The organism is Halomarina ordinaria (assembly GCF_030553305.1).
Taxonomy (GTDB): domain Archaea; phylum Halobacteriota; class Halobacteria; order Halobacteriales; family Haloarculaceae; genus Halomarina; species Halomarina ordinaria.
The window spans coordinates 1966139-2023809 of record NZ_JARRAH010000001.1 but is presented as its reverse complement, the minus strand read 5'-3'; the positions used below and the strand labels follow the sequence as shown (position 1 = coordinate 2023809).

Genomic DNA, 57671 nt, shown 5'->3' with positions numbered 1-57671 from the left:
GCGGAACTGGACCGTGTTCTCGCCGGCCCGGAGCGTCGCGCCGGTCAGTACGTCCATCCAGCACTGCCAGCCCGACGAGGGCGGGAGGTCGAACCCCGAGAGCGACTCCCCGTTGACCAGTATCTCGTGACCGTACGTGCCCACGTCGAACGCCTGGACGGTGAGATAGCCGTCGACGGCCGAGTCGGTCGGGACGGTGAACGCCCGCTCGGCCGAGGCGTTCCCGGCGAACGCCGCCCACGACACGTCGAGGTCGGCCTCGTCCTCGCCGAGGTACTCGCTGAACTCGACCAGCGCGTAGTTGCTCCGGTACCGCTGTTCGTCCATACACGCAGCACCGAGGCGAGACACATAGCCTCGTGGATTCGGACAACCGGGAGGGGGAACTCGAGCGCGCGAATCTTCGCCCGGCAGGACCCGGTCGCGGCGAACCGCTCCCTGTTCTATCTCGCTGCACTCCGAAGAACGCCAGGACAGGGATTTGAACCCACTCGCACGTGCTCGCTTCGCTGTGCGCGTACTCGTTGCTCAAACTCTGTCGGTATCGATGGAGACGCCAGGACAGGGATTTGAACCCTGGATCCCAGAGGGAACACGCTTTCCAGGCGTGCGCCTTACCACTCGGCCATCCTGGCTCGTCAGAGGCTACTGGAACCACGGCTTAATCCCTTTCGTTCTGCCCCGGGCTACCCGTGCAGGAACCCGTCGGCGACGTAGGTGGCGACGCTCGCGGCCACCCCCACGACGACCGCCACCCCGACCAGCACCGACGCGTCGATGGGGTCGCCGCCGAACAGGCGATAGCCCTGCGCGAGGACGAGGAACGACAGCGCACCGATGATACCCCACAGCAGGCTGGCGCGCGTCCGGGGCCTCACGCCTCGTCGGAGCGGACCGCGACCGCCTCTATCTCGACGCCAGCGCCCTTCGGCAGCGCGCCGGCCTGCACCGCGCTCCGCGCCGGCGGGTCCGACTCGAAGAAGCCCGCGTACGCCTCGTTCATCTCCTCGAAGTCGTCGATGTCGGCGAGGAAGACCGTCGTCTTGAGCACCGAGGAGCGGTCCGCGCCGGCCGCTTCGAGGACCGCCTCGAGGTTCGCGAGCGCCTGTTCGGTCTGCTCGGCGATGGAGGCGTCGACGAGCGACTCGCCGTCGACCGTGAGGGCGATCTGCCCCGCCGTGAAGACGAGGTCGCCGGTCGTCGTCGCCTGACTGTACGCCCCCACGGCGGCGGGCGCGTCGTCCGTGCTGACGGTTCGCTTCATGTCGCACCACTCCGACGGCGACGGCATAAATCCCGACGACCCCGGGCGCTGGCGCTGACTGCACGCGGTCCCCCCTCCCCGTCGCGGCCGCGACACCCAGATACGCCCGCAGTCACCGCGCCACCGCCCAAGCACTTACCCGATGCCTCCGAGCGGTACGTATGGACGCGACGAACGTCGCCGTCGCCTGCCAGGGCGGCGGGAGTCACACGGCCTTCACCGCGGGCGCGCTGCGCGAACTGCTGCCGGCGCTCGACGCGAGCGACGACCACCGCCTCGTCGGCCTGTCGGGTACCTCCGGGGGCGCGCTCTCGGCGCTCGCGGCGTGGTACGGCCTCCAGACGGGCGGGCCGGAGCGGGCACGCGACCTCCTCGCCCGGGCGTGGGCGGACCTCGCGGCCGACGACCCGCTCGACCGCTGGGCGAACGCCTGGACCGTCGCCGGGTCGCGGCTGGTCAACGGCGGGGCCGCCGTCGCCGAAATCAGTCCCTACCACAACCCCGCCGCACGGTGGGGTGAACGCAGGCTGCGCGACCTGCTCGACTCGCTCGTCGACTTCGACGCCCTCCCGCGACTCGCCGCCCGCGAGGGGAGCCCCGCGCTGCAGGTCGGGACCGTCGACATCAACGGGGGCTGTTTCGAGACGTTCGACGCGACGCGGCTCACGCTCGACGCCACGCTCGCCTCGATGGCGCTCCCCGAACTGTTCCGCGCCGTGGCGATGAACGGCCACTACCACTGGGACGGCCTGTTCTCGCAGAACCCGCCGATTCGCGACCTGATGGAGGTGCCACCGGACCGCAAGCCCGAGGAGCTGTGGGTCGTCCAGATAAACCCCCAGGAGCGCGAGGGACGCCCCACGTCGCTGCTGGAGATAGCCGACCGACGCAACGAGCTGTCGGGTAACCTCTCGCTCAACCAGGAACTCCGGTTCGTCGAGCGCGTCAACGAGTGGGTCGAGGCGGGCTACCTGCCGGAGGAGCGGTTCGTCCACACCGACGTCCACCGCGTCGCGCTCGACGGCGAGTTCGGCCTGAGTTCGAAACTCGACCGCTCGCCCCGGTTCGTCGAGCGGTTGCTGGCCGCCGGCGAGGAGGAGGCGAGGGCGTTCCTCGACGGGCACGAGGGAGTGTGAGCCGCCGGGTCGGCTTCGAGAGGCCGCCGGACTCGGCCGCGAGGCCGACTACAGCAGCACTTCGACCGGGTAGCCCTTCGACTCGAGGACGTCGATGAGGTGTTCGACGTGGTCGTGTCCGCGCGTCTCCAGGTCGAGTTCCACCTCGGCGGAGGACATCCCCACGTCGCGGGCGGTCCGGTCGTGCTGGATGGCGTAGATGTTCGCGCGCTCCTCGGCGATGACGGTCGCGAGTCGACGGAGCGCCCCCGGTTCGTCGGTGAGGACCGTCTTGAGGCGGAGGTAGCGCCCGCGCTCGATGAGCCCGCGCATGAGGACGGTGGTGAGCGTGTTGGAGTCGATGTTCCCCCCGCAGACGAGCGGGACGATGACCTCGCCCTCGTCGTAGTCGAACGTCCCCTCGATGACGGCGGCGAGGGCGGCCGCGCCGGCACCTTCGGCGAGCACCTTCGAGCGCTCCAGCAGGTAGGTGATGGCCATCGCTATCTCGGGGTCCGAGACGGTGACCACCTCGTCGACGCGCTCGCGGATGACGGGGAACGTCCGGTCGCCGGCGCGGCCCACCGCGATGCCGTCGGCGATGGTGTCGACGGCGTCGAGCGAGACCACCTCGCCCTTCACGAGCGAGTCGGCCACGCTGGAGGCCCCCTCCGCCTGCACGCCGACGACGCGCACGTCGTCGTCGAGGCCCTTCACCGCCGTGGCGATGCCCGAGATGAGGCCGCCGCCGCCGATGGGGACGACGACGGTGTCGACCTCGGGGCAGTCCTCGAGTATCTCGAGGCCGATTGTCCCCTGGCCGGCCATCACGTCCTCGTCGTCGAAGGCGTGGACGTAGAACCGGTCCTCCTCGCGCTCGATGTCGTGGGCGTGGGCCTGCGCCGCGTCGTAGTCCGCGCCGTGGAGGACGACGGTGCCGCCGTAGCCCTCCGTCGCCTTCACCTTCGAGATGGGGGCGTTCTCGGGCATGACGATGGTCGCGTCGACGCCGGCCCGCGTGGCCGCGAGCGCGACGCCCTGGGCGTGGTTGCCGGCGCTCGCGGTGACGACGCCCGCCTCGCGCGCCGACTCCGGGAGCGTGGCGATGCGGTTGGTCGCGCCGCGAATCTTGAACGCGCCGGTGCGCTGGAACTGTTCGTACTTCGGGTAGACCTCGGCACCGGTGAACCGGGAGAAGGTGTGGGAGTAGTCGATGGGGGTGTGGACGGCGGCGTCGCCGATGCGCTCGCGCGCCGCACGAACGTCGTCGAGCGTCAGCATGCCCGGCGCTACCGCTGCGGGGGTGTTACGTGTTTTGAATGGCCGAGGGGAGCCCCCGACCGGAACACAGGTGGGGACGCTCCACCGTGGAGCGTGTGACGTCTGCCGTATTGCCCACCACAAATATAAACCCCACCCATCCGGACCGAAAGTGAAACCGCCATACAGCGGCCCGATTCCGGCGTCGTCAGACGGCTGGCGAACGAGCGTCAGCCGTCTGTTCTGACGACGACAGGTTGCCGGCGGAGGTAGTGCCGGACGCGCTCGGGAAAGGGGTCCTCGCCGGGCCAGTCGACGGGGACGAACAGCGACTCCGGGTCGCCGACGTAGGTCCAGACCGACCCCTCGCGGGTGTCGCTCGGGACGCGGACGCGGGTGTAGATGCCCCGGTCGACGCCCTCGTAGGCGTCGAGGCGTTCGAGGTGGGCGGTCCGGAGCAACCGCCCGTGGACCTCCCCGCCGGGGGCGAGCGTCGGGTACGTCCCGTCGACGCGGTGGAGCCCCGAGAGCGTCGCCTCGCCGACGAACGTCCCGTCGTCGACGACCTCGGCCACGCGTTCGGGGTCGGCCAGCGTCCCGTAGACGAACACGTCCATACCACCCGTCCGGTCGGGGGCGACGTAAACGGACCGGCACGCTCAAACGGCGCCCGACCGAACCCACGGACAGTGCAGTTCGCGTCGAGAACCCGTCTCCTCGGCGTCTGGAAGCGCGTCTTCTCCCTGTCGTGGCCGGTGATGGCCGAACAGACCTTCCGGACGCTCATGCGGACGACGGACGTCGTCGTCACCGCCGCCATCTCCCCCGTCGCCGTCGCCGCCATCGGCCTGGCCGACCTCTACGCCCGCTTCCCCCTCTGGATCGGGCTGGGCATGGGCGGCGGCGCCATCGCCCTCTCCAGTCAGGACACCGGAGCGACGGCCGCCCCCGTCGACGACGGGACCGGGAGTGGTCGTGGGCGCGAGACCGCGGCCGCCGCCGCCAACCGCGACCAGGCCATCAGCACCGCCGTCGTCATCGGCGCGCTCCTCGGCCTCCCGTTCGTCGCGGTCGGCCTCCTGTTCGGCGAGGCGGCCATCGCGCTGCTCGGTGCGCCACCGGCGGTGGTGCGCCTCGGCGGGGCCTACCTCGCGGTCGTCTTCGCCACCGCGCCCGCGCGCCACGTCTCGCTCGTCGCCGCCCGCGCGCTCCAGGGCACCGGCGACACCCGCACCCCGATGTACGTCAACGTCGTCGCCAACGGTCTCAACATCACCGGCAGCGTCGTCCTCGGTCTCGGCCTGCTCGGTGCACCGGCGCTCGGCGTCGTCGGCGTCGGCCTCGCCACCGCCGCCGGGAACGTCTTCACCGCCGTCGCCCTCCTCGTGGCGCTCGCGACCGACTGGGCCGACGCCGACCTCGTCGTCCCCTCCGACCCGGTCGTCGCGCGCCAGCTCGTCGCCGTCAGCGCCCCCTCCGTCGCCGAGGGCCTCGCCTCGACGCTCGCGGAGTTCCCGCTCAACAGCATCCTCCTCGGCTTCGGGACGGAGGTCAACGCCGCCTTCCAGATCGGCCGGCGGATGTACCAGCAGGTGACGGGGCCGCTCTCGCGGGGGTACAACGTCGCCGCGAGCGTCGTGGTCGGGCAGGCGCTGGGCGACGGCGACCCGGGACGGGCGCGCTTCGAGGGGTGGGCGACGGCCGCGCTCGGTCTCTGCACCGTCGGGGGCGTCGGCCTCCTGCTGGTGGCCGGCGCGGACGCGTTCGTCGCGGCCTTCACCGACGACCCCGAGACGACGCGCTACGCCGTCGACTTCGCGCGCGTCTACGGCCTCACCGGCGGGTTCCTCGCCACGTTCACCGTCCTGCAGGGGGCGCTCCGGGGGGCGAGCGAGACGCGCGTCCCCTTCGTCGCGCGCACCTCCGGGCTGTTCGGCTTCATGGTCGGGGTCACCTACTTCGTCGGCGTCCACCTCGACTACGGCGTCGTCGGGGCGTACGCCGGCATCGCCCTCGCCTACGTCTGGATGGCGCTCGTCGTGACCGTGAGCTTCGGGCGCTCGGACTGGGCGGGCCGGGCCACGCGGCTGATGACCGAACGCGGGAGCCTCGCGGAAGACTGAGGCGAACGCTCAGGCGACGGCCGAGAGCCCCCCGACCACGCCGAGGACCGCCAGCAGGCGGACGACGGTGCCGACGAAGGTGGCGAGCGCGAACTTCAACCGGTCCGTCTCGACGACGGTGAACGCGTAGATGAGCGCCGTGTCGGGCATCAGCGGGACCGAGAGGCCGGCGGCGAGGCCGAGGTAGCCGTGGTCGCCGACGCGTCGGACGAGCGCGCGCTGGCGCGCGGCGAGCCACGGCGGCACCCGCCCGTAGAGCCTGACGAACGGGCTGGTCCGCGTCGCCCCGTCACGGAGCGAGAGCGCGAGGAGGCTCCCGACGGCCTTCCCGAGGCTGCTGACGACGACGAGCAACCCGAGTTCCGTGGTGTGACTGAGCCCGAGGTCGAGGGGGACGGCGAGCACCACCTCGCCGGGGAAGGGCAGGACCGTCGCCACGAGGAGGGAGTAGACGAGGACGACGAACAGCGCGAACGGACCGGTGGAGAACTCCAGTAGCGACTGGACGGCGGGGGGGACCGATTCGTACACGTCGGAGAGCGAGGGGTGGGAGGTTGTAAGCTTCGTGGCCCGACGTGTTGCCACACGACGGTTTGCTGCGCGGGCGACTCCGCCGCCCGCTGGCAACCCCTCGACCAAAAACCGCGCCTCACCCCCTCGCGATGCTCGGGGGTCGACGCGGCCGCTCACTCCACTCGCTCGCGGGAGAGTATGGAGGAGACCGGATTGTGCGGTCGGGGAGAGGAAGAGGGGTACGAGAGTCCCTGTCGTCGCGTCCGAGACCGTCTATCGCTCCTCGACCGGCGTGAAGTCGAGGTCACGGTCGCCGACGTAGCGGGCGCGCGGGCGGATGAGGCGGTTGTCCTCGTACTGTTCGAGGACGTGGGCGACCCAGCCGCCGACGCGGCTGACGGCGAAGATGGGCGTGTAGATGTCGACGGGGATACCCATCTGGTAGTACGTCGAGGCGGAGTAGAAGTCCACGTTCGGCGCGAGGCCCTTCTCCTCGCCGAGGTACTCCTCGATGCCGACGCTGTAGTCGTACCACTTCATGTCGCCGGCCTCGCCGAGGGCCTTCGACTTCTCGCTCAGGATGCGCGCGCGGGGGTCCTTCACGTTGTAGACGCGGTGGCCGAAGCCGGGGACGCGCCGGCCGCGGTCGAGGGCGTCGTCGACCCACTGCCTCGCCTCCTTGCCGCTCTCGTCGACCTCCTTCAGCATCTCCATGACGTCCTGGTTGGCACCGCCGTGGAGGCTCCCCGAGAGCGTCCCCACGGCGCTCGTGATGGCGCTGTGGAGGTCCGCGAGCGTCGAGGCGGTGACCATCGCGGAGAACGTCGAGGCGTTGAGGCCGTGGTCGGCGTGGAGCACGAGCGCCATGTCGAACGTCTCCGCGAGCACGTCGTCCGGTTCCTCGTCGTTGAGCATGTAGAGGAAGTTCGCGGCGTGGCTCAGGTCCTCGCGAGGGGCGACCGGTTCGTCGCCCTCCCGGAGGCGTGAGAAGGCCGCGAGCGCCGTCGGGAGCTTCGCGGTGAGCCGGCGGCCCTTCCGGAGGTTCGCCTCGCGGTCGGTCGGGTCGGCGTCGCGGTCGGGGTCGTACGCCGAGAGGTTCGAGGCGATGGTGCGCATCGCGGCCATCGGCTCCTCGTCGGCGTCCGCGAGTTCGCGCACGAGGTCGTACATCCCGTCGGCGAGTGCGCGCTCGGTGGACATCGCGTCGCTGAACTCGGCGAGGTCGCCCTCCTCGGGCAACTCCCCGTGCCACAGGAGGTAGACGACTTCCTCGTAGCTCGCCTGTCGAGCGAGGTCGTCGATGGAGTACCCGCGATAGATGAGCTGGCCCGCGTCGCCGTCGATAAAGCTCAGTTCGGACTCGGCGACCAGCACACCCTCCAGCCCCTTCTTCAGCTCGTCGGCCATATGCTACCGGTTTCAGAGCCGAGTCTAAAAGGGTTATTATACCGGGATTGCACGACGGCGACGGCATGCTATGGGTGAGTCGACCCCCCGCCAACCCTTTTACCTCGTCCCCGAGAGGGGTGAGTATGAGCGGCGAGGTCGAGTACCAGCCAGTCAGCGTGAAGGAGCTTCTCTCGGAGATGAAGGACACGGCGGAGCTCCTCATCGACCTGTCGTACTCGGCGGTCCTGCTCGGCAGCGACGCCATCGCCGAGGAGGTGCTCGACCTCGAAGACCGGATGGACATCCTGCAGATGCGCGCGCGCATGAGCCTCCTGCTCGCGGCGCGGACCACCGAGGACGCCGAGGCGCTGGCACCCGTCCTCGGGATGGTCGGCGCCGCCGAGAAGGTCTCCGACGCCTCGGGCGACATCGCGAAGATCGTCCTCGAGGACATCGGCCTGCCGGAGGCGATGCGCGCGGCGCTCCCCGAGGCGGTGGAGACGCTCGTGCGCGTCACCCTCTCGCCCGAGGCGGCGCTCGCGGGGCGGACCCTCGGCGAGGCGAACCTCGAGACGGAGACCGGCGTGCGCGTCATCGCGATTCGCCGCGACGGGGAGTGGCTCACCAACCCCGCCGCGGAGACGACGCTCCGGGCCGGCGACGTGCTGTTGCTCCGCGGGGCCGAGGAGGCCATCGGCGACGTCTACGGGCAGATGAGCGACGAGGAGTACGCCCCCGTCGCCGCGGCCGAACCGGCCATCGACGACCTGGAGCGGGCCGTCGACTCCATCGTGCTGATGAAGAACATGAGCGAACTCGCCGTCGACCTGGCCTACGGGGCGGTGCTGTTCGACAGCACCGCCGTCGCCGAGGAGGTGCTGGAACTCGAAGCGGAGGTCGACGCCCTCCAGTCGCGTTTCGAGGCGTGGGTCCTCCGGGCGGCCGGGCGCGTCGAGGACCCCGTCTCGCTGCGCGGGCTGGTCCACCTCGCGCGCTCGACGGAGGTCATCTCCGACGCCGCCCTGGAGATAAGCGAGGGCGTCCTCCGCGGCCTCGGCACCCACCCGGTCGTCGCCGAGGCCGTCCGCGAGTCCGACGAGGTCATCGTCCGCCTCAGCGTCGGGGAGGGGAGCGCCCTCGACGGCGCGACGCTGCGCGAGGAGATGGTCGCCACCGAGACGGGGATGCGCGTCATCGCCGTCCGGCGCGGCCCCATCGCCGGCGAGACGACGCTGTCACGCTTCGGTCGCGAGCGCGGCGAGTGGGTCGTCTCGCCGCGTGCCGAGACGGAACTCCACGCCGGCGACGTCGTCATCACGAAGGGGACGCGTGCAGGCGCCCAGCGTCTGGCGGCGCTCGCGGGCGACGAACTCGAGGGCGACTACGAGGACGAGTAGGGTTACAGTCGGCGGGCCGCCCGCGACGCCGAGACGAGCGTGAGCGCGAGCGTCACCAGCAGGGCGACACCGACCCCGAGGACGAACGCCAGCGCGAGGAACAGCACCGGGCCGGGGCCGGCGTCCGACCCCGGCACGGGCCCCAGCAGTTCGAAGACGCGGACGGCGTAGACCAGCGCCGCGATGCTCGCGCCGGCGGCGACGCCGATGCGACCGTTTCGCTTCACGTTCAGCGCGCGGGCGAACGCGGCGGTGCCGGGGCGTTCGGGGACGTCCTCGCCGGGGGTGCCGGGGGCGGCGTCGCGGTCTGACACACCCCCGCGTTAGACCCTGCCGCACAAAGCGTCTTCGCGCTCGCGGCGCTCCTCTAGACCGGGTGACGAGACCGAACCGCCTAAGAGCGTGTGACTACCGGGTAGGGATAATGACGACGCTCGGCACGGCGACCGCCGCGCCCGGGGAGATGGCGGTCGGTCGCCTGCCCGTCGGCGAGGCCCGCGACGGCAGCGAAGTCGCGCTCCCGGTCGCGGTCATCAACGGCGCGCACGACGGCAAGACGCTCTACATGCAGGCGGTCAGCGACGGCGACGAACTCAACGGCGTCGGCGTCCTCCAGCGACTGATACCGCAACTCGACCCGGGGGAACTCTCGGGACAACTCCTCGTCGTCGGCATCGTCAACATGCACGCCTTCCACGTCGCCGAGCACCGCAACCCCATCGACGACACGAAGATGAACCGGGCGTACCCGGGCGACACGAACGGCACGTCGAGCGAACGTATCGCGGCGGCCACCTACGAGGCGGCGACCCGCGCCGACGTCATCCTCGACCTCCACCAGGGGTCGACCAGCCGGATGATAAACGAGACGCGAGTACGGTGCGGTCACCGCCATCGCCTCCACCGCGAGTGTCTCGAACTCGCCCGCGTGTTCGGCTGTGGGCACATCCTCGACCAGAAGGGGCCGAACGGCCAGTTGGCCCGCGCCGCCCCGGACGAGGGCATCCCGACGATCGACCCCGAACTCGGTGGCTGCGTCGGCTGGGACGAAGCGAGCATCCGCCTGGGCGTCCGCGGCGTGAAGAACGTCCTCGCGCACTACGGCTTCCACGAGGGCGACGTGAGCATCGAACCCCAGACCCGCGCGACGGGGTTCGAACAGTACGGCGCACCCGCGGGCGGCCTCGTCAGCTTCCACAAGGACCTCGCGGAGTCGGTCTCCCGGGGGGACGCCCTGTTCGACGTGACCGACGTCTTCGGGACGGTGAAGTCGACGGTCACCGCCGACTCCGACGGGGTCTTCTGGCGTACACGCCGTCTCCCGCAGGTCGCCACCGGCGAGTACGTCTGCTCGGTCGGGACCGACGTCGACGAGGTCTGAGTCGGCGTCGGCCCACCCCCGAGTCGGACGAGCCTTCAAGTACCATTGGGGGACCAGCGACGCCATCCGCTGACTCCGGCCGCGGGGCGGTCAGGGCGGGTGCGCGACGCGCCGTCCCGCGGAGCGCCACGCGTCGCCTGTTCGCCACGAGTCTCACCGGTCTCGAACGCCCGGCACCGCCGACCGAAACCGACAGGTACGGTCCTCGCGCACTCGGGACATGCTCCACTGTCCCGCCTGTGGAACCGACTACGAGGACCGCTGGCGCTGTCCGTGCGGTCACCCGCTGGAGTTCGACGAACGGCCGCGTCCCGACCGCTTCGACCCGGACCCACGCGAGGGGCTCTGGGCCTACGCTCCCTTCCTCCCCGTCGAGCGGCGCGTCTCGTTCGGCGAGGGGTACACTCCCCTCGTCGACGCCCCGCGGTGGGACGCGGGGTTCAAACTGGAGTACGTCTTCCCGACGGGGAGCTTCAAGGACCGCGGCGCGACCACGACGCTCTCGCGGGCCGTCGACGTGGGTGCGGAGCGCGTCGTCGAGGACTCCTCGGGGAACGCGGGGGCGGCCATCGCCACCTACGCCGCCCGCGCGGGCGTCGACTGCGCCATCTACGTCCCGGCGGCCGTCAAGGAGTCGAAGGTACGCGCCATCGAGCGCGCCGGCGCCGAGGTGGTGCGCGTCGAGGGGTCGCGCGAGGCGGTCACCGACGCCTGCGTCGACGCCGTCGAGGACGGCGAGGGCTGGTACGCCAGCCACGCGTGGAACCCCGCGTTCTTCGCCGGGACGGCGACGTTCGCCTACGAACTCGCCCACCAGCGCGACTGGGCGGTGCCGGACGCCGTCGTCCTCCCGCTGGGCCACGGCACGCTCTTCCTCGGGGCCTACCGGGGCTTTCGCGCGCTGGTAGAGGCGGGCTGGACCGACCGGTTGCCGCGTTTGCTCGGCGTGCAGGCGACGGGGTACGACCCCATCGCGCGGGAGTTGCACGGCGAGGGCGGCGAGGAGCGAAACGACCTGGCCGACGGCATCCAGATACGGGACCCGGTGCGCCGCGAGGAGATACTCGCGGCCGTCGAGGCGACCGACGGCGACGTCATCGGCGTCGGGAGCGACGCCGTCCGGCGCGAACTCGACGCGCTGCACGCCGACGGGTTCTACACGGAGCCGACGTGCGCGGCCGCCCCGGCGGGGCTCAGGGCGTACCGCGAGCGCGGCGTCCTCGACGACGGTGCGGACGTGGTCGTTCCACTGACGGGGAGCGGGTTGAAGACCTGAGCGGGCGTCGGCGCCCGGAGTGCGTCAGCGCTCGGGGTACGTCGGCGCGTCGAACCCGCCGCGGACGAGCGGCTTCGCGATGTGTCGACGGGCACACGGCGGCACCTCGTACCAGCCGAGGTCGAGGTCGCGGTCCACGGGACGTTCGGCCTTCCCCTCGGCCGTCGTCCCGCAGTCCCGGCACCGATAGCCCTGGTCGCGCCCCGCGCTCTCCATCCGACGGTCGCAGTCGGGACAGGTCGGCGTGACGCGCTCGGTCCTCACGAGGTCCCTGACGGCGAACTTCTCTAGTTTGAGCGTTCCGCCGGTCGTCGAGCCGTCGGCGGTATCGGCGTCGGGGGCACGGTCGGTGAACTCGCCGCAGACGGTGAGTTCGTCGCCTGTGCGGAGCGCACGCACTCTATCGCGGAAGTGCTTGGTCGGTTCGAAGGCGGCACACTGGATGGTACCCCCCTCGCCGGTCAGCTCGAGGAAGACGTGTCCTCCCCGGCGGGTCTCGGGCGCGCCCGTGACGGTGCCGTCGAGCCGGTAGGCCCGGCCGTCGAGTGCCTCGCCCGCCGTCCCCTCGCGGAGGTGGGCGTCGGTCCCCTGGTTCGTGAGGAACGTCTCGCGGTGCAGGACGGATTCCCCCTCGATGGCGGCCGCGGTCCGCGCGACGGCCTCGGGGTCGTCGCCGCGGACGCCGTGGAGGATGGGACAGGGGGTGTGCGGGACGCAGACCACCGCGCCCGTCTCGCGGTCGACCGTGTCCCACACGAGGGGGTACTCGCGGTCGGCGGCGGCGAAGGCGGAGTCGGCGTCGACCTGCCGGTCGGTTCCCCAGCGCTCGCGCTCGCGGTAGGAGATGCGCTCGTAGGTCCACTCGGCGAACGGGTCGGTCGCAGCCACGGTTCCGTCGGTGTCGACGCCCGTCCCCTCGTCCGCCCCCGACTGGCGCCAGGCGGCCCACGCGCCCGCGGCGGCGAGCGCTCCGATACGACCGCGGCCGTCGCCCCACGACGCGCTCCGGTAGCCCGCGTGGTCGACGAGCGCCTCGGCGTCGGCGATGGTGAGGTGGTCGCGGACCGCGGCGCGGGCGAACGCCGCCAGCGCGTCGCGGCCGTCGACGGGGGTGTCGTCGTCCGGGTCGTCGGGGAGGACGACGAGGCCGGGGTTCGTCCGGTCGTCGTCGACTACGGCGGCCTCGTCGACCGTCTCGTACGCGACGTCGAACGCCGTCGCCGGGTCGACGTCGGTGTGGACGGCCAGCGCCGCGTTCCCCCGTGTCTTGTGTTTCACCGCGGGGTTGAGACGGACGAGGAGCAGACGCTCGACGCGCCCGCGTTCGCGCAATCGCTCGGCGAGACGGGCGGCGACGAACGTGGTACACATCCCCTGCTCGCGGGAGTCGGTGTCGTCGAGGCCGACGATGGTCACGCTCGGAAGTGGGGAAGGAGGCGATTAACCGCTTTCGTCCGACGTCCGACTTAAAATCGCCCGGTAGCGGGTCCGAAACCACCGGACGCGATTCGACAAAGGGCACAATATATATATTGGGTGAATGGCTTATGTCCAGCTATGTCACGGTCCGCACTGGTCGACAACGTGACTGCGATGCTCGCGGACGCGGGCTTCCTCGTGAGCGACCGGTGTGCCGTTCGCCCGAAGAGCTTCGACGTCGCCGCCCGTCGCGGGAACGACGTCATCCTCGCGAAGATACTGGGCAACATCGACTCCTTCGACGGCCTGACCGGCGCCGAGATGCGTCGCCTCGGGACCTACCTCGACGCGACGCCGATGGTCATCGGCCTCCGGACACGCGACGAGGACCTGAAACCCGGCGTCGTCTACTTCCGCCACGGCGTGCCGGTCCTCTCGCCGGACACCGCGATGGACCTCTTCGTCGAGGGGGTGCCGCCGCTCATCTACGCCGCTCCCGGGGGACTCTACGTCACCATCGACGGCGACATCCTGGCGGACGCCCGCCGTGAGCGCGACTGGAGCCTCGGCCGCCTCGCGAAGGAACTCGGCGTCTCGCGACGCACCGTCTCGAAGTACGAGGACGGTATGAACGCGAGCGTCGAGGTGGCGGCCCGCCTCGAAGAACTGTTCGACGCGCCGCTCACCAACCCCATCGACGTCTTCGACGCGGAGGTCGACGACGCCGACCCCACCCCGGATGACCCGGAGGCGGGGGAGGCCGACAAGCCGCTCCTCGCCGTGTTGACCCGCGTCGGCTTCGACGTCCACCCCACGCTCCGCTCGCCGTTCAAGGCCGTCAGCGAGGATGACCAGCGCCACCAGGCGCTGTTGACCGGTCACTCCGAGTTCGACCGCACGGCCGAGAAGCGCGCGCGCATCATGAGCTCCGTCGGCGAGGTGACGCGCACCCAGTCGTTCTACGTCGTCGACCGCGCCACCCGCGAGCGCGTCGACCGGACGGTGCTCATCGAGCGCGACGAGGTCGAGCGCATCGACGAGGCGGAGGACCTCCGCGACCTCCTGCGCGAGCGGGCGGTCGACGTCGAGGAGCCGGCCTGAAGCGGGTCGAGAGCGGTCCCGAGCGAAGACGGGCCCGTGCGGACGTCGGCGCCTCGCCGAGTAACGGCGTCGCTACCGGGCGAGACGGTCGACACGCGCGAGACGGTCGGTACCGAACGGACGGGACGCTCGTGGCGGACGACGGAGAGCGAGAGAGGTAGTGTGAGAGAGGAGAGAGGCGGTGTGAGAGAACGAACCGACTCAGGCGCTCGCGCCGTTCCCGTAGGTCGATTCGAGGTACTCGACGATGTCGTCGGACTCCGCCATCCCCTCGACGCCGTTGTCCTCGTCGACGAGGACGGGAACGCCGGTCTGACCGCTGACTTCCTTCACCTCGGTGCGGTCGCCGTGGGACCGGGGGACCGTGTGTGACTCGTACTCCAGGCCCAGTTCGTCGAGCTTGGACGTCACCTTCGCGCAGTACGGGCAGCCTTCGAGTTCGTACAGTTCGAGGTTTGCCATCGCGTCAGGATAGGTCCGCGAGCCGTAAGAAGACAGCGGGGCTGTGCGTCGGTCGATGAGGGCCCCCGGTGACGCCGACCGACTCACTCCCTGAGTTTCTCGAACGTCTTTCGCGCCCAGGTCACCGCGTAGTCGGCGCCGTGGTCCCGGTAGGCTTCGGTGTCGAGCGCGCCGAACGGCGTCGGGACGTCGAGGCCGTGTTTCACCCCCGCGCAGGCGAGTTCCGCGGCGGCGGGGAACGACGTTCGTCCGGTCGCCACCTCTCGCGGGAGGTCGGAGAGACGGGGCTGGAGACGCTCGCCGGCGTCGACCCACGCGTCGTGGAGCCGGGGGAACTCCTCGTCCCACCCACGAAACACCTCTCGGGTGTCGAGACCGAGGGAGGCGTCGTAGAGCGCCACCGCCAGCTGGTAGGTGTCCGCCGGCGACAGTCGGGTGGCGGCCGCGAGGTCGCGGTACCGCCCCTCGAAGAACCCGAGGAAGTGCTCCGGACGGTCGAGGGCCACCTCGACGAGCGCCTCCGCGACGAGGAAGTCGAGGAAGTCCTCGGGCGACCCCTCGGTCCGGGCCTTCACGAAGACGATGGGCGGGTCGGTCTGGCGCGTCCACGTCACGCCGCCGTCACCCGGCATCCCGACGGTGAACTCGGTCCCGACGTACCGCCGGAGCTGGGTCGGTACCTCCGGCGGAAGCCACTCCTCGGGGTAGCTCGTGGGGTCGAGGGCGTCGACGAGCAGGCCGAGCTCCTCGGCCTGTGCCGGCGGGAGCGTCTCGAAGTCCGCCTCGCAGTCGAGGACGAGCGCACCCGTCGCGTGCGACGCTCGAACCCCGCTGACGTCCTCGGGGAGGTCCCGCTCGGTGAACATCACAGGGCGAGGGTCAGTATCAGCACGAGCGCCAGCAGTGCCGAGACCCCGATGGTCCCGGCGACGATCTTGGTTGCGTCACTCATACCAGCAGGTTCGACCACGACGGGTTAAGTTCTATTGGGTTTCGTCCGGCGTTCTCGGTCCGAGCTCCGCCGGGGGAAGAGTATCGGACGGAACCGCGACGTTTTCACTCGGTGAAACCCCTTCGTTTCGACTGGAGAACCGCACGACTGCGGTGGGATACGTTCGAGAAGGGAGCGGTGCGTCGTGGGGGAGAGGAATCAGTCGTCCTCGTCGGGGTCGCGACCGATCCAGTTCTCGGGCATCTGGATGACGTAGCGCCCGTTCTCCTGGAGGGCGATGATGTACTCCTCGCGGTCGTACAGTTCCATCAGGTTGAGTTCGTACTGGCCGGGTTCGAGTATCTTGATGCTCTCGAACTGCTCGTTGAGTTCCTCGCGAAGTTGTGAGAGGTCCGGACGCTCGCCGGTGGGTTCGCGTACGACCCGACCGTCGGCGGGGGCGTCCTGTTCGGGCGGGTCGGGGAGTTCGTCGGGCGAGGCGACGTCCCGGCGCGCGGACGCCTGGGCGGCGTCCTCCCGGTCCGGGTCGGCGCTCGGGTCGCTCTCGGCGGCGACGTCCGACCGGGGAGCGTCCACCGCCTCGTCGACCCCGGCGTCCGACTGTGCCCGCTCCCGGTCGACGGTTCCGGTTCCACTCGACGTCACCGGATCCGTGTCACCGTGTACCCAGCCACGGACGGTCGTGGTGGCCCGGCCGACCGTCTCCGCGACCCCGCCGTCCTCGCGGTCGGGCGGGGCGGCGTCGGCCGGTGGGGTCTCGGGGATGGGGGCGTCCTTCGGGTGGAACTGGAACTTCGTCCCGCCGCACTCCGGACAGCCCGAGAGCATCTCCTTCGAACCGTCGGCGAACACGTGTCCGCACTCGGTACACTGGTGGGGCATTATTTCCGGGTGACGAGCGCGCTGATGAGGTTCTCGTCCTTGTGGAGCGTCTCGATTCGGTTCGCGGGGCCGATGACGGTGAGCTTGTTGTCGTCCGTGTCGCGGCCCATCAGGCGACCGAGGAACCCTCCCTCGTTTCGACTCGGGCGGGGGTACGTCTCTATCTCGATGCCCGTGAACTCGTCGGGGCTGATCTCGTTCATCGTCACCTCGATGAGCTTCGACTCCTCGTCCGGCGAGAGGCCGTCCTCGAGGATGACGATGTTCCCCTTGTGGACGCCGTCGAGGATGAGTCGAATCTTCTCCATCGTACGGAGGTTCGACATGCGCTCGCCGCTGATGAGGTCGATCTGGACGCCCTCGCCGTCGGAGGTGGTGTATTCCGGCATGGTCTCAGGCGAAGTACTCCGCGATCTTGTCGTAGACCTCGTCCATGTTCTCGCCCTCGAGCGCCGAGAGCGGAACCGTCTCGTGTTGTGGGAACGCGTTCGAGATACGCTGGACGCTCGATTCGTCCAGGTCGATCTTGTTGGCGAAGATGAGCACGGGCAGGTCGCGACTCTCGATGATGCCGATGAGCATCGTGTTGACCTGCGTGAACGGGTCCTCTGCGCTGTCGAGCACGTAGATGACGCCGTCGACGTCCTCCCGGAGCCAGTGCATCGCCTCGGCGACGCCCTCCGTCGCCTCCCGGGAGCGGCGCACCGCGTCGTCCTTCTCGATGTCGTGTTCGAGGAACTCCTTGTAGTCGACTTTCGTCGTCACGCCGGGCGTGTCGACGATGTCGATGGTGACGGAGTGACCGTTGCGCTGTATCTCGACGTTCTCCTTGCGTCGCGCTCGACGTGTCTCGTGCGGTACGTGACTCTCCGGACCGACGGCGTCGCCCGTCCAGTCGCGTGCGATGCGGTTCGCGAGCGTCGTCTTGCCGGCGTTCGGTGGGCCGTAGATACCGATGCGTTTCGGCTCCTGGTTCGGCCCCTCGAAGAATCGCGTCGTGACTCGCGAGATGCTATCCCTGATGTCGGTGAGCAGTCCCATCCTAACTGTGTCCTCCCACGACCCCCCGCAGGGGGCGCGTCTACCCGGTATACCTGACCCGACGTACTTAAGGGTGCGTCAGACACCTATCAAGTAACTGGGAATCGTTCGCGCGTACGCGAGTTCTACGGGCGACACGCGTCTCTGCGAGGTGCGGTCGACGAGGTGCAGTCGACGTCGCCTCCGTGTCGGGACCCCCCGCCTTCGTGTGGAATGCCTCTGATGGCACACCACCTCGTCACCTCGCTGTCCCGACGACAACCGTCGAAGCCCTCGACCGGCGCTCGGGCGACAATTCTACACACGGACCGGGCGGTGGAGTCGAAGTGTAGGCGGAGCCGCGGTAGCGACGAACAACACCTGTGTTCAGACGGGGTGAACGGGTGTCGCGTTCGACGGAGGTGTGCTATATCGAGAATCGATACACTCCTACCGGAGGCACTATCTCCCACTCGTGTTATCACGCACCGCTCCGACACCCCCACCCCTTCGTTTCCACTGGAACGGTCCGAAGGGGTGGGTAGGGGTCGGTCGTCGGTAGGCAGACGTGACGGAAAACTGTCGAGAGAACGCGAAAAAGTCACTAGAACTAGAAACGACGGGAAACGTTCACCTAGACTAGTCTAGAAAGTAGATAATGAATGGCTATCTCTTCCTACTACGGGTCTGGTTGTATGGAAGGTTACTTAGTTGTTTCCGTCCCTTCTAGTCCTCCGTCTCATCACTCACCGCCCCCTCCTCTTGTATCGCTTCCACCGGAAACGAAGGGGATGGGGGGTAACGACCGACGCGCCGACCGCCATCTATGACCGATCCTCTCGACTGAAGAGTGCTACCCGTCGAAAACGACGGATAAGTGCGACCTTTTCGAACCTGGAATCCGTTCGAGTCGAAACGGGGCTGTCGTTTGTTCTCTAGCAGGGGTCGCTGATTCGTCGGTACATCCCTCTAGTGCCCTCTAGCGACCTCTACCACCTCTAGCACCCCGACGAGAGGCCGACTTCCACTGCGCGCGCCGTCTAGTACGTCGGTGGTTACCGCGTCGTGGACGCCGTGTCCGGACCGCTCCCGTCCACTCCCCAGTGCTAGTGAGGAAGGGACGAACGATAGCGCACCGCTGACGGGTGCGTTTCGACTCCACGACCGTCCCGTCGGGCTCGGCGAGCGACTTCCGGCTCACGTCGCTCGCTCGCGAGACCGACGACGAGTGACACGACCCCCCTCGACATCTCATCCATCGGAGTCGCCCTCTCGCGCGCCGTCGAGGCCGCTTCGAGAATTCAGCGCGTCCCACGAGAGGCCGGTCGGCCGCGGGTCGCCCGCCACGGAATCCACCGTCGGATGCGTCGGTGGGGTGGGAGTGGACCACAATGCTTAATTACAGTCTCGTCTACGCTTTCTCCTGCATCAACTGGACGCCTCCTCCGGCGGGTATCTCCGCGAGATAGCTCGAAACACCGATTCTCGACCGTCTGAGGCAGCGCGCAGGGCCGACTCCACCCGAAACCATGGGGTCTATCGAGGGAGCGACAACCACACATGACCGACGACCACTCAGACCGACCGCAGGCGGACGGTGCGCCGGACGACGTAGACACGGACGCCGAGGCGGACGCCGCGACCGACCGGGACGCCGATGTCGACTCGACGACCGAGACCGACACCGAAGCCGTGGCCGACGATGTCGATACGACCGTACCTGCCGACGACCCCGGGAACGAGGCCGAGGCAGGGACCGGGCCGACCGACCCGACCGCGGCCGGGGCGCCCACCGATGAACCGACCACCGACGAACCGGCAGTCGACGAACCGGCAGTCGACGAACCGACCGCCTCCGGGACGACCACGGGCGACGTGCCCACCGCCGACAGCATCGACGCGAGTACCGTCGACGCGAGTACCGTCGACACGGACGGTGCCGGCACGGGTTCCCTCTCGGACCCGCCGCTGACCGAAGGGGCCGACGAGGCGGCCCCCGGCCTGTTCGACGACCTCCTGAGCGGCGAACCCATCTTCGAAAACAAGGAGGTGCTCCGCCCCTCCTACACGCCGCGACGTCTGCCCCACCGCGAGGAGCAGATCAACAACATGGCGACCATCCTCGTCACCGCGCTGCGCGGTGACACGCCGTCGAACATCCTCATCTACGGGAAGACGGGGACCGGCAAGACCGCGAGCGCGAAGTTCGTCAGCGAGGAACTCGAGTCCACCTCCCAGAAATACGAGGTGCCCTGCGAGGTCCAGTACATCAACTGCGAGGTGACCGACACGCAGTACCGCGTGCTCGCCCAGCTCGCGAACAAGTTCATCGAGGAGAACACCGAGCGCATCGACGCCCGCCTCGACCGACTGACCGACCTCCGTGAGCGTGTGGACGCCGACGACCATCCCGACGCGCTCGCCGACTCCGGGTTCGCCGACCGGGCGACGCTCGACGCGCGCATCGAGGAACTGGAAGCCGACCGCGAGCAGTTCGAACCCGTCCCCATGACGGGGTGGCCGACCGACCGCGTCTACTCGACGTTCTTCGAGGCGGTCGACTACCAGGAGCGCGTCGTCGTCATCATGCTCGACGAGATAGACAAACTCGTCGAGAAGAGCGGCGACGACACGCTGTACAACCTCTCGCGCATGAACTCGGAACTGGACAACTCCCGGGTGTCCATCATGGGTATCTCGAACGACCTCAAGTTCACCGACTTCCTCGACCCGCGCGTGAAGTCGAGCCTCGGCGAGGAGGAAATCGTCTTCCCGCCGTACGACGCCAACCAGTTGCGCGACATCCTCCAGGCGCGCGCCGACGTCGCGTTCAAGGGCGACGCCCTCTCGGAGGACGTCATCCCGCTGTGCGCCGCCTTCGCCGCGCAGGAACACGGCGACGCCCGGCGCGCGCTCGACTTGCTCCGGACGGCGGGCGAACTCGCCGAGCGCGACCGGACCGAACACATCAACGAGGAGCACGTGCGGCGCGCACAGGAGAAGATCGAACTCGACCGGGTCGTCGAGGTGGTCCGGACCCTCCCGACGCAGTCGAAGCTCGTCCTCTACGCCGTCATCCTCCTCGAACGCAACGGCGTCCACAACATCAACACGGGCGAGGTGTTCAACATCTACAAGCGCCTCTGCGCGGAGATCGACCTGGACGTCCTCACCCAGCGGCGCGTCACCGACCTCATCAGCGAACTGGACATGCTCGGCATCGTCAACGCCGTCGTCGTCAGCAAGGGTCGCTACGGCCGCACCAAGGAGATGGGGCTCTCCGTCCCCCTGGAGGAGACGGAGGCGGTCCTGCTCAGCGACTCGCGACTCGGCGACGTCGAGGACGCCCAGCCGTTCGTCCAGGCGCGCTTCGACGACAACTGACGGCGACCCGACCGATTCGGCGCCCTCGCTCCCTCCCGGCAGGCGGCGCGAACCCCTTCAGTTCCACTGGAACACGTTGACATACGCCGAGACGTGTCAGTGTTCGTATCGTACTTGAGGCGCTCGAATCGAAGTGGTCCGCCGGCAGCGGTCCGGTCACGGCCCGCGAACACGCCCCGGCCGAAAGCGGTCAGTCGCGTGCGACGAGCGTCACGCCGGCCGCCCCGACGGTACCGGCCGCGACGACGGTCGTCAGCACCTGGTCGCCCCCGAAGAACAGGTAGCTGAACAGGAGACGGATGTTGCCGAGCAGCGGGATGCGGAACTCGGCGGTCCCGATGACCCAGTCGGGTTGGACGGGGACTCGCGCGATGCCGGCGACCTGGTCGTACTGCTGGTTCGTCGCCGGGTTGTCGCCCTTCGTGATGAAGCCGGCGTTGGGGGCCGGACAGGCCGGTAGTTCCTCGCAGTCGTCGGCGGTCCCGACGTAGTCGGGGTTCGCCCGGTCGTACCAGTTCTCGCCCTCGTCGACCCAGAGGTGCGCCCGGTGGATGATGGGGGTGGCACCCTGGCTCCCGTCGGGGCGGAAGACGATGACGTCGCCCGGTTCCGAGAACTCCGTGTAGCCGTTGCCCTGACCGGTCTCCCTGGTGACGACGCCCGTCGACGCGCCGCCCGCGGTTGTCGCCGCGTCGCCGGCGAAGCGGTGTTCCTCCATCACGAACACGAGGTCCCCCTGCTGGATGTTCGGCTCCATGCTCGGGCTCTCGATAGCGACCAACGGCGGCCAGACCCCGCTGACGGTGAAGAGCAGTAACCCGACGACCAGCACGACGGCGACGCTGCTGAGTACCTCGCGGACGTAGACGACGGCGCTGTCGTCCGTGGTGAGAAGCCACCGAATCCACTCCACTCCGGCCGGTCGGTCGTCCTCCTCACCGGGGTCGTTCATTGTACTTCCTATCGCGTGCCCCGGTTTCAACTTTCTGTCCTCCCGGGCACTTCCCCGCGCCCGTGACCGTGTGCCCGACGAGACGCTACGCTTTTGGCGCTCGTGACCCACCGACACCTGTGCCACTGGAGACGCCGCGACGCATCGTCACCGAACTCGCGAGCCGGGGTTACAACGCCGAGCGCGAGGCGGTGACGCTCCTCGCGCGCACCTCGGACCCCGCCGCCGCGCTGGAGCGCGCCCTCGAGACGGTGCCCGAGGACGCACTGAAGCTCTCGGCGGCGCACGTCCGGTCGGTCCTCGACTCCCGCGACCCCGCGCCGGACCCGTCGTCCACGTCGGACCCGGACGCAGACGCGGCGTCTCCCCCACCGACCCCGGACCCGTCGCCGAGCGTCGACGACCCGTCGACTCCCTCGACTTCTGATGGAACGACGCCCGTCGAAGGTGACGGGGGGACGGCCGCTCCAGTCGAAACGGGGGGGTCTGGGAACCGTCCACGAACCCCGCAGGCCGCCGCCATCGCCGGCGACATCACCGGTCGTAGCACCGGGACGGGCGAGTACGGCGACTTCGTGACCGTCTTCCGCGACCGCTACGAGCGCCTCTCGCGCAAACTCACCGGCCGCGTGAACCACCGACCCACGACGGCCGTCTCGAACATGCCCGGCGGCGAGGAGACGGCGCTCGTCGGCATGATAAACGACGTCCGCTCGACCGCCAGCGGACACTGGCTCGTCGAACTGGAGGACACCAACGGCGTCTTCCCCTGTCTCGTGCTCAAGGACAAGCCCATCGCGGACCTGGTGGACGAACTCCTGCTCGACGAGGTCATCGCCGTCGAGGGGTCGCTCTCGGGCGACGGCGGCGTCCTCTTCGTCGACTCGCTTCACTTCCCCGAGATTCCCCGGACGCACCGCCCGAACACCGCCGACCGCCACGTCCAGGCGGCGCTCGTCTCGGACGTCCACGTCGGCAGCCAGGAGTTCATGGGCGAGGCGTGGTCGCGCTTCACCTCCTGGCTCCACACCGAGGAGGCCGCCCCCGTCGAGTACCTCCTCATCGCCGGCGACATGGTCGAGGGCGTCGGCGTCTACCCGAACCAGGACGAGGAACTCTCGACCATCGACATCTACGACCAGTACGAGGAGTTCTCGGAGTACCTGAAGGAGGTGCCCGGCGACCTGGAGATCGTGATGATTCCGGGGAACCACGACGCCGTCCGCCTCGCCGAACCCCAACCCGCTTTCGACGAGGAGCTCCGCGGCATCATGAGCGCCCACGACGCCCGCATCACGGGTAATCCCTCGACAGTGACCATCGAGGGCGTGAACGTGCTGATGTACCACGGCGTCTCGCTCGACGAGGTCATCGCGGAACTGCCCGAGCACAAGGCCTCCTACGACGACCCGCACCTCGCGATGTACCACCTGCTGAAGAAGCGCCACGTCGCGCCGCAGTACGGCGGCCACACCCGCCTCGCGCCCGAGGAGCGCGACTACCTCGTCATCGACGACGTGCCCGACGTCTTCCACACCGGCCACGTCCACAAACTCGGCTACGGGAAGTACAACAACGTCCTCGCCATCAACTCCGGGTGCTGGCAGGAACAGACCGACTTCCAGAAGAGCGTCAACATCGACCCCGACCACGCCTTCGCACCCATCGTCGACCTCGACACGCTCGAACTGACGATTCGGGACTTCAACTGAACCTTTTACCACGGCCGGGCTTCGCCCGGCCTGTAAAAGCTTCACCAAAAGCACTCCTCACGGACTTCGTCGCGTCGAGACGCGACCCCGTCCGTTCGTCGGCCCGCTCGCTCGTTCGCTGCGCTCACTCGCTCGCGGCGAACGCGCTTGTGTGTGAAGGGTGGGTCTGCCGACTTCACTCCCTGAACGCCTCACGCTTCGCGGCGTTTAACACGCCCCTCCGCCCACCGTCGGGTATGACCGACGAGGACCTCATCGCGGCGCTCCGGGCGGCCGACGCCGTGAAATTCGGGGCGTTCGAACTCGCCAACGGCGGCACCAGCGAGTACTACGTCGACAAGTACCTTTTCGAGACAGACCCGCGCTGTCTCTCGCTCGTCGCAGACGCCTTCGCGGAACGCGTCGGCGAGACGAAACTGGCCGGCGTCGCGCTGGGGGCCGTCCCGCTGGTCGCGGCGACGAGCGTCCGCACCGGGAACCCCTACGTCATCGCGCGCAAGCGGGCCAAGGAGTACGGCACCGGCAACCGCATCGAGGGGCGACTGGACGAAGGCGAGGAAGTCGTCGTGCTGGAGGACATCGCCACGACCGGCGGGAGCGCCGTCGACGCCGTCGAGGCGCTGCGCGAGGCGGGCGCCGTCGTCGAGCGCGTGCTCGTCGTCGTGGACCGCGAGGAGGGCGCCCGCGAGCACCTCGCGGAGCACGGCGTGGAACTGGAGGCGCTGCTGTCGGCGTCGGACCTGCTCGCCGACCGCTGACGGCCCACCTCTGTGGATAGGACCCCTTCGTTTCGTGTCGAAGTAATCATATCCGTGCGTATTCCAGACGGGGTATGAGCACGAACCGCGTCGAGAAGGCCAGCCTGCAACTCCAGGCGGTCGCGGTCCTCCGGATGCTGAAGGAGACCCGCACGTACGACGAACTGGCCGAAGAGACGGGTCTCCCGGCGGGCGACCTGAACCGCTACGTCAACGGCCACGTCCTCCCCGGCGAGGCGCGCGCCCGCGAGGTGGTCGCCTCCATCGGCCAGGAGACGCTCGCGACGGAACTCGAGGCCCGCATCCGCTACGACCCCGAGGGGTACGTCGACAACTCAGACGTCGTCTTCGACCAGCCGTTCCTGAACCTCGTCGCACCCGTCGCGGCGGAGGCGCTACAGGTCGAGCGTCCCGACGTCGTCCTCACCGCCGCCACCGACGGCATCACGCTCGGCGCGGCGATGGCGAGTCACTTCGACGCCCGTCTCGCCTACGCGAAGAAGTCGAAGGAGACGGCCGTCGAGGAGTTCATCGAGGCGCGCCAGCGCCTCGCCAGCGGTATCGAGTTCACCTACTACCTCCCGGCGCGGGCCCTCCGCCCGGGTCAGCGCGTCCTCGTCGTCGACGACCTCATCCGTTCGGGCGAGACCCAGGAACTCCTCCTCGACATCGCAGGACAGGCCGACGCCGAAGTCGTCGGCGTCTTCGCGCTCATCACCGTCGGGAGCGTCGGCGTCGAGAGCGCCCGCGACCTGACCGACGCCCCCGTCGACGCGCTGACCCACATCGAGTGACGGACCCACCGCGGCCGACCGGGATTGTATCCAAATACATGTATACCACCGTCGGTCAGACATGGGAATACTTAATTGGAGATGTCTATGTATGCTCAAACGTGCATCATGGGTCTCACGGACACTGACACCGAAGGGGGGTACGCGGGACGGGCGCGCCGCTCGATACGGGCGTTCTTCGACTTCGAGGAGTACGACACCGACGTCTGGACGGAGGTGCTCGCCGGACTCACGACGTTCCTCACGATGTCGTACATCGTCGTGGTCAACCCGGCCGTCCTCGCGCAGGCCATCTCGATTCAGGGGTACAGTCAGGGGGCGGTCGTCTCGATGCTCACCGTCGTCACGCTCATCTCGGCGGCCGTCGCGACGCTCGTCATGGCGCTGTACGCGAACCGACCGTTCGCGCAGGCGCCGGGGCTGGGGCTGAACGCCTTCTTCGCCTTCACGGTGGTCATCACGCTCGGCGTCTCCTGGCAGACGGCGCTCGCGGCCGTCGTCGTCGAGGGGGTCATCTTCATGGCGCTGACCGCCGTCGGCGCGCGCAAGTACATCATCCAGGCGTTCCCGGAGCCGGTCAAGTTCGCCGTCGGCTCCGGCATCGGCGCGTTCCTCGCGCTCATCGGCCTGCAGGCGATGGAGATCGTCGTCCCCGACCCCGAGGGGACGTACATCACGCTCGGGCAGGTCGCCAGCAACCCCATCGCGATTCTCTCCATCGTCGGCCTGTTCTTCACTCTCGCACTCTACGCCCGGGGGGTGCGTGGCTCCATCCTCCTCGGCATCCTCGGGACCGCGGGACTGGGCTACGTCGTCGAGGTGGCCGGCCTCGTCGCACCGGGGACGCTCACCGTCGGCTTCACCCCCCCCGTCTACGACATCACGCCGCTGGCGGGCGCGTTCGTCTCCGGGTTCGGCGACGTCGAACCGTTCGGGTTCGCGCTCATCGTCTTCACGTTCTTCTTCGTCGACTTCTTCGACACCGCCGGGACCCTGACCGGCGTCGGCCAGGCCGCCGGCTTCCTCGACGACGACGGCGACCTGCCGGAGATAGAGAAGCCGCTGATGGCCGACGCCGTCGGCACCACCGTCGGCGGGATGCTCGGCACCTCGACGGTGACGACGTACATCGAGTCCGCGACGGGCGTCGAGGAGGGCGGACGCACCGGCCTGACGGCGCTGGTCGTCGCGCTCCTCTTCCTCGTCTCGCTCGTGTTCGTCCCGCTCGCGGCGGCCATCCCGCAGTACGCGAGCCACATCGCGCTGGTCGTCATCGCCGTCGTGATGCTCCAGAACATCACCGCCGTCCAGTGGGACGACATCACTCACGCCGTCCCCGCAGGCCTCACCATCCTCATCATGCCCTTCACGTTCAACATCGGCTACGGCATCGCCGCGGGCATCATCTCCTACCCGCTGGTGAAGGTGGCCGTCGGCGAGTGGCGCGACGTGCGCGCGACGCAGGTGGTGCTCGCGGGCCTGTTCGTCCTCTACTTCGTCGTCCAGACGGGCGGCATCATGCAGGCCGCCGTCTGAACCGACGCGCTGGCTCCCCGGCGCGCCCGCTCGCGCCCGCTCACGGCGCTCGCGACGACCGATTCTCCCCTCGTGGCAACGACTCGACGGAACGTGGTGTATAAGACGCTCGCGGTCCGTCACCGGGTATGGACTACACGCTCGCCATCGAGGGCGCGCCCGAGACCGTACCGGGCGGGACCGGTATCATGCTCCTGCACCCCAGTACCGGCGAGACGGACCGTCTCGACACGGAGTTCTTCAAGACCGACACCGACCACCTGTTCATCCTCTCGACGCGCACCACCGCCCGAGAGGTCCAGCAGAAACTGGAGTACTACGAGGTCGACGAGTCGAAGGCGGTCATCCTCGACACCCTCTCCATCGAGCGGGGCTACTCCCGGCGCGCGGGCGACCACGTCCGGTACGTCTCCTCGCCCGACGACCTGGATGGGATGGTCGACGACCTCCGCGAGTTCCTGGAGGAGACGGCGGGCAAGCGCCGCGTCAGCGTCGACTCCGTCACGGAGATGGCCTACTACGCCGACGAGGAGCGCGCCCGCGTCGCCGTCGAGCAGATGCTCGACCTGCTCGAGGAACACGACGCCATCGGCCTGTTCCACCTCGCCGAGGAGGTCCACGAGGAGGCCGTCCTCGAGGACTACCGCGACCTCTTCGACGGCGTCGTCCACCTCCACGAGGACGACACCACGACCTGCGACTTCTGACGGCCGTGCGCCGCTCCGGCCTCAGGCTACCAGTACACACTTGCTCCTCGACTCACCAGTAGGCGTATGGACGCGACGCGCGACGGCGACGTCGTCCGGGTCCCCCCGCCCGGGCGCGAGCGGTTCTACGACTCGCAGGGGTACGGCCGGCCCGACGGCGACGCCCTCGACCTCGTGTCGGTCGAGGCGGCGCACCTGCTGTTCCGCGGCGACCTCGATTCGGTAGACGGCATGGACCTCCCGGCGTTCCTCGCGGCGACCGACTGCACCCTCCCCTTCCTCGTCTACAAGGACCTCCGCAACCGGGGGTTCTACCTCTCGCCCGCCCGCGAGGGCTGGGTCGACGACCCCGGTACCGCCGACTTCGTCGTCTACCCCCGCGGCGAGGGCCCGTGGGACGACGCCGTCGAGTACCGCCTGCGCGTCGTCGGCGAGCGCGAGACGCTCTCGGCGTCGTCGCTCAGCGAGAGCGACACGCTCGCCGTCGTCGACGAGGAGAGCGAACTGACCTACCTCTCGGTCGACCACCCCGACCTGCGCGGCGAGAGCGCCTCCGACCTGCCCGCGGACGCGCCGGCGGCGCTGCTCGCCGACCGGGTCGTGCTGTGGGACCCCCCGGGCGACCTCTACAGGCGGACGTTCTACGGTCAGCCCCTCGACGGGCGGCAGGCGGCGGGGCCGCTCCAGTGCTCGCTCATCGAGGCGGCCTACCTCGCCGAACACGGCGCCATCCGCGTCGACGAGGGGCGCGAGGCGGTGCTCGACCGCGGGCGGGACGTCGAGGGCGAACGGTTCGACCGCCGCCTGGCCGTCTACAGCGCCCTGCGCGAGCGCGGCGTCGTCCCCAAGACGGGCTTCAAGTTCGGCGCCGACTTCCGCACCTACGCCACCGTCGAGTCGGCCGACGACCTCGGCCACTCCGAACACCTCGTCCGCGTCGTCTCGCGGGACCACGCGTTCAACCCCCGCGACGTCGCCCTCGACGTCCGCCTCGCCCACGGCGTGCGAAAGCGCATCGTCTTCGCGCTGACCGACCCCGAGGGGACCATCGACTGGCTCTCGGTCGAACGACTCACGCCGTAGGCTCGACGCGCTTCGTCGCGCTCGTCGGTCCGCCGTGCGTCGCCCACGCCCCACCGCCACAAGCGAACGCTTTTTGCGCGCGCCGGGGCGACTTCGGGGCGACGACCGCATGAGCGAGGACACGGACCACCACGACGAGACGGCGCGCCGCGAGGCCGCCACCGACGGGGGGAGCGCCGCGGGAGCCGACGGGACGACCCTCGACCCGTGGGGGTCCTCCACCGTCGAGGACTACCGCAAACTGTTCGAGGAGTTCGGCATCGAGGCGTTCGACGAGGTGCTCCCCGAGGTGCCCGACCCCCACTACCTGATGCGCCGGGGGGTCATCTTCGGCCACCGCGAGTACCGCGACGTCCTGCGGGCGATGCGTGACGGCGACCCCGCGGCCGTCCTCTCGGGGTTCATGCCCACCGGCGACCCCCACATCGGGCACAAACTGGTGTTCGACGAGATAATCTGGCACCAGCGACAGGGGCTCGACGCCTACGCGCTCATCGCGGACCTCGAAGCCCACAGCGCCCGCGGCCTCTCGTGGGCCGAGATAGACGAGCACGCCCGCGACTACCTGCTCTCGCTGCTCGCACTCGGGTTCGACCCCGAGGAGGGCGAACTCTACCGTCAGTCCACGAACCGCCCGCTGCAGGACCTCGCCTTCGAACTCGGGAGCAAGGCCAACTTCTCCGAACTGCAGGCCATCTACGGCTTCGACGGCGAGACGGACGTCTCGCACATGCAGTCGGTCGTCACGCAGATGGCCGACATCCTCTACCCGCAACTCGACGGGCCGAAACCGACGGTCATCCCGGTCGGTCCCGACCAGGACCCGCACGTCCGCCTCGCGCGCGACCTCGCCGCCCGCATGCGCTACTTCAAGGTGACCGAGGCGTACGCGAGCTTCGAGACCGACGACGCGGAGCGCGCGCTCCTGGCGGACGCGTACGACGCGCTGGCCACCGAGGGCGACGACCCCGTCCGGTGTGAGGACGCCGCCGCCCACGTCGCCGCGGCGTTCGACGCACCCGCGCTCGTCGAGAGCCTGGAGAACGCCGGCATGGAGCCGCTCCGTCCACGCGTGCGGTTCCTCGACCGGAACGCAACCCCCGAGGCGTTCGAGGCGCTCATCGAGGCCGTCGACGGCGAGAAGCGCGTCTACGAGGGCCACGTCGACGCCTTCGACCTCGACCACGACGCGGCCGCGCACCTCGCACGCGAGGTGGAGGTCGACCACGGCGGTTACGGCTTCTACGCCCCCTCCTCCCTCTATCACCGCTTCATGACCGGGCTCACCGGCGGGAAGATGAGTTCGAGCGTGCCAGCGAGTCACATCAGCCTCCTCGACGACCCCGAGGAGGGGTACGAGAAGGTGACGTCCGCCACGACCGGCGGACGCGAGACGGCCGAACTCCAGCGTGAACTCGGCGGCGAGGCCGACGAGTGCCCCGTCTACGAACTGTACGCCTACCTGCTCGCCGCGGACGACGACGAGTTCGCGACGCGCGTCTACGACGAGTGCGTCGGCGGCGAGCGCCTCTGTGGCGACTGCAAGGAACAGGCCGCGACGCTGATGCGCGAGTTCCTCGCCGACCACCAGGAGAAGCGCGAGGAGGCCGCTGAACGCCTCGACTCCCTCGACATCGACCTCGACCTCGACAGTTCGCGGCGGTAGTGCGGTCGGTCCCTCACAGCGGGACGTCCGTCCCAACCCCCTCCTCCTGCGCGCGCTCGTACACCATCCCGGCGGCCGCCGCGTCGAGTACCGCCGACCCGACGCTCTCGACGACCAGCACCTCCTCCTCGCGCGCTCGCCCCGCCTCCCCCTCGAAGACGGCCGAGAGGGGGAGGAGGTCTTCTTCGCTTAGACCGGCGTCGGCGACGTCGCCCACGTCCGCCGCCTCCTCGGGCACGTCGGCGAACACGCGTGCCGCGCGGGCGACGGTCTCGCCGTCGAGTTCACGCATCGCGGACGTGTACGCGCCCACCGCGACGACGAGCGTTCCATCGGCGAGCGCCGCCCCGGGGAAGACGGGCGTCTCGCTGGTGGTGGCCGTCACGACGACGGTGGCGTCCGCGACGGCCGCCTCGGGGGCGTCGACGGCCCGCACGTCGGCCCCGAGTTCGGCGTCGAGCGTCGCCGCGCACCGCTCGCGGGAGTCGCTCGGCGAGTAGACGCGCACCGAACCGAGAGGGACGGCCGCGTCGACGGCCCGGGCCTGCCAGCGCGCCTGCGCGCCGGCCCCGAGCAGCCCCAGTCGGACGGGCGTCGCCGCGAGGTGGCGGACCGCCGTCCCGCCGATACAGCCGGTCCGGGCGTTCGTCACCGGCTCTCCAGCGAGCAGGGCGAGGCACTCGCCCGTCTCGGCGTCCGTGACGACCACCTGCGCGCGCGTCGTCGGGAGTCCCCGCGCCGCGTTCGCGGGCTGGACGGTGACGAGTTTCGTCGCGTAGGTCGCCTCGCCGTGGAGGTACGCGGGCATGGTCAACCCCGTGCCGGGGGCGTCTACCAGTCCGGTCCCGACCGGGAAGTGCGGACGAGGTGGGCGTTCGACCGCGCCGCGACCCTGCCTGCGGAAGGCGTCCTCGACCACGTCGAGGAGGTCGGGCAGCGAGAGCAACGAGCGGACCTCGTCGGCCGAGAGGATGCGGACCATGCCCGCGGTTCGCCGGTCGCGGAGGTGAACGTTCGGGCCCGCTGGAGGAGGGTGGCGAGAACGTTCATGTGTCGCGGCGGTGTGGGGAGGGCGTGAACGTCGTCGTCATCGGCGGCGGCATCGTCGGCCTGTCGAGCGCGTACGCGCTCGCCGAGCGCGGTGCCGCCGTCACGGTCTGCGAGCGCGGCCACCTCGGTGCGGGGAGTACCGACCGGGCGGCGGGCGGCATCCGGGCGCAGTTCTCGACGGCGGTGAACGTCGACCTCTCCGTCGAGAGCATGGCCGTCTGGGAGGAGTTCGAGGACCGCTTCGGCGTCGACATCGGCTACCGCCGCCACGGCTACCTCTTCCTCGCCCGCGAGGCGAGGACCGCGAGGACGCTCCGCGAGTCGGTCGCCCTCCAGCGTGAGCGAGGTGTGCCGAGCGAGTTCGTCGACCCCGAGACGGCCGTCGAGCACTGCCCGGGCGTCGACGCGGGGCCGTTCGAGGGCGGGTCCTACTCGCCGACCGACGGCGTCGCCGACCCGCACCTCGCCCTCCAGGGGTACGCCGAGGCGGCCCGCGAAGCGGGAGCGACGCTCCGAACGAAGACGCCGGTGACCGCGATTCGCCGGGACGAGAGCGGGGTGACGGGTGTCGAGACGCCCGACGGGGCGCTCGACGCGGACTTCGTCGTGAACGCGGCCGGCGCGTGGGCGCGCGAGGTGGCCGCGCTGGCCGACGTCTCGCTCCCGGTCGCCCCCCGTCGTCGCCAGCTCGCCGTCGTGGCCCCCGACCCGCCGATGCCCGAGGCCCTCCCGCTCACCATCGACCTCGACACGGGGTCGTACTTCCGCCCCGAGCGTGACGGGCAGGCACTCGTCGGCGGGCGATTCGCCGAGGCGGACCCGGACGTGGACCCCTCGCGGTACGCCACGTCGATGGACGTCGAGTGGGCGGCCACGGCCGTCGAGCGCGCGGCGAGCTACACCACGTACTTCGGCCCGGAGACGCGCATCGTCCGCGGGTGGGCGGGGCTGTACGCCGTCACGCCGGACCACCACCCGATACTCGAGGAGACGCGTCCGGGCCTGGTGACGGCCGCCGGCTTCTCGGGTCACGGCTTCCAGCACGCGCCCGCGACCGGCCGTCTCGTCGCGGAACTCTGTCTCGACGGCGAGGCGTCGCTGGTCGATATCGGGGCGCTCGGGAGCGACCGGTTCGAGACGGGGGAGACGCTCGTCGAGCGCAACGTCGCCTGAGTGGCGCGCGGCGCTCGTGCGCTCCAGAACCCTTTTGCTCCCGGCGGGAACAGAGGCGGGTATGGCACCCGAACCCCTGCCGTGGAGTGTCGCACGCCGGCCGCCCAGCGCGGGGTTCGGCTTTTTCAGCGCGTAGGCGTCGGAGGACCGGGTCCGTCGCGGTTCGGCCCGCACAAACCGACGTCGCCGCGCATCGTCTCTCGACCAGCACGCATACCCGTACCCCCACGAAACGGGACGCAACTACCCACACCAATGCGATTACCACAGGCACAAGCCGCGGTCCTGGAGGCCGCGAGCGCGACGGAATCACGAACGGTCGAGGCCCTCGCGGCGGCCCTCGACGAGTCACCGACGGCCGTCACCCGGGCGGCGTTCGAACTGGCCGACGACGGCCTCCTCGACGTCGAGGAGGAGGAGCGCGAGTCGGTCTCGCTCACCGAGGAGGGCGCGGAGTACCGCGAGTCGGGCCTCCCGGAGGTGCGCCTCTACCGGGCCGCCGTCGACGCCGGGGCCGACGACGACCCCGTCTCGATGGGCGAACTGCTCGGAGCGGCCGGTCTCGACGGCCCCGCGGTCGACATCGCCCTGTCGAACTTCGCCCGGAAGGGCTACGGCCGCATCGAGAGCGGGGCGGTCGAGGCCGCCCCGGACGCGGACCCCGAGAGCGACGCGGAGGCGGCCGCGCTCGACGCCGTCGCGGCGGGCGACGGGACGGACGCGCCAGAGGACGCGCTCGACGCGCTCGAGCGACGCGGGCTGGTCCGCCGCGAGGCGTCGACGGCGCGCTCGGTGACGCTCACCGACGCCGGCGTGACGGCGCTCATGGAGGGCGTCGAGGTGGCCGACACCGTCGGCGCGCTCACGCCAGACCTGCTCACCAGCGGGGCGTGGCGCGACGTGGAGTTCACCGAGTACAACGTCGAGGCGGACGCCGAGACGGTCCACGGCGGGCGCGAGCACATCCTGCGCCAGACCGCGAACCGGGTGAAGGACGTCCTCGTCGGGATGGGCTTCCAGGAGATGGAGGGGCCGCACGTCGACGCCGACTTCTGGATCAACGACGCGCTGTTCATGCCCCAGGACCACCCGGCGCGCACCCACTGGGACCGCTTCGCGCTCTCCGACCCGAGACGTATCGACCACCTGCCCGAGGACCTCGTCGAGCGCGTCCGCCGGGCGCACCTGGAGGGCGTCGGCGAGGACGGCGAGGGCTACCACTCGCCGTGGGACGAGGAGTTCGCCCGCGCGCTCGCGCTCCGCGGACACACCACCTCGCTGTCGATGCGCTACCTCTCGGGCGACGCCGTCGGCGACCTGGAACCCCCTCAGCGCTACTTCTCCGTCGAGAAGGTGTACCGCAACGACACCCTCGACGCGACGCACCTGCTCGAGTTCTTCCAGATAGAGGGGTGGGTGATGGCGGAGGACCTCTCGGTGCGCGACCTGATGGGGACCTTCGAGGAGTTCTACAGCCAGTTCGGCATCACCGACATCCAGTTCAAACCCCACTACAACCCCTACACGGAGCCGAGTTTCGAGCTGTTCGGGCGTCACCCCGAGACCGGCGAGATAATCGAGATCGGCAACTCCGGTATCTTCCGCCCGGAGGTGCTCGAACCGCTCGGTATCGACTGCGACGTGATGGCGTGGGGCCTCGCGCTCGAACGCCTGCTCATGCTCATGTACGGCTTCGAGGACATCCGCGACGTGCACGGGACGCTCTGTGACCTCGACCTCCTGCGGACGGTGGAGGTGGTGCACTGATGCCCACGGTGGACGTCGACTTCGACGAACTGCGGGAACTCACGGGGCACGAGGAGAAGAGCGACGACGAACTGGAGTGGGACCTGTTCAACCTCGGCGTCGAGTACGAGGGCGAGACCGAGGACGGGAAGGCGAAACTGGAGTTCGAGTCCGACCGCCTCGACCGCCTCTCGGTCGAGGGGCTGGCCCGCTCGCTGCGCTACCAGTACGGCGACGCGCGCGGGGTGTCCGTCCCGCGGACGAACGACCCCGAGTGGGTCATCGAGGTGGACGAGTCCGTCCCCGAGGAGCGCCCCTACGTGACGGGCGCCATCGTCCGCGGCCTCTCGATGGACGAGGGGAAACTGGAGTCGCTCATCCAGTTACAGGAGAAACTCCACCGGACGATGGGTCGCAAGCGCGCGAAGGGCGCCATCGGCGTCCACGACCTGACGATGCTGAAGGGGCGCGCGGCGGTGACCGCCACGGAGGGCGCGAACGGGGCGGAGTCCGACCCGCGAGCCGGCGCGGCCAGTGCGCCCCCGAAGACCATCACCTATCGCGGCATCGCGCCCGACGGCGACCGGTTCGTCCCGCTGGACGACGACGCCGACCGCACGCCGGGCGAGGTCATCGAGGAGCACCCGACCGGACGGACCTACGGGCCGCTGCTCGCGGACTACGAGGCGTACCCCGCTATCTACGACGACATCGGCCTGTTCTCGTTCCCGCCGGTCATCAACGGCCGCCGGACGGAGGTCGACGAGGGGACGCGCGACGTGTTCATCGAACTCACCGGGACCGACCAGTGGACCATCGACAAGATGTGTACCATCATCTGCTACGCGCTGGCCGCCCGCGGCGGCCGCGTCGAGTCGGTCCGCGTCGAGTACCCCGACGGGGAGCTCGTCCGGCCGGACCTGGCGGTCGAACACAAGCGCGTCACCCACGAGCGCGTCGAACACCTCCTCGGCGTCGGGTTCGAACGGGAGGAGGTCGTCGACCTGCTCGAACGCTCGGGGCTGGCGGCGGACGTCGAGGAATCGGCCGACGGCGTGGTGTACGACGTGTCGGTCCCGCCCTACCGGACCGACGTGCTCCACCCCGTCGACGTCGTGGACGACGTCGGGCGGGCCTACGGGTTCAACGACCTCGACCCGCGCTACCCGGACGTCGGGACCATCGGCGGACGAACGGCCGGGACCCGACTGGAAGACGCCGCCCGCGACGTCCTCGTCGGCCTCGGGTTCGAGGACATGCTGAACTTCCACCTCGCCAACGAGGCGGCGTGCTTCGACCGGATGCGTCTCGACCCCGAGGGCGGCGCCTACGGCGCGGCTCCCCCCGCGACCATCGGCGAACCGTACAGCGAGGACTTCACCGTCGTCCGCACGTGGGCGCTCCCCTCGCTCATGATGGTCCTCGAGAACAACACGCACCGCGCGTACCCACAGGACCTCGCGGAGATCGGCCTGTCGGCGCGCGTCGACGAGCGCGAGGAGACGAAGGTCCACGAACGACGGACCGTCGCGGCCGTCCTCGCGCGCACCGACGCGGGCTACGAGGCGGCGAAGGCCCGCCTCCAGGCGCTCGCCGCCGCGTTCGACTGCGAGCTGGAGACGCCGGCGACCGACCACCCCTCGTTCATCCCCGGTCGGACCGCCGCGGTGGTCCTCGACGGCGAGTCGGTGGGCGTCGTCGGCGAGGTCCACCCGGCGGTGCTCGTCGAACACGACCTCGAAGTCCCCGTCGCGGCCTTCGAGTTCGACCTTCGCACGCTGGAGTGACGGCAGGCTCCTTCTTCGCACGGACGAGACGCCCGCTATAGGTCGGCGCCGACCGCGGCCTCGACCGAACTGAACCCGTCGCGTTCGAGCAGGTCGAGCAGTTCCCTGTTGATATCGCGCGCGAGCGTCGGCCCCTCGTAGACGAGGCCGGTGTACAACTGGACGAGCGACGCGCCGGCGCGTATCTTGGCGTAGGCGCCCTCGGCGTCCGAGACGCCGCCGACGCCGACGACGGGGAGGTCGGTTCGCTCGGCGACGAACCGCACCGCGCGCGTCGCGCGCGCCTCGATGGGCTTGCCCGACAGGCCACCCGTCTCCGCGCGGTTGACCCCCCGGAGCGTATCGGGTCGGCGGGTGGTGGTGTTGGTCGTGATGACGCCGTCGAGGTCGAAGTCGCCGGCGACGGCGAGCGCGCTCTCGGTGGCGGCGTCGGTGAGGTCGGGCGAGAGTTTCACCAGAAGCGGGGCCGCTCCCGCGTCGGTCAGCGCTTCGAGGATGCCCTCCAGGTGCTCGCGGTTCTGGAGGTCGCGCAGGCCGGGCGTGTTGGGGCTGGAGACGTTGACGACGAAGTAGTCCCCGCCCGCGGCACAGCGCTCGTAGGTGTCGCGGTAGTCGGCGGGCGCCTCCGACAGGGGGGTGACCTTCGACTTGCCGATGTTGACGCCCACGGGGACGGGGACGTCGGTCGCCGCGAGGCGAGGGCCGACGACGTCCGCGCCGTCGTTGTTGAACCCCATGCGGTTGACCAGCGCGCGGTCCTCGGGGAGCCGAAAGAGCCGGGGACGGGGGTTACCGGGTTGGCCCCGTGCGGTGACACCGCCGACCTCGACGTGGCCGAAGCCGAGCGCAGCGAGCGCGCGCGGCACCTCGGCGTTCTTGTCGAAGCCGGCCGCGACGCCGACCGGTGAGGGGAAGTCGAGGTCGAAGGCGGTGGTTGCGAGGCGCTCGTCGTCGACGACGAGCCGTCGCGCGCACGCGTCCATCGCGGGCGTCCGCTGGGCGGTGCGCAGGACGGTGTGTACTGTCGTGTGTGCGGTCTCTGCCGGAAGCCGGAACAGGAGGGGCTTCGCGACGGCGTAGGGGTCCACGGGTCAGAACTCGTGTTCTATCTCCTCGTTTGCGTCCGCCTTCTGGATGATGATCTTGTTGTCGCGGACGCGGACGAACACCTCGTCACCGATCTCCATCCCGGCGACGGTCAGCTCGTCCTCGTGCAGGTTGAGGTGCACATTGTGGTACTCGCCGTTCTCGTCTTTGGCGCCACTCGGGCTGAGCTTCTTCTTTCGAACCATCGCGGTATCTTACGGCACCCTTCGCCGTACGACATACTTAACCTTGCCGTGCCCGGTGCGTCCCGCTCGCTACTACCGAGGATTGTTGTCGTATAAACATATCGGCTGTGGTGTCTCGATTTCGGGGATATAGTTATATATGATAGTGTTTTGCTTTCGCATGGAGGTTCGAAAACCATGGCACGTAGCGATGATGGGAAGCGAAACTTCGCTCTCCGCGACGACAACGGCTCCGAATCGAGCGTCTTCTCCGGACGTACGCCGCGACAGGCGGCACTGAAAGCGGCCCGCCGGCTCGACCCCGCAGACAGCGAGGGTGACGCCGACCGGACCGAACTCAAGCTCCGGGAGAAAGGGACGAAGAAGGTCCACCACTACGAGGGGTGGGCGTGGCGCGAGACGGCCCCGGACGACAAGCCCGACTGGATGCCCGACCGCATCACGAAGGCGAACGTCTCCAAGCGGGGTATCGAACACCTCGAGACCATCTGAGACCCTCGACCGCTTCTTTGAGCCGCCCGGGAACCAGTCCGACAGTGGTGAGTCAGTCAGTATTTACTTTGTGCGTGCGTAGCCGAGCGTGCGCGGCACTCACCCGACCGGACCGCACGCACGCGCGTGGGATGACGAGTCGGTCTCCACCCGCGCGACATCCTCGTCGAGTCCAGTGTCACCGCCTCCCGTGAGTCACCGTTCCCATGAAATCGCTTGACGGAGCGCCGGTGGTTCGACGGCCTTATGTGGGGCGCTGCACTCGAATGGAATGCGAACAAGCGCGGGACGCTCCCGGCCGGGTTCACCCCGGGCCGGGACGCCCCGACTCCGATGCCCTTATATGTCTAAGGGCGTTCGGAAGAAGTACACGCGAGGCGGCGCGGGAACGCGATTCCGGCGCCGAACTCGGACCGACGCCCTTAAGTGTGATAGGGTGTTCGGAATGGATGCAGACACACAGTGAGTGTGGGACGTTGGATCCGTCCCACAGTCGCGACCTGCGAGGCAGGTTCGATGGGTTTATAACCCCGAACGGCCTTGACTCAGGTCCGAAGGAAATGAGGATTCCACCCCTGCGGTCCGCCGTATACGATGGGATCTGATGTTAGCCCTGGTAGTTCGGTGACACTCGGTCGGTCCGATTGTCGTCGAACGATCGATAGTACATGTACATTTCGTACATCCCGCCTAACCCTCCCCTTCGGGGGAGACCATTCCGGTTGATCCTGCCGGAGGCCATTGCTATCGGAATCCGATTTAGCCATGCGAGTCGCACGAGTTCACACTCGTGGCAAACGGCTCAGTAACACGTGGCCAAACTACCCTATGGACACGGATAATCTCGGGAAACTGAGGCTAATCCGTGATAGCGGTCCCATGCTGGAAGGCAGGGATCGTGAAACGCTCCGGCGCCATAGGATGTGGCTGCGGCCGATTAGGTAGATGGTGGGGTAACGGCCCACCATGCCGATAATCGGTACGGGTAGTGAGAGCTAGAGCCCGGAGACGGACTCTGAGACAAGAGTCCGGGCCCTACGGGGCGCAGCAGGCGCGAAACCTTTACACTGCACGACAGTGCGATAGGGGGATTCCGAGTGCGAGGGCATACAGTCCTCGCTTTTGTGTACCGTAAGGTGGTACACGAATAAGAGCTGGGCAAGACCGGTGCCAGCCGCCGCGGTAATACCGGCAGCTCGAGTGATGGCCGATTTTATTGGGCCTAAAGCGTCCGTAGCCGGCCAGTCAGGTCCGTCGGGAAATCCACTCGCTCAACGAGTGGGCGTCCGGCGGAAACCGTCTGGCTTGGGACCGGGAGATCTGAGGGGTACGTCCGGGGTAGGAGTGAAATCCTGTAATCCTGGACGGACCATCGGTGGCGAAAGCGCCTCAGAAGAACGGATCCGACGGTGAGGGACGAAAGCTAGGGTCTCGAACCGGATTAGATACCCGGGTAGTCCTAGCCGTAAACGATGCTCGCTAGGTGTGGCGCAGGCTACGTGCCTGCGCTGTGCCGTAGGGAAGCCGTGAAGCGAGCCGCCTGGGAAGTACGTCCGCAAGGATGAAACTTAAAGGAATTGGCGGGGGAGCACTACAACCGGAGGAGCCTGCGGTTTAATTGGACTCAACGCCGGACATCTCACCAGCTCCGACAGTAGTCATGACAGTCAGGTTGATGACCTTACTCGACGCTACTGAGAGGAGGTGCATGGCCGCCGTCAGCTCGTACCGTGAGGCGTCCTGTTAAGTCAGGCAACGAGCGAGACCCGCACCTCTAGTTGCCAGCAGCATCTCGCGATGGCTGGGTACACTAGGGGGACTGCCGCTGCCAAAGCGGAGGAAGGAACGGGCAACGGTAGGTCAGTATGCCCCGAATGAGCTGGGCAACACGCGGGCTACAATGGCCGGGACAATGGGAAGCCACCCCGAGAGGGGGCGCCAATCTCCTAAACCCGGTCGTAGTTCGGATTGCGGGCTGAAACTCGCCCGCATGAAGCTGGATTCGGTAGTAATCGCGTGTCAGAAGCGCGCGGTGAATACGTCCCTGCTCCTTGCACACACCGCCCGTCAAAGCACCCGAGTGGGGTCCGGATGAGGCCACCGAACGGTGGTCGAATCTGGGCTCTGCAAGGGGGCTTAAGTCGTAACAAGGTAGCCGTAGGGGAATCTGCGGCTGGATCACCTCCACAGACCGGGATCAGGCCGACGTGCCTGACCCACCTTTAGGCTCGATCGCTCGACGCGTGGCCGACCGAGCACTTCAGAACTACCAGGGCTAACAGGTAGGGCCCATAGCTCAGTGGGAGAGTGCCTCCTTTGCAAGGAGGATGCCCTGGGTTCGAATCCCAGTGGGTCCATATTCGCGGGACGAAACCGGGTTCCTTAAGTGTGAACCGGCGCTCGTTCCGATGAAGACAGATGCACCATCCCGTGTGAACGAGGATGGGAAGGGTCGATGCACGCACTGTCACCAACAGGCGTGCAGATGAAGACCGTGTGTACGTGCAATCCAGGCGCTCACTGGACCCGTTCATCGTGGTCCAGAGCATTATATATCATCATTCGTGGCTACTGTGCCACATGGTGGATGGCTCGGCTCAAGTGCCGATGAAGGACGTGCCAAGCTGCGATAAGCCTGAGGGAGCCGCACGGAGGCGAAGAACTCAGGATCTCCGAATGGGAATCCCCACCGCAATTGCTTCGCGCAATGGGGAACGTCCAGAACTGAAACATCTCAGTATGGACAGGAAAAGAAACCGAATGGGATGTCGTTAGTAACGGCGAGTGAACGCGACCCAGTCCAAACCGAAGCCTTCGGGCAATGTGGTGTTCGGACTGACCGTAATCAACCAACCGTCTGCGAGAAGTCTTCTGGAACGGAGCGTGATACAGGGTGACAACCCCGTATCGCAGACGAGCGGTTGTGGGTCTGTTCCCGAGTAACGGGGGTTGGAAATCCCTCGTGAATCTGGCAGGCATCGACTGCCAAGACTAAACACATCTTGAGACCGATAGCGAACAAGTAGCGTGAGCGAACGCTGAAAAGCACCCCGAGAAGGGAGGTGCAATAGGGCCTGAAATCATGTGGCGATGGAGCGACGGGGCACAAAAGGCCGTCTGCAAAACGACCCGGGGGCGACCCCGCAGTAGGAAGCAGCCGGAGCCGGTGTTCCGTCGTACGTTTTGAAAAACGAGCCAGGGAGTGTGCCTGTTTGACGAGTCTAACCCGAGTATCGGGGAAGGCGTAGGGAAACCAATACGACCGCAGCATTGCCAGGGTCACCGTGTTCAAGCGCGGGGAGTCAAACGGGTACGACCCGAATCCGAGCGATCTACACGAGGGCAGGGCGAAGCATAGCGAAAGCCATGTGGAGGCCCGTTAGGGTTGGTGTCCTACAATACCCTCCCGTGACCCGCGTGTAGGGGTGAAAGGCCCATCGAGCTCGGTAACAGCTGGTTCCAACCGAAACATGTCGAAGCATGACCTCTGCCGAGGTAGTTTGTGGGGTAGAGCGACCGATTGGGGTGTCCGCCTCCGAGAGGAGTCGGCACCCCTGTCAAACTCCGAACCTACAGACGCCGTGGACGCAGGGAGTCCGGTGTGCGGGGTAAGCTTGTGCACCGTGAGGGAGACAACCCAGAGCTGGGTTAAGGTCCCAAAATGTGGACTAAGTGCGATTTAAAGGTGGTCCCGAGCCCTAGACAGCCGGGAGGTGAGCTTAGAAGCAGCTACCCTCTAAGAAAAGCGTAACAGCTTACCGGCCGAGGTTCGGGGCGCCCAAAATGATCGGGGCTCAAGTCCACTACCGAGACCTAGCGGCACGCCTCATAGCGTGTTCCCGTAGGTTGGCGCTCCAGTCGGGTGGAAGCACGGGCGAGAGTTCGTGTGGACCGACTGGTGACGAAAATCCTGGCCATAGTAGCAGCGATAGTCGGGTGAGAATCCTGACGGCCTAATGGACAAGGGTTCCTCAGCAATGTTCGTCAGCTGAGGGTTAGCCGATCCTAAGTGCTGTCGTAATTCGAGCAGCACAAAAGGGGAACTGGTTAATATTCCAGTGCCACCGTACAACAAACGCCGACGCTTTGGGGCCATCCGAGCCGGGCTTTCGCCCGGTCGAACCGTCAAAGCCCGTGGAAGCCGTAATGGCACGAAGCGGGTGAACGGCGGGACAGGGCAACTCGGACCAACCTAGAGCCCGTGAAAAGGCAAGTACGGTGTTCGTACCAAGAACCGACACAGGTGTCCATGGCGGAGAAAGCCAAGGCCTGTCGGGAGCAACCGACGTTAGGGAATTCGGCAAATTGGTCCCGTAAGTTCGCGATAAGGGATGCCTGCCCCGGAAAGGGGCAGGTCGCAGAGACCAGGATGCTCCGACTGTCTAGTAACAACATAGGTGACTGCAAATCCGTAAGGACTCGTACAGTCACTGAATCCTGCCCAGTGCGGGTATCTGAACACCCAGTACAATGGGACGAAGGACCCGTCAACGGCGGGGGTAACTATGACCCTCTTAAGGTAGCGTAGTACCTTGCCGCTTCAGTAGCGGCTTGCATGAATGGATCAACGAGAGCATCACTGTCCCAACGTTGGGCCCGGTGAACTGTACGTTCCAGTGCGGAGTCTGGAGACCCCCAAGGGGAAGCGAAGACCCTATAGAGCTTTACTGCAGGCTGTCGCTGGGACATGGTCGCTAATGTGCAGCATAGGTAGGAGCCGTTACACAGGTACCCGCGCTAGCGGGCCACCGAGGCATCAGTGAAATACTACCCGTTAGTGACTGTGACCCTCACTCCGGGAGGAGGACACCGATAGCCGGGCAGTTTGACTGGGGCGGTACGCGCTCGAAAAGATATCGAGCGCGCCCTATGGCCATCTCATCCGGGTCAGAAATCCGGAGAAGAGTGCAAGAGCATAAGATGGCCTGACAGTGTCCTGCCTAACGAGGGACGCTGACGCGAAAGCGTGGTCTAGCGAACCTATGTGCCCGCCCGATGCGGGCCATAGATGACAGAAAAGCTACCTTAGGGATAACAGAGTCGTCACCGGCAAGAGCACATATCGACCCGGTGGCTTGCTACCTCGATGTCGGTTCCCTCCATCCTGCCTGTGCAGAATCAGGCAAGGGTGAGGTTGTTCGCCTATTAAAGGAGGTCGTGAGCTGGGTTTAGACCGTCGTGAGACAGGTCGGCTGCTATCTATTGGGGGTGTATGGTACTTGACGTGAACGTTCGTATAGTACGAGAGGAACTACGAATGGTCGCCACTGGTGTACCGGTTGTCCGAGAGGGCACGTGCCGGGCAGCTACGCGACAAGGGGTAAGAGCTGAACGCATCTAAGCTCGAAACCCACATGGAAAAGAAGTACCGCCGAGACCGCTCGTAGAAGACGAGTTCGATAGACTCGGGGTGTACGCACCGAGGCAACGAGGTGTTTAGCCCGCGAGCACTAACTGGTCGAAGCCACACAATCATCGCACTGGCCCGTGAACGGGTCCAGGCGTTAACTGGATTGCACGTATACTTGACCGATGGTGGTCCTTGACCCATCGCGGTTCGATTCCGCGTATCGGCGTTAAGGCGGCCAGAGCGGCGGGGCAACTCCCGTACCCATCCCGAACACGGAAGATAAGCCCGCCTGCGTTCCAGCGAGTACTGGAGTGCGAGAGCCTCTGGGAAAACTGCCTCGCAAGAGGTTCCAAGTACGGGCCGAGGTCCGTGAACCGTAGTACACGCTGGGTTCGTCCCGGTGGAACCGGTGAGCGGACTGTCGACGCCCGCAACTGGTGGTTCGCCGCCTTTCCACTCATACCCTATATTCAGTCCCCGAGAGCGGCCGCGCTGCGCAGCGCGGCCGCTCTCGCTCGTTTCGACGGCGAGCGGTCGCTCCGGACCGCTACGCTTATTCACACGCTTCCAGTAGAACTACCCGCGCCAAGGTGACAGAGTCTGGCCATACGTACTCGCCTGCAGAGCGAGATCACGCCGGTTCAAATCCGGCCCTTGGCTTATACCAATTTCCTTACAATCCAAGCGTCTAGCCCGAACGCTGGCGCTGGTTCCTCCTACTACGAGGGGGTGGTCGCATGACGGACGACGTTCCTGTCGCTCGCCAGTGTACGCTCCCATCGTGCGAGCGCGAGGCCGTCGAGCGACGAGACGGTGCGCTATGTGAACACCATCGGGCGAGCGTTTCCAGTGCAAGTCCGTTCGGTGATACCGACCCCAAGAGAGCAGAGTCGACAGCGAGTGACAACGCCGACTCCGCCAACATCGGTGCGTACACTGAGGCCGTCTTTTCGACCCCCGAATCCGGGGTGTGGCCCTCGGAACTCCACGAGCGTACGCAGTGGATGGGTCGCACCGGGGAGAGTGGAAAACTCCCGTTCGCGCCGTGGGCCGACCATGATCACCCAGAGGCTGACGAGGACGAGGACGCCCGCTGGAAGTGGGGCCTCACCGAGAACTACGTCGACGGCGACACCGTCGCGCTCGCCGAGGACGACCACCGCCTCGCCGGGCGGGTGTTCCTCCAACAGGCCGACGACCCATATGGCTTCGTCGACGGCGACGACGTCCGCTGCCCCGAGACGGGCGAGGTACACCCCGCGTTCGTCGAGATCCTCGAGCAGCTCGGCGCGACGTACACCGACGTCTCTACCTCGGGGAGTGGCTGTCACGCCAACTACCAAGGGACGCTCCCCGAGGGACAGACGCAAGCGACGTTCGCCCTGGACGATGAATCATGGGGAGCGAACGACGACGTCCCCGAGGTAGAGATCTACACCGGAAAGCACGTGTGCGTCCTCACCGGCGAACACGTCCCTGGAACGCCCACCGACGTCAACCCGTGGAACGACGAGGCGCTGCGGACGATCCTCGCCGACCACAACTGTCTCCCGACACCACGGGAGGACATCGCCGGCGGGTACCAGGCGTTCGACCCGGCCGACTACGACGCCAGCGCGACGACGTCCGACGAGACGACCGACGACATTCGAGACGTGTTCGCTGCTCTGGATCGCCTCGACGCCCGTCGCGTCGCCGGGGACACTATTGTTCACCGCTGGAATGACGACGCCTCGACATCCGCCGGACACCGCGCGTTCGTCCCCATCTGGGGAAGGTCGGCCAACGGGACGGCGAACGTCGTCAATGACCAAATCTGGCAGGACACCGGCGGCGGGGGGTACGGTGGCCCTGTCACCATGGCGCTCATCGACCTCGGGGAGCTTTCCCCACGGACGGCCCAGCCGAGCGACGCGCGGGGAGTGCTGTGGTTCCAAGGTATCGAGCACCTCCGAGCACTTGACTATGACATTCCCGAGTACGTCTCGCCCGACGAGGACACCGAGCACGTCTCCGTGCTCCCGAACTCGCCAAAAGCGCGGGCGACGTCGCGCGGGTTCGACTGGACGAGTGACGCCCGGACCGACGACGCCCTCACGACCGACGAGGCGCGACAGCGAACCCGCGAAGCGATAGAGAAGGCGCTCGACAGGTGCGACCACACCCTCGTCGAGGCGCTCCCGACCCTCGGGAAGTCATACGGGAGTATCGCCGCCGCCGCGAACACCGAGACGCCGGTAACAGTACTGACCGGGCGGGGGAACAAGGAACAGTATGCTCAATTCGAGCAGTGGGCCGACGAGCACGGCCTCACGTCGAGGATCCTCCCGGCGTTTACCCGTGACTGCCCCACGGCTAACGGCGAGCACGGCGAGGAGTGGAAAGCGGCGGTGATGGACTTCTACCGCCGGGGGGCGACGCCGAAGGACATCCACGCCTACGCCGAGGACGAACTCGGTCGGCCGCTCCCCTGCCAAGAACACGAGGGGCAGGAGTGTCCGTACTCCTCGAAGTGGCGCTTCGACCCCGACGAACACCCTGACACCGGCGAGCCGTGGGACGTCCTGATTGGTCACTACGCCCACGCCCACCGTCGAACCGTCACGCAGGGGCGAAGCGTCATCCTCGACGAGTTCCCTGGCGGGGCCTACGAGACGACATTCAGTACCGCCACGCTCCCCCGCGCCGTGACGACCTACCTCCAGGGGACGCCCGGCCTCCCGTTCGACGACTACGCCGATTTGATGGACGGGCGAGGCGAGGGACAGTGCCGTGCCGACGCGCTCGCCTGGTTCGACGAGGACGACCTCAATGGCGACTGGCGACAGGCGTTCCGCGACGGCGGCCACGCCCTCGCTCCACTCGCCGTGTTCACGCTGCTCGCCGGCGCGACGAACGACCTCGGGAACGGGTGGGAGCGTGCCGTCGTCGACGAACGACGAGTGGGACTCTACAACCGCGAGGAGGGCGAGATTCGCCTCCTGCAGCCGCCGGATCTCTCCACCACTCGAGGAACCATCGCCCTCGACGGGACCCCCACACAACGCATGTGGGAACTGTCACTCGGGACGCGACTCAACCACCGGCCGGTCCTCTCGGAACCGGAGCGCGTCGAGTACATCGCAGACGCCCTCAACCTCAACCTGATACGGACGACTGACTGGGTGAAACCCTACAACTCTTCCGACCACGTCAACGTCGACCGGGACGCCGCGCTCCTCGAAGGGATTACTCAGGAACACGGGGAGCGTCCCTCGGTTATCACGACGTCGACCGCCGAGGAGGAGTACGTCGCCGCCGGCATCACCGAGCGAGACGGCGACGGACAGATCGGGGGCGGACTCATCGCGAGTGGTACCCACTACGGGAACGTCCTCGGATCGAATGAGTACAAGCACACCCGCCTCGGCGCGGTGATTGGGTCGAACCACTACGGCGACGACTACATCCAGAAGTGGGGAGGGTACGCTGGCGAGGACGTCCCTGCCGGGGCCGACGCCCGCGCGGACAGCGCAAAAGGTACCCGCCTCTCCTACGGCGCATTCGGTGACGAGATTCTCACCCATATGCGCGAACACGAGACGCTGCAGGCCGCGATGCGCTTCGGCCGCGACGGGAACGGTGCTGTCGTCTACGTCCATACGAATACGCTCCCGGAGTGGGTCCCCGTCGCCGGAGAGGGGCGCGTCGTCACCACCCGGAGCGACGGCGAGCGCCAGGTCGTTGAGGCACTGCAGGACCTCGACGCTCCCCGAACCCGAGACGTCACTCACCACCCCGCTGTCGACGTCGGCCAGCGTCAAGTGCTTACGATCCTTTCGGCACTCGTCGACCGGGGTGTACTCCACCGAGAACAGTCACGCGAGGACGGCCGGGCGTTCGTGTGGCGCGACGACGGCCTCCACCGCCTCGCCGAGCACGGCGATGTCGACCTGGACACCGTCGCCCTCGTTGATCTGGCGGACGCCAAGGTGGACGAACTCGCCCGTATGAGTATTACCTATACGTGGGAGTTCGTCAACTTCGCCGGTTCACCGCCTCTCGACAGGGACGGTTCGCCAGTCGTCGCCGGGGAGTCGTCGTCGGCCTCGCCGGACGGGGGCGGTCTGCCGTCAACCGACGTCGGCTAACCCTCGGTGGCCTGGTCGCTCGCCGTCGCCGGGAGCGACAGCTCTCACTGCCTCACCTCCCATCGTTAACAACATCACCGCTCGGTGTTGGTTAAGATTCCCCGCGATTCGCACTGGCAGTCCGAAGCGGGCGGACGGGACCCCATACCATTGTGCTCGTGCCGAACCCCCATGCTACTACCTCGCTAGTCGTCTCTCGGAAACCACGGCCCCATAGCAAGGAGTACCCCATAGCAATACATTCATTCTGAGCGGGGGCTATCTAACTTTCCGACAGGGTTACGCACGTCCGCTCGCGTGGGACGCCGTCGCCCTGCTCGAAGCGAGTAGAAGGGCGAGTTTTCCGAGTTTTACGACAGGCCAACGCGCATGTTGGGCGACACTAGGAACTCCTCGCGACGACGGTCCCCCGATAACAAACAACCCGTGCGTCCCCGTCCGGCGGCTACTCTCCCTAGCATCCGGAACGGACGGCTATTCCTCTTCTTTCTCCGGAGCGGGTTTCTCTTCTTGCTCTGGAGCGTCGGACCCAAGGGATTTCATAAACGCTCGGCCAGTATGATTCTCAATAAGCTTCACTAGCGGGGTACCGTTGTGGGTATGGCTTGTCGCATGAAACACTGCGAGTACCAGGTCTTGAAGATCTTGATCATCCTCAAGTGCAGTCACATTAAACCCGTTTTCTGCTGCCTGCTCTCTACTAATACGCCTACTATGGCTCTTGAATTCGCGCCGGTTAGCAAGGTATTCTGCCAACTGTCGAGCCTTCTGTTCTGCATCCGGGTCGCCACCGTGCATATACTGTGTGGCCCATTCTTCCGCCAAATCGATAGACAATTCCTTTGCCTCTTCACACTCGGCTACCAGTCCTGGGGCGTACTGTCTCAGAATTGGCAACCAAGCAAGTAGGTCGGTATTAGTACTGATTTCTGACTTGGCCATCTCAAACTGGTCTAGGATGGCTTGTGCAGCTGTCGTTCTCACTCCAGTCTGCGTCTGGATCCCGATTTGTGGGTCAATAGGCCCGAGAGATGAGTGATTGCCCATCACTACTTCGTCAGCAGCGCAGCACATCAGAGTAGCCGCAGACATTGCTGATTGCGGCACGAATATTCTTATCTCTGAGAATTTGGCACGTAGATAGGCGACAATCTGCTCGGTTGCTTCAGCAGACCCTCCAGGACTGTGCAGGATCAAGTCAAGCTCTGGCCCTTCTAGCCCATGAACTGCCTCCATGAATCCATGCACGTCTTCATTAGTGATGGACAGCCCCGGCGAGCCCCCCTGATTCTGAGTCCATGCTGTAGAATACAGAATCGTGTCCCGTTCTGTGAGCTGATGCAGCTGATTAAGATAGTGGCGGCGAACAGTATCGAATGCGTTCGGGTCACCCTTCTGTCTCTGTTGTGCTATCAGCTGTAAAATATCGGACCACGTCGAGCCAGCCATATTCCGCTTACTCGCTACCGTCTTCTGCCTCTTCTACGGCAAATTGGGCTGTTCGCCGTCTCGGTGTGGTCCTTGTTGGGGTTTGTCGGGGCTGGTAAGCTGCCAGCAATTCGCTAACTCCTGGCTTGTCTGTTGTACGCTCTATAGTCACAGTCTCCCCGTTCTTTTTGTCGTGTGTCATGTCCATCCCACAGGTGGTCATCAGGTGTGGCATGGTGGGTAGCGCCACCTGACGGGAATCCACCTCGGTGTACTCAATGTATGTGATGAGCCTATAAATCTATTGGGCTTTAAGAAGGTTGCTCTGAACTTGGTACATACCCATACTACCAACAGTCTACGTCTTGTCAGTGACGAAGCCATCACCTCCCAAGTTCCCTAACGATTTATGGAAAAACAGACCCAAAACATCGCATGGCGACGACCGAGTCCCCGGCAGAGCGCGCGCCAGTCGACGACGCTCGCGACGAACTGCAGGCGGCAGTTCCCGAAGCCGCCGCGACACTCCGCAGTCTCCTTGACGCCGAGGACGAGCGCGTGCAAATCCGTGCCGCTGAGGCGATTCTCGACCGGGCCGGAGTGACGAAGGCGAAACAGACGTCGACGGCGGTAGCGAAACGGGATGTCAGCGGCGAACACCAAGACACGGGCCTTCCGTTCTAAGATGGGTGGCTGGGGGTCCGGCCGTGACTCGTACGCGACGACGCCAAACGTCGAGGAGTGCCATACGCTCGATGTGAACGCGTTCACCGAGCTGGTCGATCACCCCGGAGCGTTCGGCCCCTACGCTTGGTATGATAATGGTGGAAACGGCGACAAAGTCGCCGAAATCGGCGTTCGTGCTCTCCCGGTCGACGATGCTTCGGTTGAGCGAGCGACACACCTCCGGGTGGAATATACCGTCACCGACAACAGAACCGATGAGACGACCGACCACGCGTATCCCATTGCGCTCAACTACACAGCGTGCAACTTCGGCGGTTCTCGTCCATGGTTTCGGTGTCCGATGGTCGGCTGTGGGACCCGTATCGGGAAGCTCTACCGCCCGCTGAACGGACAGATATTCGCCTGCCGGGAGTGTCACGAACTGGGTTATCGATCGTGCCGAGAGTCGGGGGACGAGGTAAAGCAAGCGGAGCGTCGATATCGGCGGGCCTACGCGAAAATCGACTCGAACAACCGGCGTCCCCACCCGAACAGTACCGACTATCCGTACCCGCCAGGCCGGCCGGCAGGGATGCATCGGGAGACGTACGAAACTCACCTAACGAAACTACGAGACGCGTACCACGAGTGGCAAGACGCGTCTCTCACCGAACTTCACGCTCTCGCAGAGTCTGTGGGAGTCGAGGTGCCGCCCGGATGACTCGCGAGTTCGCTCACGACTCGGCCGGTTCCTGACTGGCTTCATATATCTCCTCACGAAGCAATTCAGTTATCAACTCTTGGAACTCGGGGTTGTGGATATACTTGATGGACATATCTCTGGAATGTTTATTCATCTAGATGAGGGGGTAAGTGAGTTTGTCATCGAAGGTGTAGGCGAAGTTCGTCTCAGTATCTACGTGCTGCCTGTCTCAATTCGCTACCGCCTCGAAAACTACACGTGGCCACTCTCGGTGAACGACTAAACGGAGGAAGATCCCGAGTTCTGTAGAAGACCACGTGGCTTCAGAACCGCCTGTTGAAAGTCTGCGGGAAGCTTTTTTCCGCCCTCCACCTGCTGCTGTTAACAGTGTTTACGCAGTTCGAATAGACCGAACGTAGCCAGTGCGCGGACATAGAGCCTCGTTCGGCGCTAGCTGATGCTGGGTTTTCTCGTTGGTTTTCCAGATAAGACATCGGGTGGCACAACACAGCGACCGCTTTCTTCCAAATGCTTAACCCGAGTTGGTCAGAGATACGAAAAGAACCAGTCAGCGTCCTACTCATGTCTCCCGAATCAACGACCACTACTGCCACCGAGTTCGTTCAGGAAGCCTTCGAGACGACAGTCACCGACGAGCGGAAGACCCGTCTGCTTCAGACGATAGATGAGACGATTTCTAACCTCCGCGAACAGATAGATGACGACACGCTCGGGAAGATGCTCCGGGCAGGCTCGGGGTCGTACAGGCTCCGCGGAAGCATGACTCAGGACGGTCTTCAGCCGGAATCGTTCACCCAGAACGCAGTCATTGAACCCTTCTTGGATGAACTCGGCTACGAGTACGCTACCGAAGCGGGTGGCCTCTCGGGGGGACGGACAATGGTTGCCGATTACACTGTGTCGCTTCGAGATTACTCGGAGATTGACTCGACACGGCTGCTCATCGAAGCCGAGCCCATCAACAAGGACCTGCACTCCCGAAAGCACGGGGTCGGGCAGGTGAAAGATTGGCTCGGACAGCGAGAGTTCGAGTCGGACTTTGGCTTCGCCACCGACGGCCTGCGCTGGGTATTCGTTCGGTACGACCCGGACTCGTACAGCCACAACATCATCGAGGATGTAGACCTCCAGCCGGTGTTCGTCGCATTGTTCGAGAACCAGGTCGGGAAACGCGCCCCCCTCGATGAAGCAGTGTTCGACGCGGACGGTGATCGGGTGGCTCGACTCGTCAGGAGCTTCCAGTTCGACAACTTCCGCTCGATTAGCGGCGAAGCCCGGCAAGTCATCAAGCGCAAGCAGGAGGAGATAACCGACGAGTTCTACGACGACTACATCCGCTACGTGTTCGGGGTCGTCTCCGAGGAAGAGCGCACGACCCGCTCACTGGTCGGTGATGGCGTCGTAAAACCGGACGGTGCGACAGAAGAGGACGCCCGGCTTTTCGCTGTGGAGTTGATGAACCGCCTCATCTTCATCAAGTTCCTTGAAGACAAGGCCATTGTCCAGCCTGACCTCCTCCGGACGCTGAAGGAGACCTATGATGGCGGGATGTACGGCGGGTCGCTCTACGAGGAATTCTTACAACGCTTGTTCTACGAGGTGATGAACGAAAAGCCCGACAAGCGGTCTCCGAACATCCAGAACATCGACCTCTTCAGCGGGATTCCGTATCTCAACGGTGGACTGTTCCGTCCCACTATCGGAGAGGACGGCGACGAGTTCGATGAGGCGGACTTCGACGTGCGGAACAGCGTCCTGTTCGATATCATCGACCTGCTAGAAGGCTACAGCTTTTCGGCGGCTGGCGCACCGACCGACCTCGACCCGAGTGTGCTCGGCAACGTCTTCGAGAAGACGATCAACTACATCACCAGCGACAACGCAGACAACAATAAGGAACTCGGGGCGTACTACACCCCGAGTGAAATCACCCGGTTCTGCGCAGAGGAAACCGTCCGACCCGCGTTGCTGGACCGCTTCGGACGCGTTCTGGTCGAGGACCGCGACTGGCCCGAGCCGGAAGTGGAGAAGTACGACTCCGTATACGAACTCATTGAGGACCTACCGGGGAAGTGGGACCTCATCACGTCCCTTCTCGCGGAGGTAGACGATTTTCGAGTTGTGGACCCTGCCTGCGGGAGCGGCCACTTCCTCACGTCGGTCCTCGAAGAACTCGTTAACGTCAGGAAGGCACTGTATGCCAGGAGCGAGAACTACCCCCAAGAGTACCGTCTGAAGAAGACGACCGTTCTGAACAACATTTACGGCGTGGACATCGTGGGGCCAGCGGTCGAAATCGGGAAACTTCGCCTGTGGCTCTCCATCATCTCGGAGTTGGACGAGGCAGTGATGGACGACCTCAGTGACGAGGACCTCGCGCTCCCGAACATCGTTTTCAACCTCCGACAGGGGAATAGCCTCATCGGCTACACCGGCTTTCCGGAAACGACCGAGCGGGGCGAGTACACGCTGGGTAGCTACACCGAGAACAGCGTCCGAGAGCGGTATCAAGGAATCATCGACGAAATCGAGAAGCACGAGCAAGCGTTCGATACCGAAGTTGCTGAGAAACACCGACGGGCCGCGTTTGAAAAGCTCCAGACGGCCCGTGAGGGACTGATTGACGATATTCACGCGGACTTCGTTGATGCTGGAATTGAGGGCATCACCTCAGAAGATGTGGCAAATATGGACCCGTTCAACTGGGTGCTTGAGTTCGCGGAAGTGTATGCAGATGGCGGATTCGACGTGATTGTTGGAAATCCTCCCTGGGACCGTATTACACCACAACGCGACGACTACTTCAGTCGGTTTGATTCCGAGTTCCGAACTCTACTACCAGAAGCGAAACAAAGACGCCAAGATGAACTGCTGGAAGTTTCCGAAGTAAGGGAGGGGTGGGAAGACTACAAGCGACAAATAGAGGTCCAATCAAAGTATTTCAACAACTCTGATGAGTATGAGCTTCAGCGCCCTACAGTTGCGGGGCGAACGTCGGCTACGGAAAGCGACCTTTCTGCCCTCTTTCTCGAACGCGTCTTCCAGATTGCCCGCGACGACGGCTATGTAGCCCAAGTGCTTCCGGGAGGGATATTCAACGGTTCTTCAACGAAGGATCTGCGACTCCACTTGCTTGATGAAACCGGAATTAAATCGCTCGTCACTTTCGAGAATAAGGGCATTTTCTCTGAGATAGACAATCGCTACAACTTCGGAACACTCGTATTCGAGAACCGTGGAACAACTAATGAACTCCGTGGCATCTTCCAACAACATGGGGTAGAAGTTTTACAGGAACTCGAAGAACGTGCGCTTTCCATTCCCCGTCGTGTCCTTCGTGAGTATTCGCCTGAAGCAGCCATATTCCCGTATCTCGATTCTCAGGAGGAGGCGGACGTTCTGAACACGATTCTCGCTCATCCATCAATCAGTGAAGACCTCGGTGGAACATGGCGTGTAGAACCCTATGCTGAACTTCACCGTGGGAGTGATGTGGACCGTTTCCTTGAATCGGAAGAGATGGGTGATTACCCCGTTCTCGGGGGGAGTAATCTTTATCAGTTCATGTACGACCCGTCTTTCTTGGACAACCTGGAAGGACCAAAGTTCTGGAGCGTACCAGAAGATGAGGACCCTAACCTGAGCGCAAAGAAGCGGATTCGAGAAAAGAGTTTACCGAAACTAAAGCGCGGTATTTACGACGCCTTCGATGGCTCTGGTTCGCAAATCGGGTTTGTGAACGAGTTGCTGGAAGAGCGACGAGGAAAGTCACTTTCAGAAGACGACGTGCTGCTCGATTGTACTGAGTACCGTATCGCCTACCGTGATATTGCCCGCTCCAGTGACGAGCGGACGTTGATTGCATCGGTCCTTCCGAAGGAAGTGGTGTGCCACGATAAAGCGCCGACCCTCCGTCCATATCGAATCGCACCCGAAGAGGAAGATCTTACAGAATCCAATCTGCATAGCGTCTACGAACGAATCTATTCGGACAGAGAACTGTTCGTGGCAGTTGGACTGTTGAACAGCCTCCCGTTCGATTTTCTGATGCGGACAAAGATTGACTCGACTGTAGTTTTCTACAAGCTAAGAGAGTCACAAGCACCGCGTCTCACCGACGGTGACGAGTGGTTCGACCACATATGGAAGCGGGCCGCCCGCCTGAACTGCTACGGCGAGGAGTTCGAAGAGCTGCGCGACCGTCTCGGTGGCGTTGAACCAGCCACGAGCATGAGCGAGCGCCGAGAGGTGCAGGCAGAACTCGACGCCGCGGCCTTCCACGCTTACGGCCTCAACCACGAGCAGACGAAGTTCGTACTCGATGACTTCCACCGCGTTCAAAATCCCCGGCTGATGGACGAGGACTACTTCGACATGGTGCTACGGAAGTACGAAGCGGTTAAAACAGAACCGTAGACGAGTTGAAGCTCGTCGGGACTTGCAGGTCGTCGAACTCCTGAGCGAGCTTACAGCGTCCGAGCAACCCGCATCACCACGGCTAACAATCCTCTACTCAAGAGCGTCCAACATCTACAGCACCGCAAGCAGGAAAGACGATTAAATCGTATGGGGAAACACTTCGTTAATCGTCGTCGTCACTCTGAAAGGGTTGCTGGCTGCTCGGACACCCCTCGGCGTGGGTCAGAGCGTCCCACCCACCGAGCGAGATGAGGAGTTCCCAGCCACACGACACACAGCGGACGTACGGCTCCCCGCCCTGCGATGGGGGTTCGACGTGTTCTGTGTATCTATCGCCGCTGTCTTCGTCGTGGAGAGTCGCCTCCTCGTCGTCGACGACTGCCCCGCCGTCCGTAGCAACCTCTTGCTCGGGCGAGACGTCCGGAGCCTTGCTGTCGGCGAGCTGCTTGACGAGCAGCGGATCCATAGCGTTGTGATTGATCCACTCGGGAACCTCGCGAGCGCCCGTGTGGAACGCGACGCGACGGGCGTGCTTGCAGCCACCCTCGGGGTAGCGGTACTCGGCGTCCGGGCAGGTACACGCGCCGGTGTCAGCGTCAACGGTGTACTCATCGCCGTCCTCGCCGTAGACGAGGAACAGGCCGGGGGCCTCCTCGACGACAAGGAGGTAGTCGGTGAGCGCGCGGACGTCCCGCGCGTCAAGGTCGGTACGCTCTTGTGGGGCAGCGTTCGTACTCGTCATTGGCTTCTCTCTCCGAGAAAGCCAGCGTCGGGTGGTGCAACACCCGGCGCGATTCTCCGAGGAATCACGCCCGGGGACGCCGTCTTTCTCTACCATATGCTACACAGCATATGGATATAAACCTATCCATCTTCTCATCAGCAGAGGGGTTAAGTTGGTGCACCGTGCACAGTACACTATGAGCGAGACTGAGCGCGACGAGCGGGGGCGATTCGCCGCGCGGCACGCCGATAAGGACGTCCTCGCCGCCGTCCGCGAGCACGAGCCGGCGGGAACACAGGAGGTCGCTGACGTGCTCGGAATCGAACGGCAGAGTGCTGACTATCGCCTTCGGCGGCTGCAGGACGCCGGAGCGGTGGCGAGTAAGAAAATTGGCGGGTCGCTCGCGTGGCGTATCGCCGAGACCTCGCCGGAGGAAACAACATGAGCGTTGACACGGCGGACCGACGGCGCGGGGAGGGCGTCGAGTTCATCCACGAGGACGACGGCCGGATCACAGCCCGCGACATCGAGAGCGGCGTCGCCTCTTACGGCGAGACGAAAGCCGAGGCGCTAGCGATGCTTGCCGAAGCCCTCGCGCTCCACGAAGGCGGGGGCGACCCCATCACGGACGACGACCTACACGAGTTTGGCCTCGACCCGGACGACGAGGATGACCGCGACGTCCCCGAGTTTATGCGCTGACTCGATGGTCCGAACGTCCTTCGACGGGCAGACTATCGCGAAGGTGCTCCGCCGTCACAACTACCAACCAGTCGGCCGGACAGGAAGCCACCTGAAACTCCGCTGGGAGAGTCCCCATAGCGACGAGGTACGCATCGTTACAGTGCCGATGAAGCCTGCCGATAAGATTCCTACGGGGACGATGCGTTCTATCGCCGAGCAGTGTGGCGCGGAGGACTTTGAGGAGTGGTGTGCGTGGATCGACTGCAATCGATAATCACTCAGCTGTCCTGCGGCTCGCCATGACGATACGTGGTATATCTCCCTCGTGATGCCTCCTTCGAGACGTTTGGTATACTCTCAAGCCCCTCCCGTAGAAGATATGACCAAAGTCCCTCAAAATCCGAATAGTGTGCAGTATAGTCTGGAAGCACTTCCTCGAAATCACTCCTCTTAGCGCTCCCTTCTGATTTTAGATGGTTATATGCAAGCTGCAGTAGCTGACGTTGGCGATCAGCAACCTCTCCCTCTCCCTTTATTTTATTGTACTGCCTAACTGGTTCTTCTATCTCTACATTGAGTTCCTGCCGCAGATTTGGAGAAATATATTGCCAGGTCCCCGTCCCTTGGGGAGGAGCGATAACTCCATCCAGACGCTTCAACGAATCTCGAAGGAAGTAACTCCATAAGACGTCGAAGTTAGCATAATGCGCATGGTATTCTGGTAGAATCCGCTCAAAATCCTCTTTTGTCGCACTACCTCGATCTTTCAGGTAATCATAGGCCAATTGAAGTAGGGCACGCTGTCTTTTGGCTACCTCCCCATCTCCCTTTACCTCTATCTCTTCAATCTCCGATGCTATTCCAACACTATCTATTTTTTCTATTACCTTATTTCCTGGTTCGATGAAGTACCATATTCCAGATGTCCCTGGCGAGGGTTCGACTCCTGGGAGGAGGATTAGCCCCTCCCGGAGGTAGTTATCCCATTGTCTGTCTGCGTCTCTCTCCGTTGGATACTTGGAATAAGCATGCTCCTTGATGTCATCAATTTCTGCGGCTTTGATATCGCCTTCTCCGTGCTCCTGTAGATATTTGTATGCAGACAGGATTGCTCGCGACCGTTCCATCCGCTGCTCTTCGTTTCTCGCACTCAAATCATCTCGTATGATCTCAAGAACTTCCTCAGCGGTCTCTGGACCTGTGGATGTCGCAGTTTCTTTCTGCCTCGGTTTAGGAGCACCTGGTGGCGCCGAACTGATGCTTGTATCCTGTTCTTGGCTCTCTTCCAGTTGAGGAATCCACCATACTCTGGCTCGTGCACCGACTTTCCGAGTGGCCAACTTATCTTTCTCGACAAGCTCTTTGAGCTTGTTGTGGACGGTACGACGTGACCAACCAAGGACCTCCGTAACATCATCAGCGGTAACAGGACGTGCATTGTCCTCACGACTCTCGAATATCTCAAGCGCTTCTTCCGCGGAGAACTTTCTGAATTGGCGAGGTACTCGATCGCTTCCTGAGGTCATGGTTAGTAGTAGGCGTGTTCTCACAAATGGTTTGTGCCGATGTGTGAATTCAGTTGTGGACATCATTTGCATTCAACTGCATATCTACAACTGCAAAGAGATGCCTGTGTGTTGTCTGACCCTGTCTGTAAAAACCTATACACCGGTTTGAGCGCCGCTACCACCGCTCAATCGAATTCTGGCAGGTCGTAATACTCTACTATATCCATGTTCGAGAATTAGAAAATAACCACTATGCATTCGTGTGAAGAACGGAAATACGTGTGAATTCACTCAACTGTATCCTGCACACGAGTGCATACTATCGGTTCCGCTATCGGTTCCGCTATCGGTT

General features: G+C 65.7%; 47 protein-coding genes, 3 tRNA genes and 3 rRNA genes (1 of these 53 cut by a window edge). 30 read left to right on the top strand and 23 right to left on the bottom strand.

The window, feature by feature from the left end:
- The 4 genes from P1Y20_RS10955 to P1Y20_RS10940 all read right to left on the bottom strand — a co-directional run.
- Positions 1-327, bottom strand: the 5' portion of a protein-coding gene (locus P1Y20_RS10955; protein ID WP_304448694.1) for a DUF7383 domain-containing protein. It extends 72 nt beyond the left edge of the window; only the first 327 of its 399 coding nucleotides appear in the window; it begins with the start codon at positions 325-327; the stop codon falls past the left edge of the window.
- A gap of 227 nt (positions 328-554) precedes the next feature.
- Positions 555-635: transfer RNA gene (locus P1Y20_RS10950), tRNA-Ser, on the bottom strand.
- A 51-nt stretch (positions 636-686) separates the two neighbouring features.
- A complete protein-coding gene (locus P1Y20_RS10945; protein ID WP_304448693.1) occupies positions 687-878 on the bottom strand; it encodes a DUF7981 family protein in 192 nt (63 codons plus the stop codon).
- Entirely contained in the window at positions 875-1264 is a 390-nt protein-coding gene (locus P1Y20_RS10940) for a Rid family detoxifying hydrolase (RefSeq protein WP_304448692.1), read from the bottom strand. Before P1Y20_RS10940 ends, P1Y20_RS10945 begins: the two co-directional genes overlap by 4 nt.
- A gap of 161 nt (positions 1265-1425) precedes the next feature.
- On the opposite strand from P1Y20_RS10940, the gene P1Y20_RS10935 reads away from it, so the two are divergent.
- A complete protein-coding gene (locus P1Y20_RS10935; protein ID WP_304448691.1) occupies positions 1426-2400 on the top strand; it encodes a patatin-like phospholipase family protein in 975 nt (324 codons plus the stop codon).
- Between the two features lie 48 nt (positions 2401-2448).
- Here the strand turns inward: P1Y20_RS10935 and ilvA are convergent, their stop codons facing one another.
- Both ilvA and P1Y20_RS10925 read right to left on the bottom strand, forming a co-directional pair.
- Complete coding sequence (ilvA, locus tag P1Y20_RS10930; protein ID WP_304448690.1) at positions 2449-3660, bottom strand: threonine ammonia-lyase; 1212 nt, start codon at positions 3658-3660, stop codon at positions 2449-2451.
- Positions 3661-3869: 209 nt separating this feature from the next.
- Entirely contained in the window at positions 3870-4256 is a 387-nt protein-coding gene (locus P1Y20_RS10925) for a gamma-glutamylcyclotransferase family protein (RefSeq protein WP_304448689.1), read from the bottom strand.
- Between the two features lie 141 nt (positions 4257-4397).
- On the opposite strand from P1Y20_RS10925, the gene P1Y20_RS10920 reads away from it, so the two are divergent.
- On the top strand, positions 4398-5762 hold the full coding sequence (locus P1Y20_RS10920) for an MATE family efflux transporter (RefSeq protein WP_304449487.1): 1365 nt from the start codon (positions 4398-4400) through the stop codon (positions 5760-5762).
- A gap of 9 nt (positions 5763-5771) precedes the next feature.
- Here the strand turns inward: P1Y20_RS10920 and P1Y20_RS10915 are convergent, their stop codons facing one another.
- Positions 5772-6293 (bottom strand): hypothetical protein, encoded by a 522-nt coding sequence (locus P1Y20_RS10915; protein ID WP_304448688.1) that lies wholly within the window; start codon positions 6291-6293, stop codon positions 5772-5774.
- Between the two features lie 255 nt (positions 6294-6548).
- Positions 6549-7682 (bottom strand): citrate synthase, encoded by a 1134-nt coding sequence (gene citZ, locus P1Y20_RS10910; RefSeq protein ID WP_304448687.1) that lies wholly within the window; start codon positions 7680-7682, stop codon positions 6549-6551.
- A gap of 125 nt (positions 7683-7807) precedes the next feature.
- Here citZ and P1Y20_RS10905 point away from each other — a divergent pair, with 125 nt between their 5' ends.
- Positions 7808-9061, top strand: a complete 1254-nt coding sequence (locus P1Y20_RS10905) for a potassium channel family protein (RefSeq protein WP_304448686.1) — start codon at positions 7808-7810, stop codon at positions 9059-9061.
- A 2-nt stretch (positions 9062-9063) separates the two neighbouring features.
- On the opposite strand, the gene P1Y20_RS10900 is transcribed toward P1Y20_RS10905, so the two are convergent.
- Positions 9064-9375 carry a DUF7536 family protein gene (locus tag P1Y20_RS10900; protein ID WP_304448685.1) on the bottom strand — a complete coding sequence of 104 codons (312 nt, stop codon included), beginning with the start codon at positions 9373-9375 and terminating at the stop codon, positions 9064-9066.
- A 110-nt stretch (positions 9376-9485) separates the two neighbouring features.
- On the opposite strand from P1Y20_RS10900, the gene P1Y20_RS10895 reads away from it, so the two are divergent.
- Together P1Y20_RS10895 and P1Y20_RS10890 are read left to right on the top strand one after the other, a co-directional pair.
- Entirely contained in the window at positions 9486-10442 is a 957-nt protein-coding gene (locus tag P1Y20_RS10895) for a succinylglutamate desuccinylase/aspartoacylase family protein (protein WP_304448684.1), read from the top strand.
- Between the two features lie 220 nt (positions 10443-10662).
- Complete coding sequence (locus P1Y20_RS10890) at positions 10663-11718, top strand: pyridoxal-phosphate dependent enzyme (protein ID WP_304448683.1); 1056 nt, start codon at positions 10663-10665, stop codon at positions 11716-11718.
- 24 nt (positions 11719-11742) lie between these two features.
- Here P1Y20_RS10890 and P1Y20_RS10885 read toward each other — a convergent pair whose 3' ends face one another.
- A complete protein-coding gene (locus P1Y20_RS10885) occupies positions 11743-13134 on the bottom strand; it encodes a tRNA(Ile)(2)-agmatinylcytidine synthase (protein WP_304448682.1) in 1392 nt (463 codons plus the stop codon).
- A gap of 141 nt (positions 13135-13275) precedes the next feature.
- On the opposite strand from P1Y20_RS10885, the gene P1Y20_RS10880 reads away from it, so the two are divergent.
- A complete protein-coding gene (locus P1Y20_RS10880; RefSeq protein ID WP_304448681.1) occupies positions 13276-14238 on the top strand; it encodes a transcriptional regulator in 963 nt (320 codons plus the stop codon).
- 201 nt (positions 14239-14439) lie between these two features.
- Here the strand turns inward: P1Y20_RS10880 and P1Y20_RS10875 are convergent, their stop codons facing one another.
- From P1Y20_RS10875 to P1Y20_RS10855, 6 genes are all read right to left on the bottom strand, one after another.
- Entirely contained in the window at positions 14440-14700 is a 261-nt protein-coding gene (locus P1Y20_RS10875) for a glutathione S-transferase N-terminal domain-containing protein (protein ID WP_304448680.1), read from the bottom strand.
- 83 nt (positions 14701-14783) lie between these two features.
- Positions 14784-15566, bottom strand: coding sequence for a DUF7089 family protein (locus P1Y20_RS10870; protein WP_304448679.1), 783 nt, complete (start codon positions 15564-15566; stop codon positions 14784-14786).
- Positions 15566-15652, bottom strand: coding sequence for a hypothetical protein (locus P1Y20_RS18845; protein WP_438359931.1), 87 nt, complete (start codon positions 15650-15652; stop codon positions 15566-15568). The genes P1Y20_RS10870 and P1Y20_RS18845 overlap by 1 nt, the downstream gene beginning before the upstream one ends.
- Positions 15653-15850: 198 nt before the next feature.
- On the bottom strand, positions 15851-16534 hold the full coding sequence (locus P1Y20_RS10865; protein ID WP_304448678.1) for an OapC/ArvC family zinc-ribbon domain-containing protein: 684 nt from the start codon (positions 16532-16534) through the stop codon (positions 15851-15853).
- The gene (locus P1Y20_RS10860) at positions 16534-16923 is read right to left on the bottom strand and encodes a DUF2073 domain-containing protein (protein WP_304448677.1); all 390 of its coding nucleotides are present in this window, start codon (positions 16921-16923) and stop codon (positions 16534-16536) included. Before P1Y20_RS10860 ends, P1Y20_RS10865 begins: the two co-directional genes overlap by 1 nt.
- A gap of 4 nt (positions 16924-16927) precedes the next feature.
- Complete coding sequence (locus P1Y20_RS10855; RefSeq protein WP_304448676.1) at positions 16928-17575, bottom strand: Era-like GTP-binding protein; 648 nt, start codon at positions 17573-17575, stop codon at positions 16928-16930.
- Between the two features lie 1539 nt (positions 17576-19114).
- Between P1Y20_RS10855 and P1Y20_RS10850 the strand changes: the two genes are divergently transcribed.
- Positions 19115-20938: a Cdc6/Cdc18 family protein gene (locus P1Y20_RS10850; RefSeq protein ID WP_304448675.1), complete on the top strand. Its 1824-nt coding sequence runs from the start codon at positions 19115-19117 to the stop codon at positions 20936-20938.
- Between the two features lie 190 nt (positions 20939-21128).
- On the opposite strand, the gene P1Y20_RS10845 is transcribed toward P1Y20_RS10850, so the two are convergent.
- Positions 21129-21890, bottom strand: coding sequence for a S26 family signal peptidase (locus P1Y20_RS10845; protein ID WP_304448674.1), 762 nt, complete (start codon positions 21888-21890; stop codon positions 21129-21131).
- A 119-nt stretch (positions 21891-22009) separates the two neighbouring features.
- On the opposite strand from P1Y20_RS10845, the gene P1Y20_RS10840 reads away from it, so the two are divergent.
- The 7 genes from P1Y20_RS10840 (at position 22010) to P1Y20_RS10810 (ending at position 30146) form a co-directional block, all read left to right on the top strand.
- The gene (locus P1Y20_RS10840; RefSeq protein ID WP_304448673.1) at positions 22010-23602 is read left to right on the top strand and encodes a DNA-directed DNA polymerase II small subunit; all 1593 of its coding nucleotides are present in this window, start codon (positions 22010-22012) and stop codon (positions 23600-23602) included.
- A 236-nt stretch (positions 23603-23838) separates the two neighbouring features.
- A complete protein-coding gene (pyrE, locus tag P1Y20_RS10835) occupies positions 23839-24360 on the top strand; it encodes an orotate phosphoribosyltransferase (RefSeq protein WP_304448672.1) in 522 nt (173 codons plus the stop codon).
- Positions 24361-24434: 74 nt separating this feature from the next.
- A complete protein-coding gene (locus P1Y20_RS10830) occupies positions 24435-25154 on the top strand; it encodes a phosphoribosyltransferase family protein (RefSeq protein ID WP_304448671.1) in 720 nt (239 codons plus the stop codon).
- A gap of 108 nt (positions 25155-25262) precedes the next feature.
- A complete protein-coding gene (locus P1Y20_RS10825; RefSeq protein WP_304448670.1) occupies positions 25263-26690 on the top strand; it encodes an NCS2 family permease in 1428 nt (475 codons plus the stop codon).
- Positions 26691-26818: 128 nt separating this feature from the next.
- Positions 26819-27397, top strand: coding sequence for a DUF7090 family protein (locus tag P1Y20_RS10820; protein ID WP_304448669.1), 579 nt, complete (start codon positions 26819-26821; stop codon positions 27395-27397).
- 66 nt (positions 27398-27463) lie between these two features.
- The gene (gene endA / locus P1Y20_RS10815; protein ID WP_304448668.1) at positions 27464-28480 is read left to right on the top strand and encodes a tRNA-intron lyase; all 1017 of its coding nucleotides are present in this window, start codon (positions 27464-27466) and stop codon (positions 28478-28480) included.
- 109 nt (positions 28481-28589) lie between these two features.
- On the top strand, positions 28590-30146 hold the full coding sequence (locus P1Y20_RS10810; RefSeq protein WP_304448667.1) for a tryptophan--tRNA ligase: 1557 nt from the start codon (positions 28590-28592) through the stop codon (positions 30144-30146).
- Positions 30147-30159: 13 nt separating this feature from the next.
- On the opposite strand, the gene P1Y20_RS10805 is transcribed toward P1Y20_RS10810, so the two are convergent.
- Entirely contained in the window at positions 30160-31128 is a 969-nt protein-coding gene (locus tag P1Y20_RS10805; RefSeq protein WP_304448666.1) for an ornithine cyclodeaminase family protein, read from the bottom strand.
- Between the two features lie 92 nt (positions 31129-31220).
- On the opposite strand from P1Y20_RS10805, the gene P1Y20_RS10800 reads away from it, so the two are divergent.
- The 3 genes from P1Y20_RS10800 (at position 31221) to pheT (ending at position 35902) form a co-directional block, all read left to right on the top strand.
- A complete protein-coding gene (locus tag P1Y20_RS10800; protein ID WP_304448665.1) occupies positions 31221-32369 on the top strand; it encodes an NAD(P)/FAD-dependent oxidoreductase in 1149 nt (382 codons plus the stop codon).
- A gap of 255 nt (positions 32370-32624) precedes the next feature.
- Entirely contained in the window at positions 32625-34136 is a 1512-nt protein-coding gene (pheS, locus tag P1Y20_RS10795) for a phenylalanine--tRNA ligase subunit alpha (protein WP_304448664.1), read from the top strand.
- On the top strand, positions 34136-35902 hold the full coding sequence (pheT, locus tag P1Y20_RS10790; RefSeq protein WP_304448663.1) for a phenylalanine--tRNA ligase subunit beta: 1767 nt from the start codon (positions 34136-34138) through the stop codon (positions 35900-35902). Before pheS ends, pheT begins: the two co-directional genes overlap by 1 nt.
- 35 nt (positions 35903-35937) lie before the next feature.
- Here pheT and P1Y20_RS10785 read toward each other — a convergent pair whose 3' ends face one another.
- On the bottom strand, positions 35938-36990 hold the full coding sequence (locus P1Y20_RS10785; RefSeq protein WP_304448662.1) for a quinone-dependent dihydroorotate dehydrogenase: 1053 nt from the start codon (positions 36988-36990) through the stop codon (positions 35938-35940).
- 3 nt (positions 36991-36993) lie between these two features.
- Positions 36994-37194, bottom strand: a complete 201-nt coding sequence (locus P1Y20_RS10780) for a hypothetical protein (protein WP_304448661.1) — start codon at positions 37192-37194, stop codon at positions 36994-36996.
- A gap of 177 nt (positions 37195-37371) precedes the next feature.
- Here P1Y20_RS10780 and P1Y20_RS10775 point away from each other — a divergent pair, with 177 nt between their 5' ends.
- From P1Y20_RS10775 to P1Y20_RS10745, 7 genes are all read left to right on the top strand, one after another.
- The gene (locus P1Y20_RS10775; protein WP_304448660.1) at positions 37372-37686 is read left to right on the top strand and encodes a non-histone chromosomal MC1 family protein; all 315 of its coding nucleotides are present in this window, start codon (positions 37372-37374) and stop codon (positions 37684-37686) included.
- A 715-nt stretch (positions 37687-38401) separates the two neighbouring features.
- Positions 38402-39873 (top strand): 16S ribosomal RNA (locus P1Y20_RS10770).
- Positions 39874-39971: 98 nt separating this feature from the next.
- Positions 39972-40043: transfer RNA gene (locus P1Y20_RS10765), tRNA-Ala, on the top strand.
- Positions 40044-40245: 202 nt separating this feature from the next.
- A 23S ribosomal RNA gene (locus tag P1Y20_RS10760) occupies positions 40246-43159 on the top strand.
- Positions 43160-43263: 104 nt separating this feature from the next.
- Positions 43264-43382 (top strand): 5S ribosomal RNA (gene rrf, locus P1Y20_RS10755).
- Together the 16S, 23S and 5S rRNA genes with 2 tRNA genes alongside form the textbook arrangement of a ribosomal RNA operon.
- Before the next feature lie 238 nt (positions 43383-43620).
- Positions 43621-43696 (top strand) — tRNA-Cys (locus P1Y20_RS10750).
- Positions 43697-44040: 344 nt separating this feature from the next.
- A complete protein-coding gene (locus P1Y20_RS10745) occupies positions 44041-47166 on the top strand; it encodes a hypothetical protein (protein WP_304448659.1) in 3126 nt (1041 codons plus the stop codon).
- A gap of 474 nt (positions 47167-47640) precedes the next feature.
- Here P1Y20_RS10745 and P1Y20_RS10740 read toward each other — a convergent pair whose 3' ends face one another.
- Positions 47641-48615: an SDH family Clp fold serine proteinase gene (locus P1Y20_RS10740; RefSeq protein WP_304448658.1), complete on the bottom strand. Its 975-nt coding sequence runs from the start codon at positions 48613-48615 to the stop codon at positions 47641-47643.
- A gap of 414 nt (positions 48616-49029) precedes the next feature.
- Between P1Y20_RS10740 and P1Y20_RS10735 the strand changes: the two genes are divergently transcribed.
- The 3 genes from P1Y20_RS10735 (at position 49030) to P1Y20_RS10725 (ending at position 54400) form a co-directional block, all read left to right on the top strand.
- Positions 49030-49278 (top strand): hypothetical protein, encoded by a 249-nt coding sequence (locus tag P1Y20_RS10735; RefSeq protein WP_304448657.1) that lies wholly within the window; start codon positions 49030-49032, stop codon positions 49276-49278.
- Position 49279: 1 nt separating this feature from the next.
- Positions 49280-49981: a hypothetical protein gene (locus P1Y20_RS10730; protein ID WP_304448656.1), complete on the top strand. Its 702-nt coding sequence runs from the start codon at positions 49280-49282 to the stop codon at positions 49979-49981.
- A 564-nt stretch (positions 49982-50545) separates the two neighbouring features.
- Positions 50546-54400 (top strand): Eco57I restriction-modification methylase domain-containing protein, encoded by a 3855-nt coding sequence (locus P1Y20_RS10725; RefSeq protein ID WP_304448655.1) that lies wholly within the window; start codon positions 50546-50548, stop codon positions 54398-54400.
- A 166-nt stretch (positions 54401-54566) separates the two neighbouring features.
- Here the strand turns inward: P1Y20_RS10725 and P1Y20_RS10720 are convergent, their stop codons facing one another.
- Positions 54567-55241: a DUF8118 domain-containing protein gene (locus P1Y20_RS10720; protein WP_304448654.1), complete on the bottom strand. Its 675-nt coding sequence runs from the start codon at positions 55239-55241 to the stop codon at positions 54567-54569.
- Positions 55242-55323: 82 nt separating this feature from the next.
- Between P1Y20_RS10720 and P1Y20_RS10715 the strand changes: the two genes are divergently transcribed.
- Genes P1Y20_RS10715 through P1Y20_RS10705 form a run of 3 tightly spaced genes read left to right on the top strand, consistent with a single transcriptional unit; the run spans position 55324 to position 56085 of the window.
- Positions 55324-55572, top strand: a complete 249-nt coding sequence (locus tag P1Y20_RS10715; protein WP_304448653.1) for a helix-turn-helix domain-containing protein — start codon at positions 55324-55326, stop codon at positions 55570-55572.
- The gene (locus P1Y20_RS10710) at positions 55569-55829 is read left to right on the top strand and encodes a type II toxin-antitoxin system HicB family antitoxin (protein ID WP_304448652.1); all 261 of its coding nucleotides are present in this window, start codon (positions 55569-55571) and stop codon (positions 55827-55829) included. Before P1Y20_RS10715 ends, P1Y20_RS10710 begins: the two co-directional genes overlap by 4 nt.
- A gap of 4 nt (positions 55830-55833) precedes the next feature.
- Positions 55834-56085, top strand: coding sequence for a type II toxin-antitoxin system HicA family toxin (locus P1Y20_RS10705; RefSeq protein ID WP_304448651.1), 252 nt, complete (start codon positions 55834-55836; stop codon positions 56083-56085).
- Between the two features lie 4 nt (positions 56086-56089).
- Here the strand turns inward: P1Y20_RS10705 and P1Y20_RS10700 are convergent, their stop codons facing one another.
- Positions 56090-57337 (bottom strand): RNA-binding protein, encoded by a 1248-nt coding sequence (locus tag P1Y20_RS10700; RefSeq protein WP_304448650.1) that lies wholly within the window; start codon positions 57335-57337, stop codon positions 56090-56092.
- Between the last annotated feature and the right edge of the window lie 334 nt (positions 57338-57671).

Coding starts and splice junctions, on each gene's coding strand:
- pheT (WP_304448663.1), top strand. CDS start 34,136: ATGCCCACGGTGGACGTCGACTTCGACGAACTGCGGGAACTCACGGGG.
- P1Y20_RS10860 (WP_304448677.1), bottom strand. CDS start 16,923: ATGCCGGAATACACCACCTCCGACGGCGAGGGCGTCCAGATCGACCTC.
- P1Y20_RS10735 (WP_304448657.1), top strand. CDS start 49,030: ATGGCGACGACCGAGTCCCCGGCAGAGCGCGCGCCAGTCGACGACGCT.
- P1Y20_RS10720 (WP_304448654.1), bottom strand. CDS start 55,241: ATGGTAGAGAAAGACGGCGTCCCCGGGCGTGATTCCTCGGAGAATCGC.
- P1Y20_RS18845 (WP_438359931.1), bottom strand. CDS start 15,652: ATGAGTGACGCAACCAAGATCGTCGCCGGGACCATCGGGGTCTCGGCA.
- P1Y20_RS10705 (WP_304448651.1), top strand. CDS start 55,834: ATGGTCCGAACGTCCTTCGACGGGCAGACTATCGCGAAGGTGCTCCGC.
- pyrE (WP_304448672.1), top strand. CDS start 23,839: ATGACCGACGAGGACCTCATCGCGGCGCTCCGGGCGGCCGACGCCGTG.
- P1Y20_RS10730 (WP_304448656.1), top strand. CDS start 49,280: ATGGGTGGCTGGGGGTCCGGCCGTGACTCGTACGCGACGACGCCAAAC.
- P1Y20_RS10780 (WP_304448661.1), bottom strand. CDS start 37,194: ATGGTTCGAAAGAAGAAGCTCAGCCCGAGTGGCGCCAAAGACGAGAAC.
- pheS (WP_304448664.1), top strand. CDS start 32,625: ATGCGATTACCACAGGCACAAGCCGCGGTCCTGGAGGCCGCGAGCGCG.
- P1Y20_RS10825 (WP_304448670.1), top strand. CDS start 25,263: ATGGGTCTCACGGACACTGACACCGAAGGGGGGTACGCGGGACGGGCG.
- P1Y20_RS10895 (WP_304448684.1), top strand. CDS start 9,486: ATGACGACGCTCGGCACGGCGACCGCCGCGCCCGGGGAGATGGCGGTC.
- P1Y20_RS10820 (WP_304448669.1), top strand. CDS start 26,819: ATGGACTACACGCTCGCCATCGAGGGCGCGCCCGAGACCGTACCGGGC.
- P1Y20_RS10850 (WP_304448675.1), top strand. CDS start 19,115: ATGACCGACGACCACTCAGACCGACCGCAGGCGGACGGTGCGCCGGAC.
- P1Y20_RS10845 (WP_304448674.1), bottom strand. CDS start 21,890: ATGAACGACCCCGGTGAGGAGGACGACCGACCGGCCGGAGTGGAGTGG.
- P1Y20_RS10830 (WP_304448671.1), top strand. CDS start 24,435: ATGAGCACGAACCGCGTCGAGAAGGCCAGCCTGCAACTCCAGGCGGTC.
- P1Y20_RS10700 (WP_304448650.1), bottom strand. CDS start 57,337: ATGACCTCAGGAAGCGATCGAGTACCTCGCCAATTCAGAAAGTTCTCC.
- P1Y20_RS10745 (WP_304448659.1), top strand. CDS start 44,041: ATGGGTCGCACCGGGGAGAGTGGAAAACTCCCGTTCGCGCCGTGGGCC.
- P1Y20_RS10875 (WP_304448680.1), bottom strand. CDS start 14,700: ATGGCAAACCTCGAACTGTACGAACTCGAAGGCTGCCCGTACTGCGCG.
- P1Y20_RS10710 (WP_304448652.1), top strand. CDS start 55,569: ATGAGCGTTGACACGGCGGACCGACGGCGCGGGGAGGGCGTCGAGTTC.
- P1Y20_RS10740 (WP_304448658.1), bottom strand. CDS start 48,615: ATGGCTGGCTCGACGTGGTCCGATATTTTACAGCTGATAGCACAACAG.
- P1Y20_RS10775 (WP_304448660.1), top strand. CDS start 37,372: ATGGCACGTAGCGATGATGGGAAGCGAAACTTCGCTCTCCGCGACGAC.
- P1Y20_RS10870 (WP_304448679.1), bottom strand. CDS start 15,566: ATGTTCACCGAGCGGGACCTCCCCGAGGACGTCAGCGGGGTTCGAGCG.
- P1Y20_RS10855 (WP_304448676.1), bottom strand. CDS start 17,575: ATGGGACTGCTCACCGACATCAGGGATAGCATCTCGCGAGTCACGACG.
- P1Y20_RS10925 (WP_304448689.1), bottom strand. CDS start 4,256: ATGGACGTGTTCGTCTACGGGACGCTGGCCGACCCCGAACGCGTGGCC.
- P1Y20_RS10880 (WP_304448681.1), top strand. CDS start 13,276: ATGTCACGGTCCGCACTGGTCGACAACGTGACTGCGATGCTCGCGGAC.
- P1Y20_RS10865 (WP_304448678.1), bottom strand. CDS start 16,534: ATGCCCCACCAGTGTACCGAGTGCGGACACGTGTTCGCCGACGGTTCG.
- P1Y20_RS10810 (WP_304448667.1), top strand. CDS start 28,590: ATGAGCGAGGACACGGACCACCACGACGAGACGGCGCGCCGCGAGGCC.
- ilvA (WP_304448690.1), bottom strand. CDS start 3,660: ATGCTGACGCTCGACGACGTTCGTGCGGCGCGCGAGCGCATCGGCGAC.
- endA (WP_304448668.1), top strand. CDS start 27,464: ATGGACGCGACGCGCGACGGCGACGTCGTCCGGGTCCCCCCGCCCGGG.
- P1Y20_RS10940 (WP_304448692.1), bottom strand. CDS start 1,264: ATGAAGCGAACCGTCAGCACGGACGACGCGCCCGCCGCCGTGGGGGCG.
- P1Y20_RS10905 (WP_304448686.1), top strand. CDS start 7,808: ATGAGCGGCGAGGTCGAGTACCAGCCAGTCAGCGTGAAGGAGCTTCTC.
- citZ (WP_304448687.1), bottom strand. CDS start 7,682: ATGGCCGACGAGCTGAAGAAGGGGCTGGAGGGTGTGCTGGTCGCCGAG.
- P1Y20_RS10715 (WP_304448653.1), top strand. CDS start 55,324: ATGAGCGAGACTGAGCGCGACGAGCGGGGGCGATTCGCCGCGCGGCAC.
- P1Y20_RS10935 (WP_304448691.1), top strand. CDS start 1,426: ATGGACGCGACGAACGTCGCCGTCGCCTGCCAGGGCGGCGGGAGTCAC.
- P1Y20_RS10805 (WP_304448666.1), bottom strand. CDS start 31,128: ATGGTCCGCATCCTCTCGGCCGACGAGGTCCGCTCGTTGCTCTCGCTG.
- P1Y20_RS10920 (WP_304449487.1), top strand. CDS start 4,398: ATGGCCGAACAGACCTTCCGGACGCTCATGCGGACGACGGACGTCGTC.
- P1Y20_RS10890 (WP_304448683.1), top strand. CDS start 10,663: ATGCTCCACTGTCCCGCCTGTGGAACCGACTACGAGGACCGCTGGCGC.
- P1Y20_RS10725 (WP_304448655.1), top strand. CDS start 50,546: ATGTCTCCCGAATCAACGACCACTACTGCCACCGAGTTCGTTCAGGAA.